This is a genomic window from Hufsiella ginkgonis, assembly GCF_009834915.1.
GTDB lineage: Bacteria > Bacteroidota > Bacteroidia > Sphingobacteriales > Sphingobacteriaceae > Hufsiella > Hufsiella ginkgonis.
The window spans coordinates 173015-230685 of sequence record NZ_WVHS01000004.1 but is presented as its reverse complement, the minus strand read 5'-3'; the positions used below and the strand labels follow the sequence as shown (position 1 = coordinate 230685).

Below are 57671 nucleotides of genomic sequence, written 5' to 3'. Positions count from 1 at the left end.
CAGCTTCACCCGGGGTGCAGGAGTTACGGCCTCTGCACTGGGCAATGCCTTTAGTGCCTCCAATTTTACGGCGTCGGGCACTTTTGCTGACGCGGTTGCCAACAATAAATATATCCAGTTTACGGTGAATGCCAGGACTGGGTTTAATACCTCGTTAACCTCGCTCGATGCGGCCTTCCGCAGATCCGGTACGGGCCCCAATAAATACCAGTGGCAATATAGCCTGAACGGGTTTGCCACGGCAGGTGTTAACATCGGGTCGGAAGTAAGTTATACGTTAACTTCCGCCAACGGCGATGCGCAGCCACAGTTGAGCCTGGCCGGTATCGCGGCGCTGCAAAACGTGCCTGCCACTACGACCATCACCTTCAGGGTGTATGCATATGGCGCTACCGCGACGGGGGGCACATTCGCTGTGGGCCGGATTCCCGGGAACGATCTCAACCTGGTAGGTGTGGTCCAGGCAGGATCCGGTGGCGGGCCTGTTGATACCGCGCCGCCGGTAAATGCGGCAGCGTTCCCCAAAACCGCGAACATTACCACCAATTCGGTCGATTTGTTAAGCCGCCTGGATGAAGCAGGCACTACCTATTACGTAGTTATTCCTACAGGCGGCACCGCGCCAACCACCGCAGCCCAGGTAAAAGCGGGTACAGATGGAAACAATGTGGCCGCGTTTAAGTCGGGCTCTTTCGCGGTAGCGGCAGCCGCTGATGCCGGAACGACGATAAATGGCTTGTCGCCTGTTACCGGGTATACCATTTATACGGTTTCGCAGGATATTTCAGCCAATGTGCAGGCAGCCCTGGTTTCGCTGCCGTTCACTACCACCGGATCAGCGCCGATCGTTACTCCCGTGATCATCAGCCAGTATTATGAAGGCGCGTCGGTAAATAAATGGATCGAGCTTACTAACCTGAGCGGCACTCCGGTAAATACCGCGTCTCCACAGCTCAGGCTGGCGCTGTACAATATTTCCGGCGATGCCGGGACGATGAATATTACAGCCACTCCATCGCAAACGGTGAACCTCAATGTTACTATTCCGGCGTTCGGATCGGTATTGATCGGCAATTCGGGGAATGGGAACGAGGTACCTTATCTCACCGCCAGCAGTGCCAAGCAGAACGATAATACGGTGATCAATTTTAACGGTAACGACGCCGTTGCGCTGTTGGACGGCTCGAACAACGTGCTCGATGCTTTCGGGCAGGGACTGAACGCAAAGGACGCATCCTATGTAAGGAACCTCTCGGTAACCGGGCCGAGCCCGGTATTCAATGCGGCCGACTGGACGCTGACTTCGCTGGCCGATGTACAGAATGCCGTGGATCCTGACGACCCGAACCAGTTAGGGGTGCACCTTGCCCCTAATCTACCCGCTTGCGCCAGCCCGGCTGCGCAACCAACCGCGCTTAGCTTCGGTACGGCCACTACCAATGCCATTTCGGCAACCTTTACCGTGGCGGCAGGCACCGACGAGTACCTGGTGGTACGCAGCCCGGGCAGCAGCCTGAGCGCCTCGCCGGTCGACGGGACCGTATATACGGCAGGTAGTGCCATCGGCAACGGTACCGTGATCAGCCGGGTAGTTAGCGGCGCCTTTACCGATAATACTCCTGCGCCTGGCACGCTTTACTACTATTACGTGTTTTCGTTAAACAATACAGCCTGTACCGGCGGACCGAAATATTTTACGGTTGCCCCGTTAACCGGTAATAAAGCTACCGTTCCGCTGCCTGTTTGCGCTACTCCCGCAGCGCAGCCAACCAACTTTACAGTAACCAACTCCAATTATAATTTTGTACAGGCGTCCTTTACAGCCGCCGCCGGTACGGATGAATACCTGGTAGTAATGAGCACCAGCAGTACGCTTAGCGCCACGCCGGTGAACGGTACGGTATACAACGTGGGCGGCACGCTTGGCGGCGGTACCATCGTTAAGCGGAGCGCAGGAAACAGCTTCACGCGCACGGGCCTGTCGCAAAATACCACTTACTATTTCTTTGTGTTCTCCGTTAACAGTGCGTGTACCGGCGGGCCGCTTTATCGCACGGCGTCTCCATTGACCGGTATCCAGAAAACAGCGGAAGTAAATGCCAGCGTGCTTAATTTTTACTTCGGCAACCTGCACAGCCACAGCAGCTTTTCCGACGGGAACAAAGACAACCTGAACAATAAACCGGCCGACGACTATGCATTTGCGAAAAACTCGATGAAGATGGACTTCCTCGGTATTTCTGAGCATAACCATACACAGGCCGGCATGAAGCTCGCTTACTGGCAGCCAGGGATCGAGGCAGCGAAAAACGCCACTACATCCACCTTCGTGGCCATGCACGGCATGGAATGGGGCGTGATCAGCGGCGGCGGGCACGTGATCGTATACGGTATCGACTCGTTAATGGGCTGGGAGCCGGGCGAGAACCAGATCTTCGTGCCAAAAAGCGTATATACCGGTCCAACCGGTTTGTTCCAGGCCATCAACCAGCGCGGGGTGAACGCCATCGCCACGCTGGCGCATCCCAACACAACGGATTATAACAATATTTCGACCACCTACGATGCCAATGCCGATAATGCCATTGTCGGCTCGGCGCTCGAAAGCGGTCCTGCCTTTTCTACCAACACCACTTACTCTGATCCGGCGAGCTCTATGAGCTACCTTAGCTATTATAACCGCATGCTGGCAAGAGGGTATCACCTCGGTGCGACCATCGATCATGATAACCATAACATGACGTTTGGCCGCCATACCCGCGCCCGTTTGGTGGTGCTTGCGCCTGCGCTTACAGAAAACGACCTGCTGGAAGGCATGAAAAAGATGCGGTTCTATGCAACGGAAGATTCGGCGGCGAAGATCACCTTCAGCATCAACACACAGCCGGTGGGGAGCGTGTTTACAGGGCAGGGCGGACCGAGGATCTCGGTGAGCTCCCTTACCACCAGCCCGGTTACCAGCATTAAGCTGTTGTTTGGGGTGCCGGGAAGCGGCATCAATCCTGCGGAGATCACCAGTACCACCACCGGTACGCTCACGTATACCGACAATGCGCTCGCCAACCTCGCTACCGGTTACTATTACGCCGATATCGTGGAGACCGATGGCAGCCGCACCATTACCAGCCCGATCTGGTACACGCGCGACGATTCGTTTAAGAGCAATCAAACGATCACCATGGATGCGGCAAGGACAGCGGTGTACGGCGATCCGGACCTCAATCCGGGTGCAACCAGTGATAATACTACCGTCCCGGTAACCTATACCAGCAGCGATCCGTCTGTCGCGACGATCGTGGCCGGCAAGGTACACATCGTAAAGGCCGGTACAGTAACCATCACAGCTAACCAGGCCGGCAACACGTCCTTTAACGCGGCAGTGGCCAAACAGCAGGTACTAACCATCGCGAAAGCGAACGTGACCATTACGGCGCAAAACCAGGCCCGTTTCCAGGGAGCGGCTAATCCCGCGTTCACGGTCACTTATTCGGCCTTCGCCAATGGCGAAAACAGTACCGTACTTATTACGCCGCCAACGGTGGTGACCACCGCTACGGCGGCTTCCGGGCCGGGTACTTACCCGATCACCGTGAGCGGGGCGGCTGCGGTTAACTATAACTTTGCTTACGTACCCGGTACGCTCACCGTTTCGGCGGCTCCGCCTTTAACCATATCGGCCCTTCCGGCAACGTTGCTGGAAAACCGGCCGGCCGGCGCCCTGGCGGCAACCCTGGGCAGTACGGCCGCCGATCCCGCGGTTACCTTCACTTATAGCCTTGTGAGCGGCGCGGGCAGCACCGATAATGCGTCGTTCGCCGTCAGCGGGAACACGCTGGTTACGGCGGCTTCCCTGGATTATGAGCAAAAAGCCAGCTACAGCGTACTGGTGAGAAGTACCACACCTTACGGGCTTTCGCTCGACAGGGCATTGACCATTGCCATCGGCGACGTGAATGAGGCGCCAACGCTGAATGCGGTCGCTAACCAGGTTACCTGTTTCACCACGAATGCGCAAAGCGTCGCATTGTCGGGAATCACCGCCGGGCCGGAAACAGCTCAAACGCTAACTACCAGCGTAAGCACCAATATGCCCGACATGTTCACCCAGCTGAGCGTTACCGGCGCCACAGGCGGCAACGCAACCCTGGCGTATACGCTTAAGGCATCGGGAGGCGTGGGTACCGCAACCATCACCGTTACCATAAACGACAATGGCGGAACAGCTAACGGCGGCAGCGATACCTTTACCCGTACGTTTACACTGACATCGAACCCGCTTCCGGTGGTCGACATTACTTCGAGCCAGGGACAGTCGATATCGAAGGGGACAGTTGTTACATTAACGGCCCCTGGCGGAGGTTCCTCTTACAACTGGACCTCCTCGGGCGCCGGGATCATCGGGCCGGTAAACGGGCCGTCGGTAACGGTGCGGGTTTCGCAAACGGCTGATTTCCGGGTAAGCGTAACCAACGCATCGGGTTGTGCGGTTACCAAAAGCATCACCCTTACCATGCTTGAAGATTATGTCAACGTCCTGCCATCCAACCTGCTGACACCTAACGGCGACGGCAAGAACGATACCTGGGTGATCAGGAACCTCGACATGTACCCCAATAACGAGGTAACGGTTTACGACCGCTCGGGCCGCGTAGTGTTTAACCAGAAGAACTATAAAAACGACTGGAACGGTAATTTCAAAGGCGAAGTACTTAATGAAGATACCTACTTCTACGTAGTAAGCTTTGGCCCGGGAATAGGTCCGTTTAAAGGATCGGTAACCATTTTGCGTGATAAATAAGGGACTATTTAACAAGGTCAGTATGAAACTTAACATAAAACATTTCCTGGCAGCGGCACTGCCTGTTATATTTTGCCTGCTTGCCGATCCGGCATCGGCACAGCTGAATCCGTTCGGCGCCATGTATTTCCAGAACCAGTACATGGTAAATCCCGCAATGGCGGGACTGTCTGAAGGGCTCGTGGTAAACCTCGGGTATCGGCAGCAGTGGAGCTCGGTGCAAGGCGCGCCAACCATCCAGTCGCTGAACGCGGAATACGGTGCGGGCGGGAAGGTAGCCTTTGGGCTCAACCTCAACAACGATAAAGCGGGGCTTTTGGGCCGCACCCGCGTGATGGGTACCTACGCTTATCACCTGCCTTTAAGCGGCGACGGGCAGAAGCTAAGCTTCGGTCTTTCCCTGGGGTTCATGGATCAGCGGGTGGAGAGCAGTGATGTTGTGGGCGACGATGGCGATGTGGCCGTCGGCCGCTACAACGATCGCGATACTTATTTCGACGCGGATTTCGGGATGGCTTATACGACCGGCCGGCTCACCGTACAGGGTGCAGTACCGAACCTCAAGAATTTTTTCAGGAAGGATGATGTCAGCCTCGGCGCCGACCGCTCCACTTTTATGGCCGCTGCCAGCTATAAGCTGCTGAATGATCCCAATGCCGCGTTCACCGTTGAGCCGAAAGCGGTATTTCGCGGGGTTGATGGCTATAAGAACATTTTTGATGCGGGGGCTAACCTCACCTTTGCGAAGAATTCACTTAATTTGCTGGGGATGTATCATTCCACGAAAAGTGCGACGCTGGGGTTCGGGATGAATTACCGGGGCAAGTTTTCGGTATTAGGAGTGTATACTACCGAGACTTCGGCATTAAGAAGTTACGTGAACGGCAACTTTGAGATCGCGGTGAGGTTCAATTTGCTTAAACAGCAGAAGTAACGCGAAGCGCCGTAAAGGTTTTCGTAAAGGGCGCAAAGGTCTAGGATCTCTGCGCCCTTTGCATATATCTTTGTGTCCCTGCGTTAAACTTTTTCATCTTCCCCATGGGAAATACTGCCTGGTGCCTTTAAATAATAACCGCTGTATGTTAATCCGTTACGCCACATTAACCGACATTCCGGCCATCATGGACCTTATCAAACAGGTTGTTCCCCTGATGCGCGCGGCCGGTAACTTCCAATGGGACGATAAGTATCCCAACCCCGAAGTGTTTGCAGAAGACATCACACTCCAACAACTTTGGGTGGCGGATGTCGCCGGAAACATTGCAGGCGTAAGTGCCGTTACCACCCAACAGGATGCGGAATATGCACAGGTGGGCTGGGACCTTGACGAGGAAGCCATCGTTACCCACCGGCTGGCGGTACGTCCCGGTTACCAGGGGCAGGGCATTGCCGGCGCGTTATTGGCTAAAGCCGAAAATGAAGCGGTACGAAAAGGGATCAGCGTACTGCGCATCGACACCAATTCGGAGAACCAGGCCACAAACCGGCTGTTCCCCAGGATGGGGTATACATTCGCCGGGGCTATTACCCTGGAATTCAGACCCGGGTTATCTTTTTACTGTTACGAGAAGCGGTTATAGTTCCCCGAGCCGGGTAATTGCTTACGCCATACCCGAGTGCCGGTTCTTGTCATGCCCGGATTACTAAATATAGCGAAAGTAACCGTTTAGTTTTTTAATTTCGTGTAGAGTTACTTAATAACCTTATCAGATTTTTATGCAGTTTACTACCAGGGGCCTGCCGCGGAAAGGCCTTTTATTTTTTGTGATCTTCCTGGCGAGGCTTGTTTCCGCCGAAGCGCAAAATACCCTTAAGCCCGCCTGGGACGCCTTTTTAAACAATGACCGTGCGGGTGCGAAAGTAAAATTCACCCAGGCGCTAAGCTCTCCTGCCAAAAGCGATGCGTTGCTTGGATTGGCGCTTGTGTGCGAATACGACGCGTCGCAGGGAAATGCGTTCAGCTATTTCAAACAATTTTATGCGCAGCAACCTGCACCAGCACCGTACCTGTATGCCTTATGGAGCACCCCTGTGTTAAACCAGGGGATAAAGAAAACGCCCGACGCACTCGCGTTCTTTAACCAGCTGGCCCAGCGGCAGGACCTCGATGGTTCGCTGGTGGCTATGGCGAACGGCACGATCAGCAAACATTACGAAGAAAGCCTGCAAGGCCAGGAGGCCGTTAAATACACGGCAAAGATGGGCACGATCTCCCAATGGCAGATCACCGGGGAGTTTGAAAATATTTCTTCCAGCGGTTTTGACAAGACTTACGAAACCCTGGCAAAACCGCAGGCGGATGCCGTGTTTACCAGCAAATATGGCGCCCCTGTCAAATGGTTTACTCCGCCATTCGCGCGACGCGATAAATGGTTCGACTATGCGTATTATTTCGACTTTTCAAATTCCGTGCTTTTTGCGCAAACGTTTGTAAACAGCGCGGCCGAACAGGAAGTGCAGCTGCGTGTGGGTGTTTCGGGTTCGGTGAAAACGTGGCTGAACGATCAGCTGGTGATTGCCGAAGCTGAAGAATGCAACAACGACCTGGATACGTACATCCGCAAAGTAAAGCTGCATAAAGGCTATAACCGTATCCTGGTGCAGATCGGCGAAAGTACCGCAGGAAATTCGAACTTTATGGTGCGCATTACCGACGAGAAAGGCGTTCCCGTGAGCGGTTTGAGCGCGGCCGCGTCGTACCAGCCGTACACAAAGGAACATACATATAAGGTAACCACCATCCCCAACTTCGCGGAAGCATTTTTTGAGAAACAGGTGGCGCAATCGCCGGATGATCCCCTCAATTACCTGTTACTGGCAAAAACCTATATGCGCAGTGACAAGGTTTACGAAACCCGTCACATCCTGGAGAAGATCAGGAAAAAGTACCCTAACAGCACCTACCTGAATACGCTGATGATCGAGCTGTTTGCCCGTAACGACGACCGGACCGGGCAGGAGACCACCCGCGAGGACGTTAAGACCAGCGATCCTGAATACCCTTTGTCGCTGAACCTGTTTTACGACAATGCAGTGGAAAAGAAGAATTATACCGATGCCGAGCTGTATGCCGGCAAACTCGAAAAGCTGTTTGGCGGCGATGAGGAGAGCGTGCTTGAGAAAAAGCTGTCGATAGCGGGATTTAACAAAAAGCAGGATGAGCTGATAAAGGTGGCGGAATATGCGTACGGCAAGCACCCGGAAAACAAGACCTTTGTGACTTATAAGTACCTGATAGAAAAAGAGGTAAGAAAGAACAACCAGGAAGCCATCTCGGTGATTAAAAAATACCTGGCGCATAATGAGGACTGGGAGCTGACCTCTACCCTTGCGCAGATCTATTTTGATACGGGGGATGCACCCTCTGGGTTAAAGCTATATAGTGACGCAATTGCGAGGGACCCGGTTTCGGTGGGTCTTTACAGTAAATTGTCGAGGATCTACTACCAGCTTCAGAACTACGCAAAGGCGGAGGAGTACGTTAACAAAGCCATCCAGATAGCGCCGTATATTTCGGGTTACCATTCGCAGCTGGCGGCAATTTACAATGCACAGGATAAAAAGGAAAACGCCATCGCCGAATACCATACCTCGTTATCGCTGAGCCCGAACGATTACAGCGCCATCCGCGAGCTCCGGAAGCTTGAAGGTAAAAAAGACGTGCAGGATTATTTCGGGAAGACAGATGCCCTGCAGCTGGTAAAAGCCGCGCCGCCCGCTTCAGCGTACCCGGAAGATAATGTGCTGATCCTGAACGAAAGCGTGCAAACGGTGATCTATCCCAGCGGCGGCTCGGAGGAAAAACATTCCATGCTTGCCAGGATACTGAACAGTAAAGGCCTGGAGAAATGGAAAGAATATGGTGCTGATGTGAGCGGCTGGCAGTCGTATATCATCGAAACCGCCGAAGTGATCAAATCGAACGGCACCAAGGTGCCCGCGGAAGTGAACGAAACGGAGATGGTATTCACCAACCTCGAGATCGGCGATTGTATTAACGTGGTGTATAAGGTGTACAATTACTCCAAAGGCAAACTGGCGAGCAAGTTCTGGAGTACCTTTTACTTTTCGCATGGCTATCCTTACCTGAATACTTCGTACAGTGTGCTCGTGGCTAAAAATCAGCCGTTCAGCTACCAGTTCTCGCAGAAAGAGATCGTACCGGTTAAGACGTCGGTGGATGAGTTCGACCTGTATACCTGGAAACAGGAAAATCAGCCCGGCCTGCTGTATGAAGACAAAATGCCGCCGATGAAGGATGTGGCCAATGTGCTGCACCTCACCACCATCCCCGCCTGGTCGTACGTCGCTAATTGGTACAACGACCTCGCATCGGCAAAAGCCAAGCCCGCTTACGAGGTAAAAGAGGCGGTTGCAGGTCTCCTGGACGGGAAAAAAGGCCTCACTGACCGGCAGAAAGCCGAAATGATCTACAACTATATCACCCGGAACATTACCTATAGCTCCGTTTCGTTCCGCCAGAGCGGGCTGGTGCCGCAAAACCCGGCCACCGTGCTCAACACCCGGATAGGCGACTGTAAGGATGTGTCGACCCTGTTCGTTTCTATGTGCAAGGAAGCGGGTGTGAGCGCTCAACTGGTGCTGGTGAATACCCGCGATAATGGCATCAGGAGCATGATCTTGCCTTCTATCGACTTTAACCACTGCATTGCCAAATTGGCGCTCGATGGCAAGGATTATTACCTGGAGCTCACCTCCAACTACCTGCCGTTCAGCAGTATCGGCGGCGGTTCGATCAATTCGATCACGCTGGATATCGACAACAAGCCGACCGGCAGCGCCTTAAAATTACTGGCCCCGCTTACCCGGAAACAAAATGTGGTGGAGCGCAAGACTGCGATCAAAGTAGATAACGAGGACCTGCTGGTGAGCGAAACCAACTTTAAAGTGGCTGCGGCGACCACTTATACGCGCGAAAAATACCTGGAACTTAGCCCCAAAGACCGCCTGAAGCAAATGCAGGACGGCATCAGGAGTACGTACCCCTCCGCGGAAGTAAGCAAACTGGAGTTTAAGAACCTCGAAAACACCGATCACCGCGATACGGTGTTTACCAGCATCGATTATAACATCAAGGGAGACGTGAAAAAGATCGGCGGCATTATGATCGTAACGCTGCCATGGTCGAATAAAGCCCTTGCCTCTGATTTTACGGTGACCGCCCCGCGTGCTTTCCCGCTCGATCTTTCGCAGCTTTACTCCAACGATACCGAAAGCGAAGTGATCAGCCTGCAGGTACCCGAGGGCAAGAACGTGATCGAAAACCTCGAACCTGTTACCCTGTCGAACGAGTTTATCGATTATAAGATCAGTTTGAAGCAGGTAGGGAAGGTGATCACATATTCCCGAAACTTTAAGATCAAGAAAGACCTGGTCCCGGCAGACCAGGTGATGGCGTTTAATGATTTTTATAAGAAGATCATTGCGGCAGATAATAAGCAGGTGGCGTTGAGGTAGTTAGTAGTGGTCAGTTTGTCAGTGATCAGTTGTCAGTAGTCAGTGATCAGTAGTCAGTAGTCAGTTGTCAGTAGTCAGTAGTCAGTAGTCAGTAGTCAGTTCTGTCCGGGCGCATAAGCTCGGGATAGGAACTGACAACTGATCACTGAAAACCGGCAACTGACCACTTCCGCGGGATAGGAACTGACAACTGATCACTGACAACTGATCACTGACAACTAATCAGAACCCGTCTGCCTTGATCTGTTTCTCTGTTACCGGCCCCAATTTTTCTGCAATCGCTTTAATATCCGCCGATTTACCCACCATAATAAACTGCAGGTTGTTTGCCGGGTAATACTTAGCAATGATCTCCTTCGCCCTGGCGGTAGTCATGCCATCCACATTTGCCTGGAAATTGTTGATGAACGACTCGTTAAATCCATACCAGAACATCTGGTTCAGCAGCGAGGCCAGCTGCCCGGAGGTTTCGTATCCCGGGGGAAATTGTCCTTTTACATAGTTTTTCGCGGAAGCCAAAGTCTCTTCATCGATGCCCTGCTCGTGGAAGCGTTTAAGCACCTCCAGTGCTTTATTTACAGTTGGCCCGGTGGTTTTGGTGGCGGTGAAGGTAGAGATAGCAAATGTGCCTGCATTTTTTAGCGGCGTAAAACGGCTGCTTGCCCCGTAGGTAAGGCCGGAGTTTACGCGTAATTCGTCGTTTAGCCAGGAAGTGAACCGGCCGCCGAATACGGTATTTACCACCTGGAGTGCCACATAATCCGGGTTATCCCGGCGGATCCCGGCGCCGCCGATCAGGAAGGTAGTTTCGCGTGCATCCTCTTTGTTAACCAGCAATACGCGTGTGGACGTGAGCGGGGCGATGGGCTGCGATGCGAGGTTTTTTTGTACCTGTGTCCCTTTTTTCCAGCCGCTGAGCAGGCGGGTGAGTTTTTCTTTCATCGCCTTCGGGTCAAAATCGCCTACTATAGAGATCGCCGAGCCTTGCGGCTGATAATTCAATTTGTAAAAGCCCGACAGGTCGCTCGCCGTTAGTTTTTCTACGGTTGCGGGACTGCCCGTTACTGGGTTGCCATATACGTGGTCGCCGTAAATGAATTTATCCCAGTAGGAATTGATTACGCTCCTGGGGCTTTCTTTCGCTCTTTCGAGACCGAGTAACACCCTTTTCTTTTCTTTGGCGAATTCCTCAGCGTTGAATGCAGGTTCGGTAAGTACTTCTTTCAGGATAGGCCATACCTTGTCCTGGTCTTTCGAGGCAAACTGGGCGGTTAAGCCTGCGGATTCTTTGGATGCGAACGTGTTCAGGTCTGCGCCGATGAAGTCGAGCGTTTCTTCGATCTGGGCTTTGGTGTAGCTTTTGGTGCCGTATTGCAGGCCTGCGGCAGTGAGCGAGGCAAGTCCCGACTTTTCGCCGTCATAAATCGCCCCTGCCGGAATAATGGCCGAAACATTGATCACGGGTACCTCGTGCTGTGCCATCAGGTACACGGTAAGGCCATTGGGCAGCACGAACTTTTCGTAAGCCGGCACTTTAAAAGCGGCAGGTTTTACTACCTGTGCCGAGGTTGCTCCGCCGGTAAGGACGAACAGCGTAAGTAATATATTATAGATCTTCTTCATGTTACTCTTCAACGTTAGCTTTTAAAATACCTACTGTCCGGTTCGATTTCTTTAAATATTGGTTGGCCACGCGCTGCACATCGGCGAGGGTCACCTTTTCGTATTCCGAGGGTGCGTCGAACATTTTCCTGTAGTCGCCAAAGAACAGCTCGTAAGTGCCGATGTTATTGGATTTCCCATTGATAGTGGCGATCTGGCTGTAAAATTCCATCAGTTTCTGGTTTTTGATTTTTTGCAGCTCCTGCGCGGTGATGCCATCCTTTTTCACTTTTTCTATTTCTTCGTAGATGGCGTTTTCCAGGTCGGCTTCCTTCACACCTTTGGCGCAGATCCCGTAAAAGGCAAAAAGGCCTGGATCGAACGAAGGAGAAAAGTCGGACGAGATAGAAGTGGCAAGCTGTTTTTTATCTACCAGCGCACTGTAAAGCCTGGACGAGTTGCCGCTTGACAGTACATAGTTTAAGATATCGAGCGCGTAATAATCCTTATCCCGGCTGTTGGGAGTATGGTAAGCCGCCATAATATAAGGGGTATTTACCTGTTTTTGTACCATCACGCGCCGTTCTCCCATTTGCGGAGGCTCAACCAGGTGCACGGGGCGGGGCGGTGTTACGGCTGGGATGGGCTCCAGGTATTTTTCAGCCAGGCGCTTCACGTCGTCCAGCCTGATGTTGCCGCTCATTACCACCACGCAGTTATTGGGTGCATAATAGGTATGAAAATAGTTCTCCAGATCCTCCTTGGTCCAGTTGTCGATATCATCCTGGTAACCGATCACCGGCCAGTGGTAGGGATGCACTACAAAGGCTGCAGCCGACACGTGTTCGCTCAGCAATTCCCACTGGCTGTTCTCGAGGCCGGTGCTTTTTTCTGAGGCTACCACGCCGCGTTCGCTGGCCACCATTTTCGGGTCGATGCTCAGGCTGGCTATGCGGTCGGCCTCCAGCTCAAAGATCGTTTCCATGGAGCTGGCCGGGAACCAATCGGTATACACGGTCACGTTTTCGGTGGTGTACGCGTTGTTAGAGCCGCCATTGAACTCCATGGTGCGATCGAACATTTTCGGGCCGTATTTTTTTGCGCCGTTGAACATCATATGCTCAAAGAAGTGCGATAAACCTGTAATGCCCGGATGCTCATTCCTCGACCCCACTTTGTAAAAAAGATACATATTGGCATTAGGGATCGATGAATCTTCGAGCACCAGGAACTTCATGCCATTTTTTAGCGTGAAGGATTTTACATCGTCGGCCTTAGTCTGCGCAAAAGAAACCAGGCTGCAGCAAACGATGAATAACGTAAGGGTTTTCTTCATTGATAATGGTTAAAGATTTTTCCCGAAAATATAAGCAAAATAAACATATATTACCGCATAACCTGCCTGTTTGCAACTACCCGGACGAGCCGCAGCCATTTCCCTTTTCAAACTAAATTTTATAGCTTGCAGGAGATGAATAAGACGGAAAGGACTGTGCACGATTTCCAGGCTGATATAGATGCGATTGAGAATATCCCTGTTGTAAATACCATTTTAGAAGTGATTTGCCGTACTACAGGGATGGGATTCGCGGCCATTGCGAGGGTAACAGAGGACCGGTGGGTGGCATGCGCGGTGCGCGACGAGATTGCCTTCGGGCTGGTGCCCGGCGGGGAGTTAAAGGTAGAAACCACCATTTGCCACGAGATCAGGCAGCATGAACGGCCGGTAGTGATCGACCAGGTGTCCTTGGATCCTGAATACGCCGATCACCACACAGTGGCTATGTACGGTTTCCAGAGTTATATCTCGGTGCCGATCATGTTAAAGAATGGAAGCTTTTTTGGCACGCTTTGCGCGATCGATCCGCGCCCGGCGAGCCTGAACAACTCCCGGGTACTCGGGATGTTTAACCTGTACGCCGACCTGATCGCGTTCCACCTGCAAGGGATCGAACGCCTGTTAATTACCCAGGTAAAGCTTTCCGAAGAGCTGAAGAGCGCCGAGTTGCGCGAGCAGTTTATAGCCATTCTTGGCCATGATCTGCGCAACCCGGTAGGAGCGGTGGGAAACGCAGCCCAACTGCTGCTGCGGATGCCGCTTGACGAACGGGCGCAGCGGCTGGTACATATCATCCAGGATTCTTCGTACCGCATGCGCGGGATGATAGAGAATGTGCTCGATTTTGCCCGCGGACGACTTGGCGGAGGGATCGCCCTGGACATTAGCGCACAGGACCTGGATAAGATCCTCAACGAAGTGATCATGGAGATGGCCGTGATCTGGCCTGACCGGGAAGTGCGGTCTGAGTTAAATTTCGATCGGCCGGTAAATTGTGACGGCGGCCGTATCGCCCAGCTTTTTGCTAACCTGCTGGGTAACGCGCTTTCGCACGGAAGTACGGAAGGACCTGTAGTTGTGCGCACCAGGGTGGATGGCGGCGACCTCGTTTTGTCGGTGATCAATAGCGGGGATAAAATCCCGGAACATGCCCTGGCGCGTCTTTTTCACCCGTTTTCGCGGGGAACGCATAAACCGGGTCAGCAAGGCCTGGGGTTGGGGCTGTTCATCGCGTCTGAAATCGCCAGCGCCCATCGGGGATCGCTGGAAGTGCGGTCTACCGAAGAAGAAACCTGTTTTACCTTGCGGATGAACGCGGGCGGAGATTTATAAACCCTTTAACCATTGAAATTTATGATGATCACGAGACGTTCCTTTATCCGAAAGATCGCTGTTTCCCTGGTTGTTTTTTCGGCCGTCTTCACCGGCGGCCGGATCTTTGCCCAGGAAAAACATTCGCCGTTACGGTTATTCCTGATCGGCAACAGTTTTTCGCAAAATGCCACACGTTACCTGCCGCAGCTGAGCAAAGAAGGCGGACACGAGCTGGTTATCGGCCGCGCCGAACTGGGCGGCTGTCCGCTGCAACGCCATTGGACATCGGTAGTGGCCAATGAAGCCGATCCGAAAGATCCCGCAGGCCGTCCCTATAACGGGAAGTCACTGCGGGAATTGCTATCCGACGGGAAGTGGGACGTGGTGACCATCCAGCAGTACTCGTTTCTTTCGAGCGACATAGCTTCTTACAGTCCATATGCACAGAACCTGTATAACTTTATCAGGAAGCTGCAACCGGGCGCGGAAGTAGTTTTTCACCAGACGTGGGCCTACCGGTCGGATGCGAAGGTATTCGGACGGGTATCGCGTACAGCTACAGACAGCGTGACCGCTAAAAGCCAGCGGGAGATGTTCACCTTATCGCGGGCAGCTTACCATGCCATGGCGAAACAGTTGGGTATCAGGATTATCCCTTCGGGCGATGCGTTTCAGCGGGTAAACGACGACCGGAAATGGGGGTACCGGCCCGATAAGCAATTTGTCGCCGAAAAGGCCGCTTATCCTTCGCTGCCCGCCCAGTCGCACTCAATGAATGTGGGATATTCCTGGGATAAGAACCAAAAACTGGCCTTTGATCCCAACCATGCCAGCGATGCCGGATGTTACCTGGCCGGAATGGTTTGGTATGCCTTTTTGTATAACGAGGACCCGGGCAAACTTGCCTTTAAACCGGAACACTTAAGCGATGAATTTGCCGGCTTTTTAAAAGAGACCGCGAAACGGGTAGCCGGGAAACAGGGAGCAGCCAAATAACGGGTTATGAAGCGTAAATGGCTGGCGATAATTTACCTCCTGGCGGCGAAGCAGGTAAACGGGCAAACAAAGATCGTGCTTAAGCTCGACGATATAGGCGCTGCCGCCAACACCACCAAAGCTGCTGCGGTAATGGATTACCTCGTAGAAAGACAGGTGAAATTTACGTTGGGCGTAATTGCCGATCGATTGGATTCTACCGCGTTGAACGTGTTGGGTAAATACATCGGGGCCACTAACGCGAAAGGCGAACCGCTGCTGGAAATCTGGCACCATGGATTGGATCATACCAATACCAACCCGCCCGGGAAGAGCCAGGAGTTTCGCGGAACCTCGTATGATTTCCAAAAACGGCATTTTGACGGGGCAGACCAGCGGGTCCTTAAATACCTCGGTGTGCAGATGCATGCCTTCGGCTCGCCGTACAATGCCATCGACAGCACCACTTTGAAGGTGGTTTCTGAGAACCCGGCGTATAACGTGGTAATGTTCGCAGGCGGGAAATTTCCTGCTCCCGGTAAGCTGACCCGGCTAAATAACCGGGTGGATATGGAAAATGGCACCGGGAATACCAATTATGCTTTCTTCGTGTCGAATTATGCGAAAAGCAGTTACAAAGGTTCGAACATGATCCTGCAGGGACACCCGCCGATGTGGACGCCTGAACAGTTCGGGGAGTTTAAAAAGATCCTCGATTTTTTAATCAGCGAAAAGTGTGTATTTGTGCTGCCCGGCGAGCTGGTACAAAAGTAGCCGTCGTGTAACGTATCACCCAACGGATCGGCGACAGTCGTGTTACTCCACCGTTGACGTATGTATTCGTTGCCAGCCTTCTTAAGCACGGTGGTTTTGCCAAGCCATATGAATTGACCCGTGGTACCCTGCGGCAACCAGATCCCGGCGGCGACATCCGTTTCCCCAGTGCGTGTGAGTGAGACGGAGATCTCCCCCGCCGCATGCGGCGGGTCCGTTGCATACGGCTTTCCCGTTTACGAAGAGGCGATAGCGGTTGTCTGCAGAGATATTGACCATGAACCGGGCAGGCTTCGCGTCCAGCGTAAAGTTTTTCCGGAAATGATAAACAACCCCGTACTCCCGCTGCGCGATACCGTTCCCCGTGATCCAGTGTGCGGGCCACGCTCGTTTCAGGAGGTCGGGGTGTAAGGTTTTGTTTTGCGCCCGGAGGGAGCAAGAGGCCGTGAACAAGCTGCCAGGAGGAGGGATCTTCTCATAGCGGGTTGTGGTTATCAAGCCACTCATTCACGCGTTTTTCGAAGCCGCCGTATAATGCCTGGGAATGGGAAGCAGGGTAAGCCTGCGTCATCAGCACGGCGATGGAACGGCGGTCCGGATCGATCCAGAAAGTAGTATTAAAGGCGCCCCCCCAGGCCAATTTGCCGGCACGGGCGCCGTTGGGCGCTTTATTTCCCTGCTCGATCTCGAACCCGAAACCGAATTTATTACCGCGACCAAGATTGAGCGTTCCTAGCTGGTTGCTGCACATCATGGAAACGGTTTCCTGCTTGAGAATGCGTACGCCGTTGTGTTCGCCGCCTCCCAGGATCATCTGGAGAAAACGGGCATAATCATGCGTGGTGGAGCTTAACCCCGAGCCGCCGGAAAAATAGGTGCGCGCGCCCCTCACCGGGTATAGCGTATTGTAGTTTCCGTTCATCTCGGGAATGCGCGTAAGGGGTTGATTTTTCGCGTCGCTGTACATGGTAACCAAGCGGTCTTTTTTCCCGTCCGGAAGGAAAAACCGGGTATCATCCATTTTCAGGGGCTTGAGAATGTTGTTGGTTACAAACCGGTCGAGCGGTTCGCCGGAAGCTACTTCGATTACGTAACCCAATACATCGATACTTAAGCCATAGAAAAATTTCGACCCGGGCTGTACGCCCAGCGGAAGCGTTCCCAGTTTTTTCATCTTTTCACCGATGGTGACGTTGCCTGTGATTGCCAGGTCGGGTATGCCATTTTCCTGGTAAATCACGTTTAACTTTTCGTCCTGGAAGCCGTAACCGATCCCGGAAGTGTGGGTCAGCAGTTGCCTGACGGTGATTTCGGATCTGGCAGGTTCCGTGGTGTACGAGCCATCTTCTTTGTTGAAGGTTTTTAATACCGTGGGGTGCCTAAACTCCGGGATATATTTAGCTACCTCATCGTCAAGATTTAGCTTGCCCCGTTCTACGAGGATGAGGGCGGCGGTAGAAACGATCGGCTTGGTCATGGACGCAATGCGGAAAATGTCGCTTGTTTTCATGCGGATGCCGGCTTCCCGGTCGCGAAAGCCGAATGCCTTGTCATACACGATCTTCCCGTTCTGCAGGATGATGGCGGTACTGCCGGCCACCCAGTTCCTGGTAACCGCGTCTACCAGGAAACTGTCGAGCGCGGTCTGTTTCCCGGTAGCTGCCCGGTTTTTTCCGCCAGCCTGTGCGTTCGCAGGAGTCGTTGCAGAACTTACTGCTAAAAATAGGAAAAGGGCGATCTTTAAAATTCTCATAGGAGGTGATGTGAATGGTCTTGCTGCTGCCTGTACGGATCATTTTTTCAACTTCATCATTTCCGTTCCTGCCATCAGGAAGGCGCCTGAACCATATTCCTGGTTGTCGGTTTGCTTAACGGTTTCGGGCTTCGCACCGATCTGCTGTACCCAGGTAAGCTTCCCGGAAGGTTCTACGATTTCGGTTAACGCTTTCCAGCCTTTTTTCACCGCAGGTTTGTAGGTGGCGGCGTCCAGCAGTTTATGGTTGATGCCCCAGGCCAGCGAAAAAACGAAGAACGAGGTGCCGCTTGCTTCTTTATTGGTTACCTCCTGTGCATCCAGCAGGCTTGGGCGCCAGAAACCATCCGGCTGCTGCAGTGTGACAAGCTTTGCAGCCATCTTTTTATAAAGCTCCACGTATTTGGAATAGTTGGGGTCTTTTTTGGGCAGGTATTCGAGCACCTGTACCAGGCCACCCATTACCCAGCCGTTGCCCCGCGACCAGAAGATTTTCTTGCCGTTGGCCGTTTTGCGGTCGAAATAACTTTTATCGCGGTAAAACAGGTTCTCTTCCCTGTCGAAGAGAAAGTCGGTGGTGTCCCACCACATTTCACTCATGAAATTGCTGTATCGCGTATCGCCGGTGATCTTCGCCAGGTGCGCCAGCACGGGAGGCGACATAAACAATGCATCGCACCACCACCATTCGTCGCGGCCTTTTTTGGGTGTGGCGATCAGTGAGTCGTATACCGCGCGTGTATGTGCGATCATCGCCTTGTCTTTTTTGTACTCGTAAATTTCCAGGAACGTTTGTCCGCGTGTATGATCATCCGCATGGCGAAGACGTTTTGCGAGTTGATAATTAAGGCTTTCCGACCATTTTACGGCCGCGCCCAGGTAAGCAGGCTCTTTGGTGTATTTATAGGCCCGCATTATGCCGGCGTAGAATACGGCGCGTGCCCAATCGTCGCCATTGTTGGCATTTTTTACGACCGGATTGCTGAGCTGCCAATTAAACACCTTTTGCATAATAGCGGTAACGTGTTTCTTGTTGAAAACGGTATCCGCTCCATCGCCCCTGGCCATGACCGATCCGCTAATGACTAAAAGACACAATACTCCGGCAATACTTTTTTTTGACATATCTGGTTAAAATTGACTTGGTTGTTTCACGATATAAATTGCGCTTTATACCACTGTTAAATATAATTCAAAATTCTGAACCGCGGACCGCCCAGGGCGCCGGCTGCTATTGTCAGTGAGCGTTTTGGCTTGCCAGGATCATTGCCTGTGAACTTCATGATATTAAAGCGGGGTATCGGATCATTCGGAAAGTGGTTATCAGTCACTAAATTAAGCTTTTAAAAGAGAAAGCTGCAAGCGGTATGGTACCCTGGTCGCAGTGTGAAAAAAAAGCCCCGCTTGGTTTCCAAACAGGGCTTTTTTGCAGTGTATAAGATCTTGTATCTTCTCTTAGAATCCGGCCAGCCTTACGCCGATCTCGAACGTGCCGTTGGCATATGTTCTCAGGGCGGCGGTTTCGGTGGTATATATCCCCAGGAAGGAGAGCTTGGAGTATGTTACGCCCATGCCGAAGGTAGCGCTGTGTGAGCTGTGGTACATGCCCAGGATATTCATCCGCTTATTGGCGAAGTTGAGGTTCGCCCCGGCATCCAGGATATTATCGAAGCCGTTTACGCCGCGGAAGCAAACTTTAGGCTCGGCCAGCAGCCCGTCAAGTACAGACGGGAAGCTGATCTTGTAACTGGCGGCGGCCATGAAGGTAGCACGGTCAACACCGAGCTCGTTGTTATCCTTTTTTAACAGGTTCTTCAGGTTCGGTGCCGCGGCCTGCAGGGAGAGTTTGGAACCGGTAAAGGCTATGCCGAAGTCGCCGTCCACATACTTGTCGCGCTGGTTATAGCGGCCGATGGACTGGTCGCCCTGGTCGCCTCTTACGCCGCTGTTCTCGATGCGGTCGTCCATATAACCCAGCGATACGCCGAAGCTGAGCCGGTTGCTTTCGCTCAGCGGCACATGATAGGCGAATGTGCCCATCATGCGGGTACGTACCTGCAGGCCGGCCTTGTCGTTGTTCAGGCTAAGGCCGAAGCCGGCGTTTTTGCCTGCCGCGCCATATTCAGCGGTGAGTGATTGCGTTTTGGGGGTTCCGGGGATCGAGCTCCATTGCTGGCGATAACCGCCGTTCACGGTGAATCCGCTTACGGTGCCGGCCATGGCCGGGTTCAGTTGGTACTGGTTCTGGAAATAGGCCGATCCGAAAGGATTCAGCTGTGCGAAGGCTTGCTGCCCGCTCAATGCCGCCGCCGCGGTGAGTAACATGATTGCGCTTGTTCTGACTATCTTTTTCATCTTCCGATTGCTAATTGATCTTGATACGTTGTTGCTTACAGGTTGCTGTCCGTTCATTATTCATTATCTCCTACAATGGTAATAAATCCTTTAAATGGTGCGATGCCCGGACCGAAATCTACTACGTAATAGTAGGTGTCCGGTGAAAGCGGAGATCCCTGGAAGGTCCCGTTCCAGTCGTTGGTGTAATTTACCTTGCTGTACACCTTGCGGCCGGCTCGGTCAAACACGATCACGTTGTTATTCGGGTACATATCCAGGTTCTTGATCACCCATTTGTCATTGCTTCCATCGCCGTTCGGAGAAAGCACGTTGTTGGCCTCCAGCGCCTTAAAGTCGTTTAGTACCACCAGCGTGAACGATTGTACGGAAGTACAGCCCGATGCGTTGGTGACGGTAACGGTGTAGGTGGTAGTAACGGATGGTCTCACCGTAAGCACGGCAGAAGTCTGTCCGCTTAGGATACCCGCCGCATTGGCCCAGCTGTAGCTGGTTCCGCCCGAGGCGGTGAGGGTACCGGTGAGGCCTTTAGAGATGTCGCCGCCGGTAGACGAGATGATCACCGGTACCGGCAAGGCGTTTACCGTAATGTTGAAACTGCGGGTAAAGGTATCCGTACCACCATTGTCTGTTCCGCCGTTGTCTTTCACCGTTACGGTAATCGTAGCCGTACCCGAAGCGCCAGGTGCGGCGGTATAGCTCACGGCTGTTCCGTTTACTGTAAGTGACGAGAAGAGGGCAGGGACGTTACTGCTCACTGAAAGGGTAGTGGTTTGCCCGGCATCCGGTCCGGCAGTAACGCCGCTGATGGCCGCGGTTTGCGCCGCAGGCGTGTAGCAGATCACCTGGTTGGCGATTGCGTTCAGTGTCGGCGCTTCGTTCACATCCGTAAGCGTAATAGTGAACTGCCTATCTAACGATAAGCCATACTGCGTAGTTGACCTTACCAGGATGCTGTAAGACGGCTTCAATTCGAAATCGAGCGCCTGGGTGGTAGCAACGGTATTGCCGGTAATAGAAAACGATGCGTTATCAGTACTTCCGGTGCCGGATACCAGCGAATAAGTAAAGGTGGCGTTGGGATCATCGGATGTAGAAGACAACGTTCCCGCGACAGTTCCTGCGGCGCGGTTCTCAAACAAGGTAACGCCGGCCAGCGAAATGGAGGTTGGGAAGCCCGGGGTTACTGTCAGGGTACCAGCCGTGTAGGAAATGGTGTAGTTACCGTTTGACGCTGCCGCTCCCGAGGCCGTGATGGGGTAATTACCCTGGGCTGAAGCGAGATTGGCGGTGGTGGTCAGCACCGGTTGTGCAGACAGGGCGTTGGTATTGTTTTCCCCGGTTATGAAGCCGCTGTAGGAGGCGGTAAGGGCGGGGTTAGCCGTGCCTTGCACGCGGGTCTTATTGTCGGCGGTGATGGTGAGCGCTTTAGGCGTAATGACGCCTATGGTTGCGCCGGCTGAAGTAGCGGCCAATACGTAGTTGGCGCCATCGGCACCCGCGATCGCCAGCCCGCTGACCGAAACCGCCTTGCTTACGGCCGCGTTTTTATCGCTGTATGTGCCAGTGGCCGGATTATTAAGGTTCACTACGTCGCCCGTGATGACCCCGGCGAGGGCGTAATTACCAGGAGTAAGTGCGGCTGTGGTCGTCCCATCGTACACTTTTACCGCGGCACTGGTTAGAGACGCGGTAACCGTTTTCTGCGTGATCACGCCGATATTCCCGGTAACGGAAGAGGCAAGCATATAGTTTCCGGCATCGGCGCCGGAAAGCGAAAGGCCTGTCACGGTAACTGCTTTACCGCTGGCTACCGTTTTGTCATTATAGGTACCGGAGGCAGGTTTGGAGGCGTAGTCAACCGCGTCAGCGCCGACGATGCCGTTCAGTGCTGCATAGTTGGCGGCGGTCAGTGTAGCGGCGGTGGTACGGTCGTACACTTTGGCGGCTGAACCGGTCAGCGCGGCAGTAAGGGTAACAGGAGTAATGATCCCTACGTTGCCGCTCACGGCAGGCGAAATGGTGTAGTTGACCGCATCAGCACCAGTTAACGAAAGGCCGGTAACGAATACTGTTTTACCGGTGGCCACCGTTTTACTGTTATACCTGCCGCTAGTTGGTTTTGAAGCATAATCTACGGCGTCGTTACCGATAATGCCGGTTAATGCCGCGTAGTTGGCCGCGGTCAGTGTAGCGGGCTCGGTACCGTCGTATTGCTTGGTTACCGTTCCGGTGAGGGCTGCAGTGAGCGTCGCCGGCGTGATCCCGCCCACGTTACCCGCCAGGGTGGAGGCGAGTACATAATTATCCTTGTCGGCCCCTGCCAGTATAAGGCCCGTAACGGTGATGGTCTTCCCTGCGCCTGCGTTTTTGTCGCCGTAAGTACCGGATGCGGGATTGTTGTATGATACGTCGTCGCCGCTAATCACTCCGGTGAGCGGGCCGTAGTTGGCCGTAGTAAGGCTGGCGGAAGTGTTTCCATCGTACACTTTTGTCACCGTGCCGGTTAGCGACGCCGTCAGGGCGATGCCGGTGATAGAACCGGTAGTGGTTGCAGATGAGTTTGCAATGGAATAATTGTCTTTATCGGCGCCTGCCAATACGAAGGCATTTGCAGTAACGGTTTTGCCGTCGCCTGCCGCCTTGGTATCGTAGGAGGCGGTACCGGTTACCGTCACTGCATCAGCTCCCTGTATACCGGCAAGGTTATAATTGCCCGTTGCCAGGGTTGCGGAAGTAGTTGCATCATACGCTTTGTTGATTGCGGGAGAGGCATTCAGCGTCACGGTCAGCGGCCTTGCCGAAATGCTCCCGGTGGTGGTTGCCGAGGTGGTGGTCAGGTTATAGTTATCCTTATCAGCGCCAGCCAGCACGAATGCGTTTGCGGTAACGGTTTTGCCGGTACCAGCCAGTTTGGTGTCATAGGTGGCGGTTCCTGTAACGGTTACTAAATCAGCACCCTGGATACCAGTTAAGTTGTAGTTACCCGCGGCAAGGGTTGCCGAAGTGCCCGCATCGTAAATCTTACTGATCGCAGGCGTGCTGTTAAGCGCTGCCGTCAGCGGTCTTAAAGATATTTCGCCGGTAATGGTGGCCGACGTGGTAGTCAGGGCGTAGTTGTCCTTGTCGGCTCCGCCCAGCACGAAGTTGGTCGCAGTTACCGTTTTACCGGTTCCCACAGTTTTAGTGTCGTAGGTGGCTGTTGCGCCGATAGTAACCGCATCTGATCCTTCTACGCCCGAGAGCGAGTAGTTGATGGCGGGGATCGTAGCAGAAACGGTCGCATCATACATTTTGCTCACCGCGATGGTATTCAACAAAGCCAGGGTGAGTGGTTTGGCGGTAATTGAACCGGTAGCGGTGGCCGAGATGGTGGTCAGGGAGTAATTGTCCTTATCGGCGCCTGCGAGCACGAAAGTGTTCGCGGTAACAGTTTTGGCGGCGCCGACCAGCTTGGTGTCATAAGTGGCGGTACCTGAAACGGTCACGGCATCGGAACCTTGTACGCCGTTTAAAGCATAATTTCCTGCAGCTAAAGTAGCAGACGTAGTTGCGTCGTACACTTTAGTGATGGCCGGCGTACTGTTAAGGGCCAGCGTCAGCGGGCGCGCGGTAACGGAACCGGTAGTAGTGGCCGAGGTGGTGGCCAGGTTGTAATTGCCCTTATCAGCACCTGCCAGTACGAAACTGTTGGCGGTCACGGTCTTTCCGGTACCGATGAGCTTGGTATCATAAACGGCGGTACCGGTCACGGTTACCGCATCCGACCCTTGAACGCCGGTGAGGACGTAGTTACCTGCCGCCAGCGTGGCAGAAGTCCCTGCATCGTAAATTTTGGTGATGGCAGGCGTTGCGTTCAGCGCCAGGGTCAGGCCACGTGCGGTAATTGAACCGGTAGTGGTTGCCGAGGTGGTGGTCAGGCTGTAGTTGTCCTTGTCGGCGCCTGCGAGTACAAACGTATTGGCGGTAACGGTCTTGCCGGCTCCTACGAGTTTGGTATCATATGCGGCGGTACCGGTCACGGTGACCGCATCTGTGCCTTCCAATCCGTTAAGCGTATAATTGCCTGCTGCCAGCGCAGCGGAAGTATTGGCGTCGTACGCTTTAGTGATGGCAGGAGTTGCGTTCAGTGCCAAAGTGATCGGCTTAGTGGTAATCGAACCGGTAGTAGTAGCCGAAGTAGTGGCCAGGTTGTAATTGTCCTTATCGGCGCCAGCCAGTACAAAACTGTTCGCGGTCACGGTTTTGCCGGTTCCCACCAGTCTGGTGTCATAAGTAGCGGTACCAGACACGGTCACGGCATCGGAACCCTGTACACCGGTGAGGGCGTAGTTGTCTGCCGACAGCGTGGCAGAAGTCCCTGCATCGTAAATTTTGGTGATGGCAGGCGTTGGGTTCAGCGCCAGGGTCAGGCCACGTGCAGTGATGGAACCGGTGGTGGTGGCCGACGTGGTGGTCAGGGTGTAATTGTCCTTGTCGGCGCCGGCTAGTACGAAGCTGTTCGCGGTAACGGTCTTGCCGGTGCCGATAAGCTTGGTATCATAAGCTGTAGTTCCTGTTACGGTTACGGCATCGGTTCCCTGTATGCCGGTGAGACTGTAGTTGCCTGCCGCTAAAGTAGCTGAGGTATTTGCATCATATACCTTGGTAATAGCAGGCGTTGCGTTCAGCGCCAGCGTCAGCGGACGCGCGGTAATTGAACCGGTAGCGGTGGCCGAGGTGGTGGTCAGGGAGTAATTGTCCTTATCGGCGCCAGCGAGCACGAAAGTGTTCGCGGTAACAGTCTTGGCGGCGCCGACCAGCTTGGTGTCATAAGTGGCGGTACCTGAAACGGTCACTGCATCGGAACCTTGTACGCCGGTTAAAGCATAATTTCCGGCAGCCAAAGTAGCAGACGTGGTTGCGTCGTATACTTTAGTGATGGCCGGCGTACTGTTAAGGGCCAGCGTCAGCGGGCGCGCGGTAACGGAACCGGTAGTAGTGGCCGAGGTGGTGGCCAGGTTGTAATTGTCCTTATCAGCACCTGCCAGTACGAAACTGTTGGCGGTCACGGTCTTTCCGGTGCCGATGAGCTTGGTATCATAAACGGCGGTACCGGTCACGGTTACCGCATCCGAACCTTGAACGCCGGTGAGGACGTAGTTACCTGCCGCCAGCGTGGCAGAAGTCCCTGCATCGTAAATTTTGGTAATGGCAGGCGTTGCGTTCAGCGCCAGGGTCAGGCCACGTGCGGTAATTGAACCGGTAGTGGTTGCCGAGGTGGTGGTCAGGCTGTAATTGTCCTTGTCGGCGCCTGCGAGTACAAACGTATTGGCGGTAACGGTCTTGCCGGCTCCTACGAGTTTGGTATCATATGCGGCGGTACCAGTAACGGTGACCGCATCGCCGTTCACGATGCCGTTCAGGCTATAGTTACCGGAAGCAAGGGTCACCTGGGTGGTCCCATCATAAATTTTAGTGATTTCTGGCGTGGCGTTCAGCGAAACCGTGATGGTTTTTTTGGCAACCGCCAGACTTTGCGTTACGCTGGGAGCCGGGTTATAGGTAGCGGTCCCTGCCTGGGTGGCCGTAATATCTGTCGTGCCCGCTTTTAAGATGGTTGCGGTATTGCCGGTAACGGATACGACTGACGGATCTGCGGCAGTATACGTAACGGTCAATCCTGCCGAGGAAGCAGCGTTACCCAGCGTAAAGCTCGCATCGCCATATGTTTTAGCGGCGATCGTTCCGAAAGTGATCAGCTGATCGTCTTTAGGTGTCGCGCTTACGCCGGTTGAATAATCGCTTTCGTTGCCGGCCTGGTCGACGGCAGTGATGCGGTAGTAATAAGTGACACCGTTGGTTAACCCGGTTTGTGTATAAGTAGTTGTCGGACTGTTGATCGTGATCAGCAATGAAGCCGGATTCGGAGAAGTACCGCTGTAGATCTTATAGCTCACCAGGTCGGGATCTGTATTAGGGGTAAAGCTGAGGGCGACCTGTGTGTTGCTGCCTGTCGCCGTTAATCCTGCTGGAACAGCAGGAGCGGTACGATCGAATTTAACGCTTGAATTGTTGGTCGTCGCAGTTACAGCAACCCCGGTATTCCCGCTCAGGTCAGTAAAACCGATGTTGAAAGGGACCGTGCCTTCCGTATCCGTGTTAACCATGGCATAGGTTGCTGTGAAGCTGCTTCCCGAACCGGTCACCGTAGCCGTATGACCGGCGATGGTCACTGCTGGCGCTCCGGAAAGCGGTTCGCTGGAAGTAAATGATAAGGTGATGGTATTGCCTGTTTTGGCCAGGGAGGTGGTTGCGTTGTTTGAAACGATCGCTACACTTGAGAGGGTGGGCGGCGTTTTATCCAAAGCCAGATCGGAAGTGGTGTTCACATCGTTAAAATTCACGCCGCCGTTAGCCTGGTTTCCGGCAAGATCGAAGAAGGTTCCACTGAAAGTAACGATGCCTTCGGGATCCGAGGCGGTAAGCGTATAGCTGGCCAGCCAGGTGACCTGGTCGCCGCCGGTATTGGAAGGCGTGACTGAATGCCCGGAGATCGTAATAACAGGTGCGGTGATCGGCTCCGTAGCCACGATCTTAAGAGTAACCACGTCGCCCACTTTGGCTTTATGATTGTCGAGCGGGTTGTTAGAGGTGAAACCCGTACCTGCACTCACGCCTGGTTCGGTTTTATCGATCGTATAGGTTTGACCTGCAAATGGCAGCGTACTGCTGATGCCCGGCGTTAAGCCGGTGGCATTGGCAAGACTGAGGACGATCGTTCCATCCGGCGATCCGGTGGTTACCGGTACCGTCCAGGTAGTTCCCGACCCGGTTACGGTGCCTATTGATGCACCGGTAGCCGTTCCTGATAAGGAGAAGTTACTTGCAGTAAGCCCGCTTACCGGAGCTGCAAAGGTAACGGTGTAATTAACGGTGGGCGCATTGGTCAACGCCGCAGAATTACGCGCGATGCTGCTCACCGTGGTATTGGTGCTCAGTGTAGTAAAATTGTTCGGGTTATTTGCTCCGGGGGCAGGGCTGTATTTTTCGAGACCAGCGGTGCCGTTGTATTCTACGACCTTCACCCGGTAAGCGGTACCTTCAGAAAGGCCGGTAACGTTTACGGTGGAGCCGGTGCCGTTATAAATACAGTACCAGCCGTCGGTGCCGATCTGCGTTCCTGAGCCGAATACGGTATTTGCCGTATAGGTGGTATTATTAGCCGGTGCCGGCGAGCCGGTGCTGGTCGCCTTGATGAAGGCTGCCCTCGCAGTACCTCCGCCGGATGACGGAACGGTCCAGCTAACGGTTGCTGAGGTAGTGGCGATATTGGTGAATGTAACCTGGGTAGATGGGTTGGTAGGCGTGACGTAATCGTTGCGTGTTACGTTTACTGTATACGTTTTGGTGGAGGAACCATCCTGGGCAGTTACCACTACCGTGATCGTATTGCTGCCGATATTGAGCGCGATGGATGAGGATGCGTTACCGGACACCACTGGTGTCCCGTTCACGGTAACAGATGCATTAGCCTGGTTCACCGTTGGCGTCACCGTGATGCTGCTGGTCATAACGCCGACGGTAGCGGTATAGGTCGTGGTGCCTGAAGAAAATCCTCCCGACAATGTGCCGCTGCTGAGTGTAAGATTGCTTAAGGTCGCATCGTTCGAAACGACGGACATCGTATACGCCCGGGACCCGGTATAAGGACCGGTGCCGGTAGAGGCGTCCGTTGCGGTAACGGTAAAATTGAACGAGCCGTTCACCGTCGCCGTTCCCGATAACGTTCCGTTGGTGGCCAGCGTGATCCCGGCAGGAAGCGCACCCGATGTAATCGAAAACGAATATGGTTGGGTCCCGCCTGAGGCGGATATGGTCTGGCTGTAACTGGTTCCCTGCGTAGCATTGGGTAACGTTGACGGGCTTAATGCGACGGTGGGCGCATTGACCGTAAGCGAGTAGGCCCTCGACCCGGCGAACGGGCCGGTACCGGTTGAATTATCTATAGCGGTAACGATAAAACTGAAGTTTCCGCCGGCGGTCGGCGTACCGCTAAGCGTGCCGTCTGACGCTAACGAAAGGCCCGCGGGTAACGCGCCGGCAGTAACGGCATAAGTATAAGGGGCGGTACCACCGGCAGCGCTGATAGATCTGCTGTAGCTCGTTCCGATAGTAGCTGCGGTAAGCGTGGCCGGCGCTATGGTGATGGTCGGTGCGTTTACGGTTAATGAGTAAGCTCTTGCCCCGGTGAACGGCCCGGTACCGGTTGAATTATCGGTAGCGGTAACGGTAAAGTTGAAGCTTCCCCCGGCGGTGGGCGTACCGCTCAGCGTGCCGTCGGATGCCAAAGAAAGCCCTGCGGGTAGTGCACCGGCGGTAACAGCAAAGGTATAGGGAGCTATACCACCGGTAGCGGTAAGAGATCTGCTGTAGCTCGTTCCGATAGCAGCTGCGGTAAGCGTGGTGGGCGCTATGGTGATGGTCGGTGCGCTCACGGTCAAGGAGTAAGTTCTCGCCCCGGTAAACGGCCCGGTACCGGTTGAATTATCGGTAGCGGTAACGGTGAAGTTGAAGTTTCCCCCGGCGGTCGGTGTGCCGCTGAGTGTTCCGTTGGTAGCTAACGAAAGACCTGCGGGTAATGCGCCGGCCGTAATGGCATACGTATAGGAAGCGGTACCACCGGAAGCGGTAAAAGATCTGCTGTAGCTTGTTCCGGCGGTAGCTGCGGGAATTGTAGCCGGCGCTATGGTGATGGTCGGTGCGTTCACGGTCAAGGAGTAAGCTCTCGCCCCGGTAAACGGTCCTGTACCGGTTGAATTATCGGCAGCGGTAACGGTAAAGTTGAAGCTTCCCCCGGCGGTCGGCGTACCGCTGAGTGTTCCATTGCTAGCTAAAGAAAGCCCTGCCGGTAATGCGCCGGCAGTAATGGCATACGTATAGGGAGCGGTACCACCTGAAGCGGTAACTGACCCGCTGTAGCTTGTTCCTACGGTAGCGGCGCTAAGCGTAGTGGGCGCTACCGCGATGGCCGGTGCGTTCACCGTAAGCGAATACGACCTCGACCCGGTATATGGTCCTGTACCGGTTGAATTATCGGTAGCGGTAACGGTAAAGTTGAAGCTTCCCCCGGCGGTCGGCGTACCGCTGAGCGTTCCGTTGCTAGCTAAAGAAAGCCCTGCCGGTAATGCGCCGGCAGTAATGGCATACGTATAGGGAGCGGTACCACCTGAAGCGGTAACTGACCCGCTGTAGCTTGTTCCTACGGTAGCGGCGTTAAGCGTAGCTGGCGCTACCGCGATGATCGGCGCGTTTACGGTAAGTGTGTATGCTTTGGAGCCGGTGGCCGATGAATTATCGGTAGCGGTAACGGTGAAGTTGAAGCTTCCCCCGGAGGTCGGCGTGCCGCTAAGCGTGCCGTTTGATGCTAAAGAAAGCCCTGCGGGCAATGCGCCGGCAGTAACTGCGAAGGTATACGGTACGTTACCGCCCGAGGCGCTAATCGATTCGTTATAGCTTGTTCCAACCGTTGCTGCGGTCAATGAAGCGGGTGATACGACGATGGCGGGCGCACTTACAACGATTGAATATGCTTTCGAAGCAGAAGTGCTGGTGGCATCGGTTGCCGTTATGGTAAAGTTGTAGGTATTGGCCGTGGTCGGTGTACCGCTCAACAAGCCGCTGGTTGTATTAAGCGTTAAGCCGTCTGGCAATGTTCCGCTGGTTACCGCGTATTGATAAGGCGAAGTCCCGCCCGAAACGCTGATCGTTTGGCTATATGCGCTATTCACATTAGCCCCTGGAAGTGAGGCCGGTGAGAACGACATTTCTATCACCGTGATATTGGCGACTGCGCTTCCCGAAGAGAACTGGGAAGTACCGCCTCCGGGCGACGGGTTGATCAGCCGCCTTACGCTATTGTCGGATGGTTGGGTAGCGCTGCTTCTATCCCATGCTTTAAAGGTAAGCGTAGGATTTTCTACACCGGTAGCCGGGGGCACATATACAATATAGGTGGTAGAGGAAAGCAGCATCCCCTGGGTTGGAGATACGTTTGCGAAGTTGATATAAGTGATATTATCGGTAGAATATCTCCATTGCCCGGCGCCGGTTTTGCCTATTATGACGATCCCTCGCTGCGGGCCGGCATCCACGTCGGTAAAAGTCACGCCATTGATGATGTCTGATACCAGCGTAGGTGTGGAAGTCGTCCCCGCAATCGTTCCTGGAAATGTATAAGGTCCGCCGGAGAGTACCGGGGCGTCGTTGACGGCGTTGATGGTCACGGTCACTGTGGCGGTAGCTGTACCGCCATTACCGTCAGAAATGGTATAGGTGAACGTTGCCGTGCCGTTATAGTCAGCAGTGGGTGTAAAAGTGACGTTGGTCGAGGTGAACGTGACCGATCCACCGGCAGCAGGCTGGGTAACGCCCGTCACGGTTAATGTTTCGCCTACGTCGGGTGCCGAGCTGTCGTTACTTAATACAGAGATGGTGACGGGAGAAGCATCTTCGTTAATTGTCGTCGCATCGTTATTTGCGGTCGGGTTGCTGTTCCCCGCCAGTGTGTTGAATGTCTCGTCGCTGCCATAGCCGGTACCTGCGCTGTTGATTGCGTACGCGCGGTAGTGAATGGTGGAACCAGATGGTAACGAGGATGCCGAAACACTGTAGGTGCCCGTACCACCAGCAACATCAGCTATTTTATTATTTGCAGTAGTTGGATTAGCGGAGAGCCCCCACACGATCCCGCGTTCGGTAATGGTCGTATTTCCCGCATCGGTTACTTCCCCTGCTAAAGTAGCGGAAGTGCTCTGGATATTGGTAGCCGGTGTGGTAGTGGTCAGGATCGGAAGAATAGGATCTGCGCCTGCAACTACGATATCATCGATCCGGATACCGCCGGTGTTATTAACGGTGCTCGTAAACCCGCTGAATGCCAGTTCATCAATATTCTTAAAAGCGGCATTCGATGAAAAGTCAACCGTTTGAAACGTGGTGGTTGCTCCAGCCAGGGTGACGCTGCCCATAGTGGTCCCGTTGCGTTTTGCGGTAATCACGAGGTCCTGACCTCCGGCTAGTGTTCCTGATACCCTCATGGAGTTGAGCTTAAACTCTTTGCCGTCGGCACTGCCGAAGGTCGCATTGGTTAAGGTTACGCCCGTTCCGCTGTCTTCTAACCGAAGGAAGGTTCCCGCGCCGCCGCTGGCGCTGCCTTGTACTACGATACGGAAAACGTTGGAGGCTACGGCGGTACCCGCCCTGGTCCCGGAGGCGGTGGCTTTCCATCCGTAGCCATTGCCAAACCCCGATTCGCTCGAATTCCACGTATAACTGGCCAGGTTCTGGTCACTGGCCTTTATAGTGGTGGTCTGAGTGTACGCGTCCCACGTATACGTTCCGGCCGCTGGTTGTGCAAAAGCCGGCTTCGACGCCAGGAAAACATACATGATCAAAAACAATGGAAGTAGAATTCTTTTCATGAAAACAGTATTAAATAATGAATTAAAGATCCCTTTATAATTGGTATGATAATTTTAAACGCATAAATAAGGATTTAACCATCCCGTGATCACTTCTGTAAGCGAGGCGAACATTGGATCTTCGTGGTTAGTCCCTTCCGCCGTAGCAACGATATGATTACTGATCATACCGGTCGAGGGCGACTTCTTTGCCATCCTGACATACACAGGCTGCCCGGTTTGTAAATTTTCTGTTTGTACGATGATGCTTCCCCGCGGTCCCTCTGTTTGTATTCTCCCCAAAGCTTCCGCCAGTACAGTCCTGTCTGGCGCTTGTCCGGCCGTTATTTCTGCGGCTGCAGTAATGGCCATCCCGGTTTCATAGCCAAGGAGGCTGAAGATTCCGGGCGTTTTTACGTGCGCTTTCCGGTAAAGTTTCAAAAAGTTTTTATTTTCTTTTGTTTCCAGGTCGGGGCTCCAGGTGAGCGCGTTCGGTACGCCCTGAGCGGGAAAGGAATGATCTATTTTTATCCCTTCATCTACCATAAAGGGATTGAGGGAAAGCGGCAATTGTTGGACAAGCTCGGTGTCTTCGTAAAACAGGCGAAGGAACTGTTCGCTTTCGACGCCTGTTAACGAAATATGTGCATGAGGCGCATTCCCGGCACGTAAGGCGTTCACCAAAGCGGTGGTATCCGTAGATCCGGCCAGGTTTTTTAAGGTGTAAAGTTTGTATTGTTCGGCGCCGGCAGCCGCAGAGCCAAGCCTGAAACATTCGTGTAAGTGATACCCCACATCATATAGCGAAGTGCCTATCGACGGGTTGCCACCATATTGTTCCTGGGCCCATTTTCCCATTGCCCATTGGCTTTTCCATAGATGCAGGCTGTTATAAAACAAAAAGTCGGATGACAAGGCCGCCGGCGGTACATAGGCTCCCAGGTTGCTGATCAGCAGGGGCATCTGGTCTTCGATCGACGGCCCGATCAGCGGGAGCAGCCCGCTTGTTTCCACGATGCCGGTTATTAGGTCTACGGCTTCAAATCGAACGAGTTTTTGATAAGCGTTGTCTACTTGCCGGTGGCTTCCGCTTTGAATATATTCCGGCAGGAGCGTAATGTTTTTTTTAAGACTTTTTGGCAAAGCGAGCTCCAGCCCGTTCATGAAATCCGATCGCAGGTTTTTATACAACCCTGAATAGGGGATGAGCACCCCGATTTTCAACTTAGTCATCAAAATGTTAAGAAAAGGTCCCGCGAGAGCGGGACCTTTTGGTTTTGGTTTAGGTTTATCCGGTGCTGAAAATAAGCATAATTCATGAAAACAATAAAAATTTCAAAGAATGGTCTTACTTAGCTTCAGGTCTATGTCAACTAGTTTCTTGGCGGATAAAATCCTTCCAGGCATACGATGTAGTTGATCACCTGGTAAGGCTGCATCACGCTGAACGGTAAATTGGCACCAGTAAGTCCAATGGAAACCGGCGTGCTGCTTATCGTGGCGGTAGACTGGCCTACATTCAGCTGGGTATCAGCCGGGCCACTATTGAATCCGGCAATTTCTGCCAGGGCGGCTACGTTGTATAACGGGGCAATCGTATTGGCCGCCGGGGCTGGAACATGCGCATCAGCATCCACTACCGAAACGCTTACTACAGGCGGTGGAAGGGGAATATTAGAGACCGAACCGGTATGATTATGCGCCGGCATAGTAGATAATGTTAACTGTACCTTTTCTGCCCCGTCCATTTCTCCCAAAACATACGTTGAGGTTCCCGCGCTTTGGCCCTGGCCAACAGGCAGCCGGCCTATTAAATTGGGAACGCCGAAAGTAGTTCTGCCATCGCCTCCATAATTTACACCGAACAATGCAAAAACAGCAGTGTATTGTGATATTTGTAATAACCTGCCATCACACATTACCCAACCTGGAGGGGCATAAGTACCCGCCCATGGCAGGATTAATCCTATATAAGCATCCATAATTTTATTATTTAGATAGGGTAATTAGTTTCTTGGAGGGAAGATCCCGACCGTGCAGATAATGAAGTTCACTACCTGGTACGGTTGTATAATGGAGAATGGCGCACTGGCGCCATTAGTACTCACCACTACGGGCCCGGAAATAGTGGTCCCGGTTGATCCGATATTGATCGCTTGTGTAGGCGGAAGGTTGTTAAACCCGGCAATCTCTGCGATGTTTGCAGTATCCATAGGAGCTGCCAGGGTATTGACGGTAGCGGTAGGCAAGTGGTCGGTTGCGTCTGCGGCAGAAACCATGATGACAGGCGGCGGAACCTGCGCATTGGTAAGTGTAGCTGCGTGGGTATGTGCAGGCAGGTTGTTTAAATTAAGCGATACGCTTTCAGCGCCTTGCGAGGTACCCAATACATAATTGGATGTTCCGGTGCTTTGGCCGGCCCCGATCGGTACACGTCCTTGTAAGTTAGGCAGCCCGAAAGTTGAACTTCCGTTTCCGCCGTAGACGGCCCCGATAATGGCGAAAAGGGCATTGTTAGAGCTGATGTTCAGGATTTGTCCCTGACAGAGCGACCAGCCGCGCGGGGCGTAGTTAGGCGCCCAGGGTAAAATTGTTCCAAGATAAGCATCCATGTGTTTTTAGATTTAAAAGTGAATAATTGGGTTGTTTGAATTGTATTGACTGATTTTCGCCGAAATGGCGATTTTCTTCGATTAATACCGGTTTTTTGACGAGCGGATCAGCAGTCTAAAATAGGGTTATTTTCTAAATTTAAAATGATTTTTTAATTTATTTTGTGGGTCTCCGGCAGGTAATTTACTATTTTCGGGAAGTGGAAAAACTACCGTTCATATTGGTGGTGTTTCTGTATATTGCTCAAAGCGCTCACCTGGTTTTAGTCCAAAGGCCGCGAGCCTGAACCCGGAAACGACTCCCTCCGTAAGTTGTATAATATTAATCCTTAAAAACTGCCGGTTCCTGCAGGCTACGAAGACACCGTTGGTGTGGTCGCTGTGAACGATCGTGCCGGGAACCGTGTCGGCGGTTTGAACACTGGCCTGCGATACTTCGAGGATTTTTACCGGTTGGCCCCTGAAAACAGTAACTGCGCCTCCCATTTCGTAATTGCAGGCATTTACCAGCGCTTCGATCTCCACCGCGGTGTTTTGTGTCCAGTTGATCGCGAGGTCGGTCGGCCCCGGGCGCGAAAAATAGGTGCTCCGGCTTTCGTCCTGCGTATGAGTGCTTAAGGATGAGCCGTTCACCAGGGTTTGCAGCAGCTGGTAAACCAGGTTCAGTGATACGCCGCCCAGTTTGGAAGAATAGGTCCCGTAAGTGTCGCCGGCGCCAACCGGAACGGGTTGCTGGAATACGACCGGCCCGGTATCGAACTCGCCGCTCATCCGGTGAATGGTGACCCCGCCGGTTGGATCGCCGTTCTTCATTTGCCAGAAAACCGGGAATGGGCCGCGGTACGCGGGAAGTAAGCTGTAATGCACGTTAAAAAAGCCGAAAACCGGTATAGAAAGCACTTTTTCGGGTATGCGGAACGAAAAAGTATACGCAATAACGATCTCGGTTTGTTGTGTTTTAAGCCAATCGGAGAAAGTATGGTGTAATTCCCTGCGCGAAATACGCTTGCAGGGGATGCCATGCATTCCCGCCGCCCGCTCTACCTGGAGGTTATATTCCTGTATGGTTGCCGGTATTACCACGGCCTGCAACTGCTTTTGTTGTGCGAGGTAGTGGAGCACGGGCAATGCGTAGACGTGGTTTGCCAGGAGGACGATGTTCATATGGGTTAATTGGAAACGGTGGAAGGTGATCGACCGGCGATGGAACCGTCAATTTCGTTTAAGATGAGCTCCCGGAGGCTCTCGAGCCGGTCGATCATTCCGGAATGGAAGGCTTTCAGCTCGTCCAGTTCCCCGGTCAGCCGGTCCAGCTGTTGCCTGTCGCCTGACAAGGCCGCCACGGCCATTTGTTTTTCAAGATCGCCTTTGCGGTGATCGAGCAGGTAGATACGGCCCACAAGCTCGTCGACCTCCTGCTGCAGCGCCAATAAACCGGTAACCAGGTTACGTTTTACCAGTTGATCGATCAGCCAGTTGAAACGGGCATTTGCCATGGTATGTGCACAGCCCAACCGGTAATTCCTGGCGGCACGATCGCAAAACCCCAGCCGTTTAAATACATGGTTTTCGGGATCTGCGGTAAAAGAGGACAGGTCGGCATCCGATGCCCCGACTACTTTTTCATGGACTAACATACAGCGCGCCGTATGATACATGGTAAGCTCCCGCCTCGTTTCCTGTAAAAAAATGATATCCTGCACGTTGGTTTAGGTTTGTTAAAATGGGCTGGCTTTTAAATATACATAAAAAATAGATTTACTACATTTATCCAATGATCTGTTACGCAAAACTGCCCATAAAGGTTCCAATTATAGAAATTAAGCGGGAAGTGGACTTGATAACCGGCCGGTGGCACCCGCATTTAAACAGCTATCATTATGAAGGCGGCTGGGAGGTGCTGTCGCTGCGGTCGCCGGGCGGCCTTACGCATAATACCGTACCCGATCTTCAGGGTGAGGATGCGTTTGAGGATACCCCGCTGATGGATCAATGTCCGGCAATCCGGTCGCTTACCCGTTCGTTCACATGCCCGGTGATGTCGGTTCGATTGCTAAACCTGAAAGCGGGAGCCCTGATTAAGCCGCATCGCGATCGGGAGCTTTCTTTTGAACAGGGAGAAGCACGCATCCACCTCCCGGTACACACCAATGACGGTGTGGAATTTTATGTGGAAGACGACCGTGTGATCATGCCCGAAGGAAGCTGCTGGTACATCAATGCCAATTTGCCGCATAGGGTAGCCAACAAGGGCGCTGCCGACCGGGTACACCTGGTGATCGATTGCAAAGTAAATGATTGGTTAACCATGCTGTTCGGCGATAGCGAGCAGAAAACCCGCGATCTTCCTTTTGATGCGGACGTTCAGCGGCAGATCATTGAATCGCTGAGGCTGCAGCGGCATGAAGCTGCGGCAGCGCTTGCCTTACAGCTGGAGCAGGAACTATTGGCCTACCTGCCTGTTAAATCCGTTGATGAATGAACGCTATTAAAAATTGGTACCCGGTTAGGATCCTGGCGGACGACCGGTCGGCATGTCAGTGGATGGATTTCGGGGCGATGCGTTTCGACGATCCCTTTTTTGATGAAACGATCTTAAAGGCGAAACACTCCCTGAATGTCCATGGACCGTACCGCGCGGCCGCCGGTTTATCGCTTCTCGAAGAATGGGCCGGGCTCCTGGATCATGTGCCCCCCACCGCGTTTATTTTCCATATTTCCCGGTGCGGCTCCACCTTGCTTTCGCAGATGCTGGGTATGGACCCGCGGAACATCAGTCTTTCGGAAGTCCCGTTGTTCGACGACCTGCTGCAACTGTCTTTTAATGATCCCGGAACGGTATGGACCGATCCTGCACGGCTGTTGCAGGCGGCCGTGAGGATATACGGACAAAAACGCAACGGCCAGGAAGATCGTTTGTTCATTAAGCTGGACAGCTGGCACTTATGCTTTTGGGAACAGATCAGGCAGCGCTATCCCGGGGTTCCGTTTATTGTGCTGTACAGGCATCCCATGGAAGTACTTCATTCAAACCGGAAGAAAAGAGGGATGCAAGCCGTGCCCGGGTTGGTAGCGCCAGGCGTTTTTGGCTGGGAGGAAGCGCGTCTGGCCCGCCGTTCCCAGGATGAATATTTTGCGGAAGTGCTCCATAGCTACTTCAGCCGTATAACCAGCATGGCTGCCGCCGATCCGCATACGTTGCTTTTAAATTATAGCCAGGGACCGGTAACGATCTTTCAGCAGACCATGGCCCATTGCGGCATCGCGGTAACGGAACAAGAGCTTTACCACGTTTCGCAGCGGGCTGGTTTCCATAGCAAGTTCCCCGGGGAGAAATTCAGGGAAGAGATACCGCCGGCTATCGTCCCGTCCTATATGGACAACGCGATAACAGGCTACCTGCAAGCCGAGAACCTGCGATCCCGTAAATTCGTAAACCAACATTGTGACTAACGACGACCTTATTAACAAACTGACCGGGTTTATCAGCTCGGTCGGTTTAGACCTGTATTTTGAACACATCGAGGAGGCGACGGTGCTGCCGGGGATCCAGCTTCGTAACGGGGCGATGGTAGTTGACCGGGCGCGTTTGCTGTATCCCGGCGATCTGCTTCACGAGGCGGGACATCTTGCCGTACTTCCGGCCTCCGTACGGCGAACGATGAGCGACCGGCTGGCATCCGACGATATCCAGCTGGGGGGCGAGATCATGGCGTTTGCCTGGTCGTACGCGGCTTGCGTTTACCTAGAGATCGACCCGCATATTGTGTTTCACGCGCATGGCTACCAGGGCGGAGGTGAATACGTGGTAAGCAATTTCACTAGTGGAAATACGGTGGGAGTACCGCTAATGGAATGGTTTGGCCTCACGTATACGAAAAAGACGGCCGATGAACTCGGCAAGCTTCCCTATCCCCATATGCAAAAATGGGTTTGCGATCGGGAACTCCCAACCGGTGATTCCGCTTAGGTCCATTTAGCACGGGTTTCAAAATCCGCAGGCAGGTAGTTAATATATTGGACCATACGGGGAAGCCGGGAGGTGTTGGGGCTGCTGCCGTGCGGAAGCGCGTGATGCCAAACGATAAAATCCCCGGCGTTGGCGGCAACGGGCTGTGGCCCCAACGCATAGAGGTCCTCTTTGCGGGGATCGGCGCCGGGCGCGAGGCGGTTCAGCCATTCTTCCACGCGGTTGTGAAAGCCAGGCACCAGGGTAAATGCGCCTTGGTTAGCCGCGGTATCTGATAAATAAAGCAGCCCTTGTAAGCCGAACGGGATAGGCGGCTCGAGGCTCACATCCCAGTGCAGGTGCGGCCCCTGGAACCGGTAAGTCGTGGTTTCCGGGGGATTAAAACTCACCCGGTCGGTATTTACCCACAGGTCCTTGCGTCCCCAAAGCTGCTCATATACCGCGCGTATTTTCGGGGCGTCACGGTTCTTTTGAAGCGCGGGGTGCTGGTATAGCGATACCCAGATACCATGCTGCACCGGGGTCGGCTTGTACCAGGTGGCCGGGTCGTTGAGGTCGATATCAAGCAGGTCTGTCATGGCTTCGACCACGGCCAGGCAGTTTTCTGCGGGCACGGCATTTTTAATGATCAAATAGCCGTTTTCTTTCCAGGATGACCATTCATCGGCGGAAAGCGGATACAAAGTATCACTGCCGCTTTCCGCTGAGGAAGGCACGTTGGCGAATAAGTCATTAAACCCGGAGATCGCTCCCGGGGAGATCCGCCCGTGATCGGCCACCCATTGTTCAAAAGTCGCGAACGAAGGCCCTTCTTCGAAAACGAACTTCAAAGCAGGTTCGAGACCGATCCCTAACGCATTCAGCAAAGTGATATCGGTATTCCACTCTTCATGGTAGGCATCGTGGCTTATTTGACCGTTCCTTTTTGCGATGATCTTGCTCCAATAGCGTTTAAGATGCATTACTCCCAACTGGCCCTTAACGGAGGATGGGAAAAGTTCGGCGTATTTCATGAAGTAACGACATTTTTTGTTAACAAAAGCGAGGAGATGAAGCAGAACAGTTTTTCGGTGGAAGCTTCTACCGTTTCCAGGTGGGTGTTTATCACCAGGTCAGGCGACAGCGGAACTTCAAACGGATCGCTTACACCGGTTAACCCGCTTACTTTATCCTGGTGTGAAGGCGGAAGCGCCGCTCTTTTATACAAGCCTTTCGGATCTCTTTGGGCGGTAACGGAAACGGGGCAAGCTATCCATACCAGCTTTGCGCCGTAATTTTCGCGGAGCTGTTTCCGCGCCTCCTCATAGGGATTGATCATGGCGATAATAACGATCTTATTAGCGTAAGAGGCTGCCAGCGCGCCGGCGCGCCGCATATTTTCCAATCGGTCGGAACGGCTGAATCCAAGATCTGCTGAAATGGTTTTCCGGAGATCGTCGCCGTCTAAAACAATAGTTTCCAGCCCTGCAGACCCGAGCCTGTTTCTTACAGCACTTGCTAAAGTGGTTTTCCCCGAACCTGACAGCCCGGTAAACTGGATGATCAGCAAAACGAATCTATGGTTTATAATGAAAAGTAAAGCTAATCAAATGTTGGAAATTCAGGTACACCATGGATGGAAACCCGCCGGTGGTAATGCGGATCTTACCACCGGCAAGGTTTTTATTTTTAAAGCGGGTCCAGTTTTTGGGTGATCGCGCAGGCGTCCATTTTATTTGCAGGAGCCTGGAAGGGGATCTGTAATTCGTTGAAATAGGCGTCTATATGCTGGAAGAGCATTTCTGTCACGAAATTACATACGTCAACATTGGCGTTGCAGTTATTGTTGCAATTGTAGTTGATAAAACTATCCGAAGGAAAGCTGTCGAGCGGTTGAAATTTCCCGGGAAACTGTCCGTTCAGGGCATCATCCAAGGAATAATAAGGATTGTAGGGGAGGGGATCATAGTTGTGGGCTTTGATATCTGCCGACACCGCGTCGATCACGCCACCCACATAACCCGGTGTATCCATTCCGTACGATTTGTAAATGCTTTTGATCTGCGATAGAAAAGCCGGCGACCATGCATGTGGTACCACGTCGAGTGAATTCCATATTTTGCAATTGTACTGCTCATACTTATTGGCAGGGGGAGGAGTGGTCGCTTTAAAAGTGCCGCTCAGGTAGGTAACATAATCTTTGTTTCCGATATCTGGTCCGGCGGTTGCGTATACTTGCGGCAGTAACCCCTGTTTAAGCAGGGACGGCGAAATATTGCTGGCAGCGCCAAATAACGCAAGGGACAGCGCCGGTGCCAGTCCGCCGCCAAGGCTGTGACCGGTTATGGTTATCACGGTTCCCGAGGCTAACGTCGACAGGTAGGTCGCCAGGTTTACACCTGTTTTTGGATCGGGGAGGCTTAGCAGTACGCCAAGACCATCGTTCGTCCCGGTAGAGATCCTCGGTTTTAGTACCGGCTGTTCGACTGGTACACCATAAGCCCAATCTACCAGGACGCCTACTTTAGCGTCTTCCGTTTTTTCGTCGAAAATCGAAGTAGCTTTCGTGCCGGCGATGGCAATGGTATATACACCGGTGCTTCCCGTGCTGAACACAGCCATGGTATTTGTGGCAGTGGCATTGTAGGTCTTCGTTTTTGTATCCTCCTGGATGTCTGAAGGGTCTATAAAGATTGCCGGCCCCCATTCAAGCGTGGCAAAACCGCCCATCGCTGTTAAACGTTCCGGGATAGACGCAAGGAATTGGCTTTCCATCAGTTGTTCGGCGTCCTGCTGTATCAAATCCAGGTTTTCCGGAAAAGGTTGGTTTACCAATTCCGGAGCCTGGTTTGACAACATCGATAGTAAAAAGGTCTGTTGGTACTCGGTCATGACAATAGATTTAATTGTGATTAGTTTGGTTTGTGAATCAAATCTATCTATGGTTCCCGTCTTTTCTCGCTAAAAAATCGTGTTGATGTACAGAATTCAGTAATCAGGACAAGGTTGTCGTCCGAAAACCCGGGAAGTCTAATTTTTTTAGACTTTCCGCTAATTGGCGGCAGGTGCAGACTTCCCGATTTTTTTAATATATTCTGTTGGACTAAGGCCGGTATCTTTTTTGAAAGCAGCAAAAAAAGTACTTCTCGAAGTAAACCCGCACTGGTACGCCAGGCCTTCGAGCGTAAATTCTTTCCATTTCCCGGTTTCCAGGCAGCTCTTTATATGAGCAATCCGGTAAGCGTTAATAAAATCGCTGAACCGTTGCTGGTAATGCTGGTTTAACACACCCGAAAGTGTGCGCGGCTGCATGCCCATTTCGAGGGCAAGCTCGCTAACGGTGATCCCTTGCCGCATAAAAGGTTTATGCTGAAGCATAAACGTATCGATGGTTGCCGCATATATTACCAGGAGCTCTTTACCGATCCGTTTTTCTTTTACTGCAGGCTGCTCTTCGTTAACGCATGCTTCTGTGGCGGCTTCGTTTTCTTCGGCAGGCGATGCGGGCGACAGCGACTCCTGCACATAGAAAATTTCCTGGTAAAACAGCAGGTAGCATACCATGCCAAGGAAGGTAAGGCTCATTACATATAGTGGCGCCCGGCTTTCGGTGACAGCCGCATTGGGAACGTCGAGATGTTGTAGCGCAAAGACGGTTTGCACCGCAAGTCCCGAATACATCACCGTCATGAACGATGCAAACGCCACTAGCCAGGCGTATTTGCCGGCAGTTACTACCTGCTGCGGATGCGATCGCCGCCTATAGCGAATAAGGATCGGCCATAACAGGAACAGCAAATAAGCCAGTCCAAAGAACGGTCGGACCGCGTAGTGCCATAGCGCAGGTATATATCCCGATCCCAGCACGTACGACCTGTTGAAATCCTCCATAAAGTATAATACGATCTGCCGTTTTTCGGCAGTGCTTTTTAAATAGAAAGGCATCAGTTCAAGGAAATGAACCGCAGCCGGGATAAAATGCAGCCAATCCCTTTTTCTGAAAGCGTTTTCACCCAACAGGGTTGCCCGGGTATAGAAAAAATAGCATGGCGGCACCAGGTAATAAAGCGGGCTTCCCATTCGCCAGAAATGCGGCAGGTCGGCCAGCCATCCGGTAACGGTAAGGGTATGCTGAAGCGCATACCAGGCACAGGCAAATACCACGATGCTTAATAAACGATTCTGAAACAGGTTATTTCCTTTGAAAAAAAGCAGCAGGAAGGTGATGAAACCACAGAAAAGCCCGCCGATCACGAAAATGTTGTACAAAAGAATGGGATACATGAACTGTATTTGCAGCGTTTAATTTAAGATATTTTACGTAATTTGAACTGGAAATGTTCGAAATACCGGATTTGTGGAGGAATGGTTCTTTATTGGAAAAATCACCCTTTCCGGGGGATCGGTCATCGCTATTTTAGTTGTTTATTTAGAATGATGAATTACGTGCGGACCGGAGAGCGGGGATTTCAACACACCTCCCTGCCATTTATATTGTTGCTTATTCTTTCGGCGTTCACGCCGTTTACCCTCCACGCGCAGAAATACAATTTCACACAATACGATATCGAGCAGGGGCTTGTTCAATCGCAGGTGATGGAGATCTACCAGGACCCCTCCAATTACCTCTGGTTTGGCACACGCGGCGGCCTGGGCCGGTTTGACGGGAAGGAGTTTATCTCTTTCAGTAAGCTCGACGGATTGAATAATAACATGGTTACCTCTATCATGACCGACCGGAAGGGCCGCGTATGGATCGGGCAGGAAAACGGCATGTCGCGGATAGAGGGAAAGAAGGTCGTGACGATAAAGATGCCCGCTAAGGATGCGGGCGGATTGGTGCGGTTTATAAGGGAAGACGAATCCGGCCGGTTATGGCTCACCAGCAAGTCGCGGCTTTTTACGCTGGTGAACAACCAGATCGTGCCATACTATATTACCGGCCCGGGCGAGTATGTGACCACGCTGGCCAGGCATCCGTCGGGCAGGTTATACGCGGCGGTATGGGGAAAAGGTATTCACTATTATGACGGTAAAAGCTGGAGGCTCGGCGTTCCCTGTAAAGACAGCTCGGTGGTTGTTACCAAGATCGTATTCGACAGGAACGACCGGTCAAAATGCTACTTGCTTTCGTCGGGCCATATTTTTGAAACACGGGGCAGCGTGATCAGGTCGTACTCGCACCCCATGCTGGATGCGATCAGGGAACCGTTCCTGTCGATGGAGCAGGACGCCAAAGGGAACCTGTGGGTAGGGACCAACAACGGCGCTTATTGGCTGCGTAAGAAAGACCCGGTACATTTTAACGGCGACAACGGGTTTAAAACCATTAACGTGTACGATATTTTCCGCGATTCTGAAGACAATATCTGGCTGGGAACAGACGGTACCGGCGTTTTTAAGTTCGACGGCGGCGCTTATACAAGCTTTCATAAGTTTAATGGCCTGGAGCAGATGTTCATGCCCATCGCGCGCGACAGCGCAAATAACCTTTGGCTGGGTACTACCAACAACGGTCTTATCAAATATGACGGCCGGACATTTAAAAACGTGTACATCCCTTCATCAAACCCCTACAGCAAAAGTATTCTTACGATCTTTAACGATCCCAGGCATGGTTTACTTATCGGCGGGCAGGACGGCTTATGGCAATACAACGGCCGCGAGTTTAACGACCTGCTGCCCGATGCGCCGTACCCGCGGTTTGTCCGGTCGGTGATTTCTGACCGTGCAGGAACGATCTGGATGGCTGCCCCCAGGGGCTGCTTCTACCTGGAACAGGGAAAGGTAGCGCAGGTGGATAACTTCTCCGAATCAGCGGCTATGGTGACCGAGGTCGGGAGGGATTCGATCATGGCAGGTACCAACCGCGGGATCTGGCTGATCAGGAACAAAAAGCTTGACAGATCCTTCCGCCTTCCGGCCGTGAACGAAGCCACGGTACTAAGCCTGCTGCGTTACCGAAACATGCTGCTGGTAGCTACTTTTGGTGATGGCTTGTTCGTGATCGACCTCCATACCAAAGCGGTGAGGCACTACACCACCCGCGATGGATTTTACTATAACGATATTTACAGCCTTGCGCGGGATGAAAGGGGTTTATTTTGGGCCGGCACCGGCCGGGGGGTAAACCGGTTTACCATAAACCCGAAAACGCTGGAGGTGAGCGTGATCCGCGACCTGGTAAAGACGGCGCTGATAGAGTGTAACCAGAACTCCATCATCAGCTTCGATAACAAGATTTGGGTGGGCTCTACCAAGGGCCTGTACGTGTTTGATGCAACGCCCTCGGAAGACAGTCATAAAAAGCCGTTCATCAACCTGCAGTCGGTAAAGGTAGTTAACCAGGCGGCCGCGGCGGGCGATGAACAGCAAGCTAAGATCTACACTGAAAAAATTCCCGCCGCGCTGCGCCTCGACCACCGGCATAACCGGGTGCTGATCTCCTTCCGCGGGATATTCCTGACTAACCCCGACGATGTATCTTACCGCTATCGCCTAACGGGGGTGGATGAAGTGTTCAGTCAGCCGATCAAAACCAATATGATCGAGTACCCTTCGCTGCTGCCGGGCACTTACACTTTCGAGGTTAAGGCCGTTACCGGGAATGGGGTGACCTCCAATGTACGCAGTATCACGTTTACCATTACGCCGCCGTTTTACCAGACGCTGCTTTTCAGGGTGTTTGTGCTCGTGCTGCTGGTGGTGCTCATCATCAGCGTTCAGTATTACTGGACCTACCGCAAGGCGATGCAAAAGCGTGTACGCAGGCAGATCAAGCTGGAAGAGCAGCTCCGTATCCGGCGCCAGACGGCAGAAGATTTCCACGACGACATCGGCAATAAGCTTACCCGCATCGCGGTGCTCTCTGATATCCTGAACAAGCAGATAGGCGATTCGCGGCCGGAGCAGCGCGAGATCGTAGCACAGATCAAGGCCAACGCCGCCACCCTCTACAGCGGTACCAAGGATATTTTATGGGCGCTGGATCCGCAGAGCGACAATTTGTACGAGATCCTCCATTACGTACACGAGTTTGGGAACGAGCTTTTTCACAATACCGATATCGATTTTAGTTTCAACGAAACGGACCCTAAATTCCAGCGCGTCTCCCTGCCGATGGAATATAGCCGCAACATCAGCATGATCGTTAAAGAATCGCTGAACAACATCCTGAAACATTCCGGCGCCAAACAGGTAAAAGTGATGAGCTCGCCGGAGAAGGAAGGCGTGCGGATCACCATCAGCGACGACGGAAAGGGTTTCTGCCCCGATGCACCCGTGAAAGGAAGAGGATTGAACAATATGCGCATGCGCGCGAACCGGATCAACGGAACGCTCGAAGTCTGCTCTTCCCCGGGAAAAGGTACCAGTTATGAGCTTTTTATTCCTTTAACCATACAATAAGCAGCGACCACAATATGGAACGAAATATAAAAATTGTAATTATCGAGGACGACGACACCATCCGCATGGGCTATAAGATCCTGATCGGCGAGGAAGAAGGCTTCGAAGTGATCAACGCCTACGCCTCCGTGGACGAGGCGTTGAAAACCATCCGGGGGGAAGACCCGGACGTGATCCTGCTGGATATCGAGCTGCCGGGTACGAACGGCATCGAGGGTATTCCCAGGCTCAAAAAACTGCTGCCAAAGGCTTTTATCCTCATTCTCACGGTATACGAGTCGGAGAAGCTTATTTTCGACGCGCTGAGCAACGGCGCCGCCGGGTACCTTACCAAAGATACCCCCGCCGACAAAATCTGCGCCGCCGTGCGCGAAGTGATCAAAGGTGGCGGGCCCATGAGCATTAACATCGCCCGCATCGTGATCAAGTCGTTCCGCAAAAACCAGGATTCGCCGCTCTCCAAGCGCGAAACACAGATCCTCGAAATGGTAGGAGAAGGAAAAAGCCGCAGCCAGATCGCCCGGGAGCTGTTCATCGACCTGGAAACGGTGCGTTCACATATCAAGAACATTTATATAAAGCTGGATGTGAACTCGCGCGCCGACGCGATTAAGATGGCGAGGGAAAATAAGTTGATTTAGGATCGCTTACAACCGGTCACCGGCGCTAATTCGCTACCCGGTAATTCCCCGGCGTCATGTTATAAGTCCCCTTAAACAGCCGGATAAACGAGCTGGGGCATTCGAAGCCCACCAGGTCTACGATCTCATTAACGGAATTGGTGCTGTTCTTCAGCAGGTATTGTGCGCGCTGTAAACGTACCTTGATCAGGTATTGATGTGGTGAACAGCTAAATGCCTGTTTAAAGGTGCGGAGCAGGTGATTTACCGATAAACAGGCCTGCTGGCTAATGTCTGCAAGACTAATGGGCCGGTTATAATTGCTCAGGATATAATCTTTGGCGATGGCCAGCCGTTTCAGGATCTCGATCTTGGTCTGGCTGTTCAGGAAGTCGAGTTTTTTACTTTTCTGGACCACTTCCTGGTTGTACACCCGGTAATAAAGGGCCAGCGAATGGTGCATGTACTCGTTGTACAGCATGTCGTTGTCTACATTATTTTCTATGTGTTTTTTCAGGTGAAGCATGTTGAATTTCAGGTCGCCGGAAAGCGGGTACAGCGTTTCGAGGAAATTGGGAACGTCGTTCTGCCAGGTAGCGAAAGGATCGTCGAGGAGGGTGCGGTCGCTGCTGCGCTGGCTGCGGTGAAAATCTTTTAAGAATTGCGGGGCGAAGGAGACTGACAGCGTATGCACCGGCACATCCGAATAGATGCGGCGTGAAAAGCTTGTTCCTTCGTTTAATACCAGGAAGCTGTCGGGGTAGATCTTGAGGTTGCGGGTACCTATCGTGTAGTTTTCGTTGCCGCTGAACACCATGCGCATAGAAAAATCGCTGCCCTGTTTAGGATACGAAACATCACTGGAAATCTCACTGAAGATCCTGTTCTGGTTTTGTAGAATTTTTACGGTTCTCATGATTTATTCTCCTCGTATTCGCGTTCTTCCAGTAGCACATATTTGTTGCCGGAGGCATCTTCGATGGTCACTGCCAGTCCCATTGCCGTGTATTGCGGTTTCTGGCCTGGGGAAATGCCTTTCTGCAGTAGCTCGTTGTAGTCCTTCAGGCAATCGTCTGTGTTAATAATGAGGGTCCCCGCGCTTCCCGGGCCTCCGTTTACCAGGAGCATGCGGTGCGGGTCTGTTACGTTCAGCCCCACGATAATGCCTTCCAGGTTGCCGGTAATAAACGCCTTCCGCCAATAGATAAAGCCAAAAAAGTCCAGCAGGAAATCCTTCACACTTTCGGGATCCTTTACCTGCACAGGCGTATATTTTAGTGTTAAATCCATTATCACTACTAAGCATTCAAAGCTATCCTGATTATAATGTGCGAGTATCACCCCAAGTGGGGGATTTTGAAAATATGCTGTGGTGAATTAAAGTATCATGGTAGTTTTGAACCTGTTAGCGCAGCCCATGTTAAGAAAACCACTCTTTGACCGTCTTTTTTTTGCCGCCGCGGCGATATTTTGGGCGTACGCCGGAAGGGGGCAAGCTGCCTATGATTTCCCCGGCGGTGCCGCAGGCGAGGTGGCCGCGTTATTTGCGCCAGGTATCATCTCGGATGGCCTGAACAACCGCGATTTTACGCTTTCGCCGGATGGCAAAACGGTCTATTTTTCTTCCGGCCGGCCGGTTGATACAAGGGATTCCACCCGCGACTTCGATATTGGAAAGTAGAAAAAAACGGTCGGCGGCCGGGGTACACCCGTGCATCTCGGTAACGAGGTGAATTCGCCGGGGAACGAGTTTTACCCTTCGGTGACGCGTTCCGGTAACCTCTATTTTACGGCCCGGCTTGCCCGCGGCTACGGGGAGGAAGACATCGTGGTATGCGAAAGCGTGAACGGCAAGTTTCGGAAACCGGTGCTGCTCGATACCGCTATTAATACCAAGGGCGATGAGTTTAACGCTTTGTGGATCCCGACGAGACCTGGTAGGCTTATTTACGGCCCCGGGCAATACTTCCGATGATATCTATTTTGTAAAATTCGTCCAATAAGACCCGCTTATTGCAAAATTGGTTACATATAACCACATTTTTCTTTATTGATATACTAAATCACACTTTTTTTTGAAGCTTTTTCAAATAGGTGATTGCCGCATATTTGCCCGGCACGCGTTTCTGTAACATTGGTCTTTCTTCTTCCGAGGAGTTAAAAGTATGAGTTTAACTTAATCTCTCGAACCATGTTCAGCAATTTCCCCCATCCGCCGTGAGCGTTCGCGCGACGCTACAGTGCCGAGAAAGGCACCTATTCAATCAAGAGAAAATTATAATGACAAACACATGAAACAAAAATTACTCATTTTCTTCCTGAGCTTATTTACAGTTGCACAGGCTGTAGCTCAAACCCGCACCGTTACCGGAACCGTTACCGGAAATGACGACGGCGGGCCGATCCCGGGAGTATCGGTACGTGTTAAAGGTACCCAGGTCGCCGTGCAAACCAATGCCAGCGGCGTATATTCTATCCGCCTGGCCGATAACCAGAACGTGATCACTTTTACATCCATCGGGTATAAAACCCACGATGAAACGATTGGTAACCGTACTACGGTAAATGTAGGGCTTACCCCGGACGTATCTAACCTGAACGAGGTAGTGATCACCGGTTACGGCGTGGAGCAGAAACGTGATATTGCAGGCGCTGTATCCCGGGTAACCGGTGCCGAGATTGAAAATATGCCGGTAGCCAGTTTCGACCGTGCCATACAGGGCAAAATGTCGGGCGTGCTGGTACAGGGCAGCAGCGGTATCCCGGGGGGTAACGTGCAGATGCGTATCCGCGGAAGCGGCTCCATCAACGCGGGGAACGATCCGCTGTATATTGTGGACGGTGTGCAGATGCAGGGCGGTGATATTTCGCGCAGCTTAACGTCTGCCAACCTCCTGAACGCCATCAACCCGAACGATATCGAATCGATCGACGTGCTTAAAGATGCCGCATCCGCGGCTATTTACGGTTCGCAGGCAGCTAACGGCGTAGTGATCATTACCACCAAAAGAGGAAAGTCGGGAAAAACGAAACTGACCCTGAACTACCAGACCGGCGGCACAGACATGATTAACAAAACGCCGGTTACCAACGGGCCGCAGTTCCTGGAACTGATGTACGAAGCGAGACGGAACCTGCTCCTGGCGCAGGGTCTCAACGCCACCCAGGCCACGCAGGTAGCCGATGCGCGTTCTACGTCGCTATACGGCTTCGTACCGTCCACTTTCGGTAACGCCCCGACCTACGACTGGCAGGAAGCCATGACCCGCCGCGGCAATACCAACCTCATCGAGGGTAACGCGAACGGCGGTAACGAAAGCACGCAGTTCTACCTTTCGGGATCTTACCAGAAGCTGAACGGCCAGATCATTAAGTCTGACTTCAGCCGCGGCACCATGCACCTGAACCTGAACCATAAGGCATCCAGCCGCTTGTCGTTCGATACCAAGCTGAACCTGTCTACCATCACGCAAAATGCGGTAGAAAGCTCTAACCAGAGCGGCAGCTTGTTCCTTTCTGGCGTAACTATTCCGTCGATCCAGCCGATCTACAATCCCGACGGCACCTATGCCGAGCCGGTACTGGGAACACGTCCGTCTAACGTGATCAAGCAAACCAACTACAACAAAAACCTGGGCGTTACCAACCAGCTGACAGGTTCTGTGGGCGCTGATTTCGAGATCGTTTCCGGTCTGAAGTTCCGTTCTGCCTGGAACCTCGATTATACCGACATCGTAGAAGACCGCTATATCGACCCGCGTACCAGGGACGGCGCAGCCTTCGGCGGGCAAGCAAACGAGCTGAATACACGTCGTGCTAACTGGTCGACAGACCAGGTATTTAACTACATCAAGAAGTTTAACGAGGACAACAACCTGACGGCGCTGCTTGGTTTCAGCTACCGTAACGTGGTTGATAACACCATCACCGCGCAGGGCCGCAGCTTCCCTAACGAGTTGTTCCAGACGTTACAGTCGGCGGCTACGCCATTCGGTGTAAACTCCAGCTTTACCACTTACCGCACCGCGGGATATTTCACCAAGGTGAACTACACTTACAAAGGCCGGTACATCATAAACAGCACCCTGCGTTATGACGGAAGCTCACGTTTCGGGGCCGACAAAAAATACGGCTGGTTCCCGTCGGTATCGCTTGCCTGGAGACTAAGCGATGAATCGTTCGTTAAAAAGATCGACGCCATCAGCGAACTGAAGCTGCGCGGCTCTTACGGCATCACCGGTAACCAGCAGATCGGTAACTTCGACTCGCGTTCGCTTTTCCAGGGAAATGCGGCCAGCGCGTATAACGGGATCGGTGGTATTACCCCAACCGGTCTGGGTAACGCTGTGCTTTCGTGGGAAGAAAACCATAGCATAGACCTGGGACTTGATTTCGCCTTCTTTAACTCGCGCCTGGCGGGAACATTCGATGCGTTCAGGAGAACTTCGAAGGACCTGCTGCTCGATCGTCCGCTGCCATCTACTTCAGGCTTTACCACCATCAGCCAGAACATCGGCTCGGTAAAGAACGAAGGCCTCGAACTGGAACTTACTACCCAGAATATCACCAGCAAAGCCTTCAAATGGTCGACCAACTTTAACTGGACGCTCATTCGCAGCCGCGTATTAAAACTCAATGAAGGACTTGACCGTATCATCTCCTCCAACGCCTTTGTGGGTAAGCCGCTCGGCTCCATTTACGTGGTTGAGTTTGCCGGCGTAAATGCGGCGACGGGTCGCCCGTTCTGGTACGATGCGAACAACAACATCACTTACCAGCCATCAGAAAGCGCCGGTGTGAACGACGCCCGCCGGATCATCGGCAAATCGGTGCCCGATTCTTATGGCGGTATCGGCAACACCTTCAGCTACAAGGGTGTAGACCTTAACGTGTTCTTTCAGGGACAGTTCGGTAATACGCTGATCAATAACAACTCTTTCTTTGGCGAGCGCTCCGGTTCATCAGAAACTAACCACACCATGCGTGTATACGATCGCAGGTGGCGGCAGCCCGGCGACATCACCGACTGGCCGAAGATGTACAACTCTACCGAGCCGCTTAACAGGGGATTGGCGTCTTTCTCCAGCCGTAACTACGAAAGCGGCGCCTACATCCGGTTAAAAACCGTTACTCTTTCTTATAGCTTACCGGCTTCGTGGCTTACCAAAGCGAAGATGAGAAGCGTGCGTATCAACCTCGAAGCGTACAACTTATTAACATTTACCGGGTATACCGGCTATGATCCCGAGGTTACCGGCTCCGATCTTGGCGTGTTCCCGCAAGGAAAGACCCTTACAGCAGGCATCCAGGTTGGATTTTAATTTCAGATAATATTAATCAAATGAAAAAACTTGCAATATATTTCTCTCTGTTCCTGGCAACGGTGTTGTTCTCGTGCAACGACCTGCTGGAAACACAGCCGCGGCAATCTATCGATGCCGACATTGCGCTTACTACCGCGACCGGCGTAAACGGGGTATTGAACGCGGTGTATGGCGCCTATCGGTCGGGCACCAACTATGGTACCAACCGGGTGATCCTGCCTGAGGTGCTGGCGGATAACGTGATCAACACGTCGACCAACAACAACTCCTGGAGAACACAGGAAACCAATAACCTTGGTACCGGAACCGGTGCATGGGATAACAACTACCTGATCATCCTGCGTTGTAACCTGATCATCGACGCGGTAGAAAGCGGCATCATCACCGATGCTACCGCGGCCCAGTTAGCAATGTTTAAAGGCGAAGCGTTGTTTTTCCGCGGGCTGGCTTATTTCCAGCTGGCGACTTCTTACGGGTATATCCCCGGTAAAGAGGTAAACGGCTGGAAAGCGAGCGTGCCGATCATCCTCACCCCTACAAAGACGCTGCAGGATGTAACTTACCCAGAGCGGGCGACCAACACGCAGGTGTATGACCAGATCAAAGCCGATCTTACCGCCGCGATCACGGTGCTTAACAATACCGGCCGGAGCTCTAAAGGGTATGTTTCCAAAGCCGCTGCACAGGCGTTGTTATGCCGCGTGAGCCTGTACCTGAATGATTATACCGCAACGATCTCGTTAGCCAACGAGGTGCTTGGTACCGCTACCATCAACACCAAGGCGACAAGCGTTGCACAAACCGGTACCGCGCTGGTAACCATGTGGCGTACTGCGAGCGAGAAATCGGAGTCTGTCTGGGAGATCATTTACGGAACTTCCGACAACCTGGGTACATCGTCGCTGCAATCATGGTATACCGTGTTCCCGAAACCGGTGAATGCTACCTGTACCGGCAACCCGGCACGTTCCAGCTTCGGCGACCTGGCTGTTTCCACTACGCTGTTAGCGGCATATGATGCCGCCGACATCCGTAAAACACAGTTGATAGAAGGGCCGTATTGCAAAGGGTCTACCGGTTACTATTTCAGCAACAAGTTCAGCGGAACGGCCGGCACTTTCGGCCAGGATAACGTGATGGTATTGCGTACCTCCGAAGTATTGCTTAACCGCGCAGAGGCTTACGCGAAATCGAACCAGCTTGCACTGGCGGTTACCGACCTGAACGTGATCAGGAGCCGTGCCGGTTTATCCACCTATGTGCTGGGCACGCCGGCGAACCTGGTAACGGAGATCCTGTTACAGCGCCGCCTGGAGCTCGCATTTGAAGGCCACCGCTGGTTTGACCTGATCCGTAACCAATCTGACATTCCTAAAGCGCCAGGACTCAGCGCCGTATCGTCTATCGCGTATACCGATACCCGGATCATCGGGTCGATACCTACCGCGGCCGTCGATGCCAACAAGAAGCTGGTACAAAACCCTGGTTATTAAAAATTAGAAGAGAAATGAAGAACTTAATCAGATTAACTTATGTGCTCATCGCAGCACTGCTTTTCACCTCCTGCGAAAAGCTGGAGGAAGAGAAACCCGTGTATAACGGTCCCGCGCAGGTGGAAATAGATGCGGCGGTGTTAAACGCCGCGCTGAGCGGCAGGACTTACCCGATGCTAACCCGCATACCCGGGTACGGACGGCCGGCCCTGAGCACGGCTACTACCTTTACAGACGTAACACCTAATATCACGGTGCCTGCCGATCCTTTGCTGACCCGTACTTCCGGGACCGTGAAATTCCGGGTGAACCTGGTCACCGCACAGCGCTCTGCCGCCGAGGTGATCAAGTACCGCGTGATGGATACGGAAACCATCGGCGGTACCGCTACCACGGTAACCACTGCACAATCCGGGGTACACTACACCACTTCCGGCCAGTTTACGCTGCCTGCGAACTCGAGCTTCGGCGAGATCGAAGTGGTGATCCTTAACCCCGGCGTAACCACCGGTACCCGTGACCTCGTTATCGAATTATTGGGTAACGACAACATTAAGCCGTCGCCCAACTACAGCAAACTGGGCATCCGTATCGCGCAGAACTAAGCGCTGTTAATTACTGTTAAAGAGCCACCCCAATGGGGTGGTTTTTTTGTTTGGGGCAGTGGTTGGTGTTTTTGGCATACCGGAGGCCTCCTTTAAGGAGGAACTTTAGTCAAAAATCAACCATAATCATGAAATCTAAACTAGTAATTGCCTGTGTAACAGCCTTGTTTATGGCTGTCCAGGCCCGCTCGGAAGAGCCTAAAAGTTATACCGCCGTAATCAGTACCTTTATTTCGGGGCATGTTAATACCGATGCCAAGAAGCTCGACAACGTGCTGAGCGACGACGCAACGTTTAAGATCCCGCGCCAGAATAAAGTGATCGTGCAATCGCGCAGTGCACTGCTCAATGCCATGAAACAAGAAAGCGGTGTGGTTCAAAACTGCAGCTCATCCTACCAGCTGATCACTAAAACCGATGCGCTGATCATGGCCCGTGTGGATTTTAAATATCCTGGGTTCGTTCAGCAGAACTTTATCACCATGGAACGTTCCGGCGATGCCGGATGGAAGATCACCCAGGTATACAAGATCTCGGAGAATGCGGAAAAGAATGCAGGCAGCTACCCGTTGGTGACCGCGGTCGACTAGCGCCATGGCTGATACTACCCGGACGCCCGCACCATATTGATGAAAACTGAACCGATGGGCTCCCGGGATTTCCCTGAGCCGGTGCGAAAATGAACCATCCCGTTAAAAGCTGTCCTTGTTAAGGGCGGCTTTTTTTGCGCAATGTACGAGGCAGCCATTCATTGAATACAGTATATTTACTGATCAAATAGCTTGATTATGGTGAAGCCGCGAATCGGCGAACTCTCTTTTGAACTATTGCTTGGCGGCATGTTGCTTGCATTCGTCGTGGTGATGCTGATGCTGCCTTCGGTCACTTTCCTGGCAGGTTACCGGCTAACGCCCTGGCATTTCCCGGTGTCGCTTGTAATTGTGTACGTGACCGTTTTGGTATACTCCCGGAAGGGTAACCTTACCAGGTACTTTAAGGCAATTGGCGCACACCTGGCATTGGTAGCATCAGCCGTATTTGCCGCTTCCGTAACCTATGATACTTCCTACGATGGCCAGGCTTATCACCAGGAAACCGTTTATCAGCTTAAAAATGGATGGAACCCGGCCAGGGAAATACCGCCCGATAGCGTCAGTTATGCAATTTGGATAAATCATTATGCGAAAGGTGCGGAGCTTTCGTCGGCTGTTATTTACGGTTTTACAGACCGGATCGAAAGTGGTAAAGCCACCAATATCCTGCTTGCTGTGGCGGGTTTCTTCCTTTGCGTGTGTGCGCTAACTGCCGCAACGCCATTGTCACGCTATAAAGTGTTATTGCTGAGCGCCTTTGCAGCACTCAACCCGGTTACTATTACCCAACTGTTCAGTTTTTGCATCGACGGCCAGTTAGCATCGCTACTACTGTGCCTGGCTTCAGCTTGCTGCCTCGTCTTCGCGGAAGCAAGCCGCACAAATCTGGTCCTCCTGGGATTGAGTATGCTGATGGTTATCAATATTAAATTCACCGGTGTGCCGTTTGTGGGGATATTTATCATTGGATTGTTCGCCATTATGGTATTTAGAAGACGGACAAACGACCTGAAACGGACCGCCTTATGCGTGGCCATAGCGGGAGCCGCCGCCATCGGTATAGCCGGTTACAATCCGTATGTAAAAAATTCGCTGAGTAAAGGTCACCCGTTTTATCCGCTGATGACGGCCTCGGGAAAGCCGGCGGTAGATATCTTCATCATGAACACGCCCGTTTCCTTTCGGGAAAAGAACAGGTTCGAGAAGTTTTTTATCTCCATTTTTTCGCATACCGAAAATGTTTCTGCCTACCCGGCAACCTCTCCCCGGTTAAAAATCCCCTTTTCGGTTGATCGCATGGAGATACGGGATGCCGTTCTTCCCGACACACGCATCGCTGCGCTGGGACCGTTCTTTTGCGGCATATTCCTTTTGGCCGTTGGGTTGGTTGTTGGCGAACTGGTTCGCGTAAAATCACTTCCCGGCATTACTTATATGTTGTATGCGCTTACTATACTGGCGGTATCAATATTTATCGTTTCGGAGGCGTGGTGGGCGCGATTGGTGCCGCAGTTATGGCTCGTTCCCCTGTTGTTTATCCTTTTGCTCGAGCTGGCTTCGTTATCACCGCTTTCCAGGAGAATAAAAAGTATTCTCTACCTGGCTCTTTTTTTTAATATAGGGCTCAGCCTGTTATCAATTCCTAAAAACATCGTGCAAACCATATTCCTGCGATACCAATTGGCGGAGATGCGCGCCTCACGATCTCCCGTATTAGTCAATTTCGGTTTTCTTCCGGCAAGCCGGACCAGGTTACGCGAAGCGGGAATCAATTACCGTGAAGTAACTGCTTTCCCCGCAGAAAAAAATGAGTCCTGGTTGGCTTGTTCCAGCACCCGGTACAGGATAGGACCGACGGCAGTGTCAAAAGAGCCGCGTTATATCGGTCTGCTGAGGAAAATTCCGGGCGCCGACCTTCGCACTTATTAAGGACCTCGGCGGTAGCGAGAGATCTATTTCTTTGCCAGCGTATATTTACCCCAGAAATCGGTTACGCTAAACATCGACATGAAGTCTATACCACCCGGTCCGCCCATGCGCATACCGCCGCCGCCCATCGGAGCACCGTTAATTACCACCGTGGGAGCGCCGCCGCCAGCCATTGACGGAGGAGGAGGGGGCAGGTTTAGCTGCATGCCGTTCAGCTTAATGTTGTAGGTAAATTCTTTCGGGTTATTGGTAGTGATGCTGAGGTATTTTAACGGGATGGCCAGTTCATACGTATAGTTCCTGTTGCCGTCGAACAGCGCACGGGCCTTGATGCCTTCTTCGTTGTAAATAGAAAGCAACGAGTCTGTGATGTCTTTGATGCCGAACACTTTGATGTCTTTCAGCTTGTCTATCTGCTGTCGGTTCATTTCGTACATAATGGAGTCGGCACGTTTCATCATTGCAGCGGGATCCCCGGAAGGCGGTCCCCCCATTATTACGGTCTGACCCGGGCGACCACCCGGACCGCCGGCACCACCCATGGCCGTACGCATGCCTTGCATCATAGACATCATATCGTTTTTAGGCGGCACAGGGAACATGATAGAGATCCCCTCTTTTTCTTTTTTCTTGCCGGTAGTGTTTACCGTAAATGTAAGGCCACCGCGCATGATCTTATTGGTAATACCCGAATTGGTGGATTGAACCGCAAGGTACAGGTTGTCGTCGTCGTTGGTGATCGTATAAAACAGCGATGTCGACTTATTATATGCCTGGAAAGCGGGCCATTCTGTCGCCTTACCGTCAATTTTGATGTTTGCCGGCGGCCGGAGGCTCACCTCCTGCTGGTCGGGCAACTTCTGCGCGAAAGAACTTACGGCAACCATACTCCAAACACACAAGCCCGATACAACTTTTAATAATTTCATTTTAAGTATATTACGATAAATAATTAAGGACCAAAGGTAACTGAAATTCCCGGTTAGCGGTAATCTTCGCGTACCGGGCTGAAAATATCCAGCAGTTTACAATCTGTTAACGAGGTTCCGCCGTGTAAAGTATCCGAAGGCACCAGTGCGAACAGGCCGGGGTTCAGCACCCGGGTATCGTCGTTGATGGTGAGCTCGAATTCGCCCTCCAGTACGAAGGTATACTGCTCATGCGGATGTTTATGCAGTGCGACATGGTTGCCGGCTTTTACTTCAATAAAATTAATTGTATTGCCCGAGGTGTGGATCAGTTTGGAAAAGAACCCCGGGGCGATCTCTTTTACAAGGATGTCGTCGAAGCTATAAAAGGGAGATTCGGTC

Annotated in this window: 38 protein-coding genes (2 of these 38 running past the window's edge); 19 read left to right on the top strand and 19 right to left on the bottom strand. The window is 52.6% G+C overall.

Annotation, left to right across the window (positions count from 1 at the left end; all coding sequences use genetic code 11):
- The 4 genes from GS398_RS17305 to GS398_RS17290 all read left to right on the top strand — a co-directional run.
- A protein-coding gene (locus tag GS398_RS17305) for a T9SS type B sorting domain-containing protein (RefSeq protein WP_160908072.1) crosses the window boundary here: on the top strand, positions 1-4798 show its 3' portion. Its footprint begins 1136 nt before the window's first position; only the last 4798 of its 5934 coding nucleotides appear in the window; its start codon lies off the left edge, out of view; it ends in the stop codon at positions 4796-4798.
- Positions 4799-4820: 22 nt separating this feature from the next.
- On the top strand, positions 4821-5732 hold the full coding sequence (locus tag GS398_RS17300) for a PorP/SprF family type IX secretion system membrane protein (RefSeq protein WP_160908071.1): 912 nt from the start codon (positions 4821-4823) through the stop codon (positions 5730-5732).
- Positions 5733-5877: 145 nt separating this feature from the next.
- On the top strand, positions 5878-6378 hold the full coding sequence (locus GS398_RS17295; RefSeq protein WP_160908070.1) for a GNAT family N-acetyltransferase: 501 nt from the start codon (positions 5878-5880) through the stop codon (positions 6376-6378).
- A 136-nt stretch (positions 6379-6514) separates the two neighbouring features.
- Complete coding sequence (locus GS398_RS17290) at positions 6515-10276, top strand: DUF3858 domain-containing protein (protein WP_160908069.1); 3762 nt, start codon at positions 6515-6517, stop codon at positions 10274-10276.
- 222 nt (positions 10277-10498) lie between these two features.
- On the opposite strand, the gene GS398_RS17285 is transcribed toward GS398_RS17290, so the two are convergent.
- Both GS398_RS17285 and GS398_RS17280 read right to left on the bottom strand, forming a co-directional pair.
- Positions 10499-11899: a M16 family metallopeptidase gene (locus GS398_RS17285; protein ID WP_160908068.1), complete on the bottom strand. Its 1401-nt coding sequence runs from the start codon at positions 11897-11899 to the stop codon at positions 10499-10501.
- Between the two features lies 1 nt (position 11900).
- Positions 11901-13214: a M16 family metallopeptidase gene (locus GS398_RS17280; RefSeq protein ID WP_160908067.1), complete on the bottom strand. Its 1314-nt coding sequence runs from the start codon at positions 13212-13214 to the stop codon at positions 11901-11903.
- 135 nt (positions 13215-13349) lie between these two features.
- On the opposite strand from GS398_RS17280, the gene GS398_RS17275 reads away from it, so the two are divergent.
- Genes GS398_RS17275 through GS398_RS17265 form a run of 3 tightly spaced genes read left to right on the top strand, consistent with a single transcriptional unit; the run spans position 13350 to position 16280 of the window.
- The gene (locus GS398_RS17275; RefSeq protein WP_160908066.1) at positions 13350-14549 is read left to right on the top strand and encodes a GAF domain-containing sensor histidine kinase; all 1200 of its coding nucleotides are present in this window, start codon (positions 13350-13352) and stop codon (positions 14547-14549) included.
- A 21-nt stretch (positions 14550-14570) separates the two neighbouring features.
- Positions 14571-15527, top strand: coding sequence for a DUF4886 domain-containing protein (locus GS398_RS17270; protein WP_237488236.1), 957 nt, complete (start codon positions 14571-14573; stop codon positions 15525-15527).
- Positions 15528-15533: 6 nt separating this feature from the next.
- On the top strand, positions 15534-16280 hold the full coding sequence (locus GS398_RS17265) for a DUF2334 domain-containing protein (protein ID WP_160908065.1): 747 nt from the start codon (positions 15534-15536) through the stop codon (positions 16278-16280).
- Positions 16281-16755: 475 nt separating this feature from the next.
- On the opposite strand, the gene GS398_RS17260 is transcribed toward GS398_RS17265, so the two are convergent.
- The 9 genes from GS398_RS17260 to GS398_RS17220 all read right to left on the bottom strand — a co-directional run bounded on the left by GS398_RS17260 (position 16756) and on the right by GS398_RS17220 (position 36078).
- Positions 16756-18033 carry a serine hydrolase domain-containing protein gene (locus tag GS398_RS17260; RefSeq protein WP_160908064.1) on the bottom strand — a complete coding sequence of 426 codons (1278 nt, stop codon included), beginning with the start codon at positions 18031-18033 and terminating at the stop codon, positions 16756-16758.
- Between the two features lie 39 nt (positions 18034-18072).
- Positions 18073-19158: a glycoside hydrolase family 88/105 protein gene (locus GS398_RS17255; RefSeq protein WP_160908063.1), complete on the bottom strand. Its 1086-nt coding sequence runs from the start codon at positions 19156-19158 to the stop codon at positions 18073-18075.
- 330 nt (positions 19159-19488) lie between these two features.
- Positions 19489-20388, bottom strand: coding sequence for a PorP/SprF family type IX secretion system membrane protein (locus tag GS398_RS17250; RefSeq protein WP_160908062.1), 900 nt, complete (start codon positions 20386-20388; stop codon positions 19489-19491).
- Between the two features lie 56 nt (positions 20389-20444).
- Positions 20445-31850 carry a YDG domain-containing protein gene (locus GS398_RS17245; RefSeq protein ID WP_160908061.1) on the bottom strand — a complete coding sequence of 3802 codons (11406 nt, stop codon included), beginning with the start codon at positions 31848-31850 and terminating at the stop codon, positions 20445-20447.
- Between the two features lie 54 nt (positions 31851-31904).
- Positions 31905-33062 carry an ABC transporter substrate-binding protein gene (locus tag GS398_RS17240; RefSeq protein ID WP_160908060.1) on the bottom strand — a complete coding sequence of 386 codons (1158 nt, stop codon included), beginning with the start codon at positions 33060-33062 and terminating at the stop codon, positions 31905-31907.
- A gap of 140 nt (positions 33063-33202) precedes the next feature.
- The gene (locus tag GS398_RS17235; RefSeq protein ID WP_160908059.1) at positions 33203-33811 is read right to left on the bottom strand and encodes a phage tail protein; all 609 of its coding nucleotides are present in this window, start codon (positions 33809-33811) and stop codon (positions 33203-33205) included.
- Positions 33812-33835: 24 nt separating this feature from the next.
- Positions 33836-34441: a phage tail protein gene (locus tag GS398_RS17230; RefSeq protein WP_160908058.1), complete on the bottom strand. Its 606-nt coding sequence runs from the start codon at positions 34439-34441 to the stop codon at positions 33836-33838.
- A gap of 216 nt (positions 34442-34657) precedes the next feature.
- Positions 34658-35605: a methionyl-tRNA formyltransferase gene (locus GS398_RS17225; RefSeq protein WP_160908057.1), complete on the bottom strand. Its 948-nt coding sequence runs from the start codon at positions 35603-35605 to the stop codon at positions 34658-34660.
- Positions 35606-35610: 5 nt separating this feature from the next.
- Positions 35611-36078, bottom strand: coding sequence for an ABC transporter C-terminal domain-containing protein (locus tag GS398_RS17220; protein WP_160908056.1), 468 nt, complete (start codon positions 36076-36078; stop codon positions 35611-35613).
- Between the two features lie 194 nt (positions 36079-36272).
- Here GS398_RS17220 and GS398_RS17215 point away from each other — a divergent pair, with 194 nt between their 5' ends.
- Genes GS398_RS17215 through GS398_RS17205 form a run of 3 tightly spaced genes read left to right on the top strand, consistent with a single transcriptional unit; the run spans position 36273 to position 38411 of the window.
- The gene (locus GS398_RS17215) at positions 36273-36923 is read left to right on the top strand and encodes an aspartyl/asparaginyl beta-hydroxylase domain-containing protein (RefSeq protein WP_160908055.1); all 651 of its coding nucleotides are present in this window, start codon (positions 36273-36275) and stop codon (positions 36921-36923) included.
- A complete protein-coding gene (locus GS398_RS17210) occupies positions 36920-37894 on the top strand; it encodes a sulfotransferase family protein (protein WP_160908054.1) in 975 nt (324 codons plus the stop codon). Before GS398_RS17215 ends, GS398_RS17210 begins: the two co-directional genes overlap by 4 nt.
- Positions 37887-38411 (top strand): hypothetical protein, encoded by a 525-nt coding sequence (locus GS398_RS17205; RefSeq protein ID WP_160908053.1) that lies wholly within the window; start codon positions 37887-37889, stop codon positions 38409-38411. Before GS398_RS17210 ends, GS398_RS17205 begins: the two co-directional genes overlap by 8 nt.
- Here GS398_RS17205 and GS398_RS17200 read toward each other — a convergent pair.
- From GS398_RS17200 to GS398_RS17185, 4 genes are all read right to left on the bottom strand, one after another.
- Positions 38408-39424: a phytanoyl-CoA dioxygenase family protein gene (locus GS398_RS17200; RefSeq protein WP_160908052.1), complete on the bottom strand. Its 1017-nt coding sequence runs from the start codon at positions 39422-39424 to the stop codon at positions 38408-38410. The genes GS398_RS17205 and GS398_RS17200 overlap by 4 nt on opposite strands.
- Positions 39421-39960: an adenylyl-sulfate kinase gene (cysC, locus tag GS398_RS17195; RefSeq protein WP_160908051.1), complete on the bottom strand. Its 540-nt coding sequence runs from the start codon at positions 39958-39960 to the stop codon at positions 39421-39423. Before cysC ends, GS398_RS17200 begins: the two co-directional genes overlap by 4 nt.
- A gap of 119 nt (positions 39961-40079) precedes the next feature.
- Positions 40080-41282 (bottom strand): lipase family protein, encoded by a 1203-nt coding sequence (locus GS398_RS17190; RefSeq protein ID WP_160908050.1) that lies wholly within the window; start codon positions 41280-41282, stop codon positions 40080-40082.
- A gap of 159 nt (positions 41283-41441) precedes the next feature.
- Positions 41442-42674, bottom strand: a complete 1233-nt coding sequence (locus tag GS398_RS17185) for a helix-turn-helix domain-containing protein (RefSeq protein ID WP_160908049.1) — start codon at positions 42672-42674, stop codon at positions 41442-41444.
- Between the two features lie 150 nt (positions 42675-42824).
- Here GS398_RS17185 and GS398_RS17180 point away from each other — a divergent pair, with 150 nt between their 5' ends.
- Positions 42825-45797, top strand: coding sequence for a sensor histidine kinase (locus tag GS398_RS17180; protein WP_160908048.1), 2973 nt, complete (start codon positions 42825-42827; stop codon positions 45795-45797).
- A 14-nt stretch (positions 45798-45811) separates the two neighbouring features.
- Positions 45812-46438 carry a response regulator transcription factor gene (locus tag GS398_RS17175; RefSeq protein WP_160908047.1) on the top strand — a complete coding sequence of 209 codons (627 nt, stop codon included), beginning with the start codon at positions 45812-45814 and terminating at the stop codon, positions 46436-46438.
- Between the two features lie 25 nt (positions 46439-46463).
- On the opposite strand, the gene GS398_RS17170 is transcribed toward GS398_RS17175, so the two are convergent.
- Both GS398_RS17170 and GS398_RS17165 read right to left on the bottom strand, forming a co-directional pair.
- Entirely contained in the window at positions 46464-47333 is an 870-nt protein-coding gene (locus tag GS398_RS17170; protein WP_202406114.1) for a helix-turn-helix domain-containing protein, read from the bottom strand.
- Positions 47330-47707 (bottom strand): VOC family protein, encoded by a 378-nt coding sequence (locus tag GS398_RS17165; protein ID WP_160908046.1) that lies wholly within the window; start codon positions 47705-47707, stop codon positions 47330-47332. The genes GS398_RS17170 and GS398_RS17165 overlap by 4 nt, the downstream gene beginning before the upstream one ends.
- Positions 47708-47834: 127 nt before the next feature.
- On the opposite strand from GS398_RS17165, the gene GS398_RS17160 reads away from it, so the two are divergent.
- From GS398_RS17160 to GS398_RS17130, 7 genes are all read left to right on the top strand, one after another.
- Positions 47835-48098, top strand: coding sequence for a PD40 domain-containing protein (locus tag GS398_RS17160; protein WP_160908045.1), 264 nt, complete (start codon positions 47835-47837; stop codon positions 48096-48098).
- Between the two features lie 30 nt (positions 48099-48128).
- Positions 48129-48392 (top strand): hypothetical protein, encoded by a 264-nt coding sequence (locus tag GS398_RS17155; protein WP_160908044.1) that lies wholly within the window; start codon positions 48129-48131, stop codon positions 48390-48392.
- Positions 48393-48708: 316 nt separating this feature from the next.
- Positions 48709-51738: a SusC/RagA family TonB-linked outer membrane protein gene (locus GS398_RS17150; protein ID WP_160908043.1), complete on the top strand. Its 3030-nt coding sequence runs from the start codon at positions 48709-48711 to the stop codon at positions 51736-51738.
- A 20-nt stretch (positions 51739-51758) separates the two neighbouring features.
- Complete coding sequence (locus GS398_RS17145; protein ID WP_160908042.1) at positions 51759-53234, top strand: RagB/SusD family nutrient uptake outer membrane protein; 1476 nt, start codon at positions 51759-51761, stop codon at positions 53232-53234.
- Positions 53235-53248: 14 nt separating this feature from the next.
- Positions 53249-53839 carry a hypothetical protein gene (locus GS398_RS17140; RefSeq protein WP_160908041.1) on the top strand — a complete coding sequence of 197 codons (591 nt, stop codon included), beginning with the start codon at positions 53249-53251 and terminating at the stop codon, positions 53837-53839.
- A 128-nt stretch (positions 53840-53967) separates the two neighbouring features.
- Positions 53968-54429, top strand: coding sequence for a nuclear transport factor 2 family protein (locus GS398_RS17135; RefSeq protein WP_160908040.1), 462 nt, complete (start codon positions 53968-53970; stop codon positions 54427-54429).
- Between the two features lie 198 nt (positions 54430-54627).
- The gene (locus GS398_RS17130; protein ID WP_160908039.1) at positions 54628-56361 is read left to right on the top strand and encodes a hypothetical protein; all 1734 of its coding nucleotides are present in this window, start codon (positions 54628-54630) and stop codon (positions 56359-56361) included.
- 23 nt (positions 56362-56384) lie between these two features.
- Here GS398_RS17130 and GS398_RS17125 read toward each other — a convergent pair whose 3' ends face one another.
- On the bottom strand, positions 56385-57290 hold the full coding sequence (locus tag GS398_RS17125; protein WP_160908038.1) for a hypothetical protein: 906 nt from the start codon (positions 57288-57290) through the stop codon (positions 56385-56387).
- Between the two features lie 53 nt (positions 57291-57343).
- Positions 57344-57671, bottom strand: partial view of a cupin domain-containing protein gene (locus GS398_RS17120; protein WP_160908037.1) — the 3' portion only. Its footprint extends 2 nt past the window's final position; 328 of the gene's 330 nt are visible here — the last part of the coding sequence; only part of the start codon is in view: it crosses the right edge, with 1 base visible at position 57671; its stop codon occupies positions 57344-57346.

Excerpts from the sequence above, each read along its gene's own strand:
- GS398_RS17180 (WP_160908048.1), top strand. The coding sequence starts at position 42,825 with ATGATGAATTACGTGCGGACCGGAGAGCGGGGATTTCAACACACCTCC.
- GS398_RS17220 (WP_160908056.1), bottom strand. The coding sequence starts at position 36,078 with ATGTTAGTCCATGAAAAAGTAGTCGGGGCATCGGATGCCGACCTGTCC.
- GS398_RS17125 (WP_160908038.1), bottom strand. The coding sequence starts at position 57,290 with ATGAAATTATTAAAAGTTGTATCGGGCTTGTGTGTTTGGAGTATGGTT.
- GS398_RS17185 (WP_160908049.1), bottom strand. The coding sequence starts at position 42,674 with ATGTATCCCATTCTTTTGTACAACATTTTCGTGATCGGCGGGCTTTTC.
- GS398_RS17200 (WP_160908052.1), bottom strand. The coding sequence starts at position 39,424 with ATGAAATACGCCGAACTTTTCCCATCCTCCGTTAAGGGCCAGTTGGGA.
- GS398_RS17285 (WP_160908068.1), bottom strand. The coding sequence starts at position 11,899 with ATGAAGAAGATCTATAATATATTACTTACGCTGTTCGTCCTTACCGGC.
- GS398_RS17275 (WP_160908066.1), top strand. The coding sequence starts at position 13,350 with ATGAATAAGACGGAAAGGACTGTGCACGATTTCCAGGCTGATATAGAT.
- GS398_RS17260 (WP_160908064.1), bottom strand. The coding sequence starts at position 18,033 with ATGAGAATTTTAAAGATCGCCCTTTTCCTATTTTTAGCAGTAAGTTCT.
- GS398_RS17280 (WP_160908067.1), bottom strand. The coding sequence starts at position 13,214 with ATGAAGAAAACCCTTACGTTATTCATCGTTTGCTGCAGCCTGGTTTCT.
- GS398_RS17270 (WP_237488236.1), top strand. The coding sequence starts at position 14,571 with ATGATGATCACGAGACGTTCCTTTATCCGAAAGATCGCTGTTTCCCTG.
- GS398_RS17225 (WP_160908057.1), bottom strand. The coding sequence starts at position 35,605 with ATGAACATCGTCCTCCTGGCAAACCACGTCTACGCATTGCCCGTGCTC.
- GS398_RS17230 (WP_160908058.1), bottom strand. The coding sequence starts at position 34,441 with ATGGATGCTTATCTTGGAACAATTTTACCCTGGGCGCCTAACTACGCC.
- GS398_RS17240 (WP_160908060.1), bottom strand. The coding sequence starts at position 33,062 with ATGACTAAGTTGAAAATCGGGGTGCTCATCCCCTATTCAGGGTTGTAT.
- GS398_RS17145 (WP_160908042.1), top strand. The coding sequence starts at position 51,759 with ATGAAAAAACTTGCAATATATTTCTCTCTGTTCCTGGCAACGGTGTTG.
- GS398_RS17250 (WP_160908062.1), bottom strand. The coding sequence starts at position 20,388 with ATGAAAAAGATAGTCAGAACAAGCGCAATCATGTTACTCACCGCGGCG.
- GS398_RS17265 (WP_160908065.1), top strand. The coding sequence starts at position 15,534 with ATGAAGCGTAAATGGCTGGCGATAATTTACCTCCTGGCGGCGAAGCAG.
- GS398_RS17190 (WP_160908050.1), bottom strand. The coding sequence starts at position 41,282 with ATGACCGAGTACCAACAGACCTTTTTACTATCGATGTTGTCAAACCAG.
- GS398_RS17160 (WP_160908045.1), top strand. The coding sequence starts at position 47,835 with ATGTTAAGAAAACCACTCTTTGACCGTCTTTTTTTTGCCGCCGCGGCG.
- GS398_RS17300 (WP_160908071.1), top strand. The coding sequence starts at position 4,821 with ATGAAACTTAACATAAAACATTTCCTGGCAGCGGCACTGCCTGTTATA.
- GS398_RS17175 (WP_160908047.1), top strand. The coding sequence starts at position 45,812 with ATGGAACGAAATATAAAAATTGTAATTATCGAGGACGACGACACCATC.
- GS398_RS17295 (WP_160908070.1), top strand. The coding sequence starts at position 5,878 with ATGTTAATCCGTTACGCCACATTAACCGACATTCCGGCCATCATGGAC.
- GS398_RS17165 (WP_160908046.1), bottom strand. The coding sequence starts at position 47,707 with ATGGATTTAACACTAAAATATACGCCTGTGCAGGTAAAGGATCCCGAA.
- GS398_RS17135 (WP_160908040.1), top strand. The coding sequence starts at position 53,968 with ATGAAATCTAAACTAGTAATTGCCTGTGTAACAGCCTTGTTTATGGCT.
- GS398_RS17170 (WP_202406114.1), bottom strand. The coding sequence starts at position 47,333 with ATGAGAACCGTAAAAATTCTACAAAACCAGAACAGGATCTTCAGTGAG.
- GS398_RS17210 (WP_160908054.1), top strand. The coding sequence starts at position 36,920 with ATGAACGCTATTAAAAATTGGTACCCGGTTAGGATCCTGGCGGACGAC.
- GS398_RS17255 (WP_160908063.1), bottom strand. The coding sequence starts at position 19,158 with ATGTCAAAAAAAAGTATTGCCGGAGTATTGTGTCTTTTAGTCATTAGC.
- GS398_RS17290 (WP_160908069.1), top strand. The coding sequence starts at position 6,515 with ATGCAGTTTACTACCAGGGGCCTGCCGCGGAAAGGCCTTTTATTTTTT.
- GS398_RS17140 (WP_160908041.1), top strand. The coding sequence starts at position 53,249 with ATGAAGAACTTAATCAGATTAACTTATGTGCTCATCGCAGCACTGCTT.
- GS398_RS17130 (WP_160908039.1), top strand. The coding sequence starts at position 54,628 with ATGGTGAAGCCGCGAATCGGCGAACTCTCTTTTGAACTATTGCTTGGC.
- GS398_RS17150 (WP_160908043.1), top strand. The coding sequence starts at position 48,709 with ATGAAACAAAAATTACTCATTTTCTTCCTGAGCTTATTTACAGTTGCA.
- GS398_RS17235 (WP_160908059.1), bottom strand. The coding sequence starts at position 33,811 with ATGGATGCTTATATAGGATTAATCCTGCCATGGGCGGGTACTTATGCC.
- GS398_RS17245 (WP_160908061.1), bottom strand. The coding sequence starts at position 31,850 with ATGAAAAGAATTCTACTTCCATTGTTTTTGATCATGTATGTTTTCCTG.